Source organism: Chloroflexaceae bacterium, assembly GCA_025057155.1.
Taxonomy (GTDB): Bacteria; Chloroflexota; Chloroflexia; order Chloroflexales; family Chloroflexaceae; genus JACAEO01.
Genome location: JANWYD010000011.1, coordinates 115,343 through 173,013, shown reverse-complemented (window position 1 = coordinate 173,013; position 57,671 = coordinate 115,343). Strand labels below are relative to the sequence as shown.

49 protein-coding genes, 1 pseudogene and 1 CRISPR repeat array (1 of these 51 cut by a window edge) are annotated in these 57,671 nt (G+C 64.4%); of the genes and pseudogenes, 20 read left to right on the top strand and 30 right to left on the bottom strand.

All coding sequences use genetic code 11. The annotated features are described in order from the left end of the window. The 13 genes from NZU74_12175 to NZU74_12115 form a co-directional block, all read right to left on the bottom strand. Nucleotides 1-750, bottom strand: partial view of a response regulator gene (locus NZU74_12175; protein MCS6882080.1) — the start only. It extends 774 nt beyond the left edge of the window; only the first 750 of its 1,524 coding nucleotides appear in the window; its start codon is at nucleotides 748-750; the stop codon falls past the left edge of the window. A 502-nt stretch (nucleotides 751-1,252) separates the two neighbouring features. Beyond that, on the bottom strand, nucleotides 1,253-1,627 hold the full coding sequence (locus tag NZU74_12170; GenBank protein MCS6882079.1) for a response regulator: 375 nt from the start codon (nucleotides 1,625-1,627) through the stop codon (nucleotides 1,253-1,255). A gap of 188 nt (nucleotides 1,628-1,815) precedes the next feature. Further along, entirely contained in the window at nucleotides 1,816-2,142 is a 327-nt protein-coding gene (locus NZU74_12165; protein ID MCS6882078.1) for an STAS domain-containing protein, read from the bottom strand. Next, nucleotides 2,139-2,564 carry an ATP-binding protein gene (locus tag NZU74_12160; GenBank protein MCS6882077.1) on the bottom strand — a complete coding sequence of 142 codons (426 nt, stop codon included), beginning with the start codon at nucleotides 2,562-2,564 and terminating at the stop codon, nucleotides 2,139-2,141. Before NZU74_12160 ends, NZU74_12165 begins: the two co-directional genes overlap by 4 nt. Nucleotides 2,565-2,654: 90 nt before the next feature. Further along, a complete protein-coding gene (locus NZU74_12155) occupies nucleotides 2,655-4,277 on the bottom strand; it encodes a tetratricopeptide repeat protein (GenBank protein MCS6882076.1) in 1,623 nt (540 codons plus the stop codon). 305 nt (nucleotides 4,278-4,582) lie between these two features. Then, nucleotides 4,583-5,569, bottom strand: coding sequence for a serine/threonine-protein phosphatase (locus NZU74_12150; protein ID MCS6882075.1), 987 nt, complete (start codon nucleotides 5,567-5,569; stop codon nucleotides 4,583-4,585). A gap of 152 nt (nucleotides 5,570-5,721) precedes the next feature. Then, nucleotides 5,722-7,167 carry a tetratricopeptide repeat protein gene (locus tag NZU74_12145; protein MCS6882074.1) on the bottom strand — a complete coding sequence of 482 codons (1,446 nt, stop codon included), beginning with the start codon at nucleotides 7,165-7,167 and terminating at the stop codon, nucleotides 5,722-5,724. Nucleotides 7,168-7,211: 44 nt separating this feature from the next. Next, nucleotides 7,212-8,345, bottom strand: a complete 1,134-nt coding sequence (gene cheB / locus NZU74_12140; protein MCS6882073.1) for a chemotaxis-specific protein-glutamate methyltransferase CheB — start codon at nucleotides 8,343-8,345, stop codon at nucleotides 7,212-7,214. Nucleotides 8,346-8,353: 8 nt separating this feature from the next. Continuing rightward, a complete protein-coding gene (locus NZU74_12135; GenBank protein ID MCS6882072.1) occupies nucleotides 8,354-8,716 on the bottom strand; it encodes a response regulator in 363 nt (120 codons plus the stop codon). Between the two features lie 587 nt (nucleotides 8,717-9,303). Further along, nucleotides 9,304-11,526, bottom strand: a complete 2,223-nt coding sequence (locus NZU74_12130; GenBank protein ID MCS6882071.1) for a hybrid sensor histidine kinase/response regulator — start codon at nucleotides 11,524-11,526, stop codon at nucleotides 9,304-9,306. A 62-nt stretch (nucleotides 11,527-11,588) separates the two neighbouring features. Beyond that, nucleotides 11,589-13,064 (bottom strand): methyl-accepting chemotaxis protein, encoded by a 1,476-nt coding sequence (locus NZU74_12125; GenBank protein MCS6882070.1) that lies wholly within the window; start codon nucleotides 13,062-13,064, stop codon nucleotides 11,589-11,591. Nucleotides 13,065-13,073: 9 nt separating this feature from the next. Beyond that, complete coding sequence (locus NZU74_12120) at nucleotides 13,074-13,487, bottom strand: hypothetical protein (protein ID MCS6882069.1); 414 nt, start codon at nucleotides 13,485-13,487, stop codon at nucleotides 13,074-13,076. An 82-nt stretch (nucleotides 13,488-13,569) separates the two neighbouring features. Beyond that, nucleotides 13,570-14,043: a chemotaxis protein CheW gene (locus NZU74_12115; protein ID MCS6882068.1), complete on the bottom strand. Its 474-nt coding sequence runs from the start codon at nucleotides 14,041-14,043 to the stop codon at nucleotides 13,570-13,572. A gap of 250 nt (nucleotides 14,044-14,293) precedes the next feature. Between NZU74_12115 and NZU74_12110 the strand changes: the two genes are divergently transcribed. Together NZU74_12110 and NZU74_12105 are read left to right on the top strand one after the other, a co-directional pair. Next, entirely contained in the window at nucleotides 14,294-15,382 is a 1,089-nt protein-coding gene (locus tag NZU74_12110; protein ID MCS6882067.1) for an inositol-3-phosphate synthase, read from the top strand. A 93-nt stretch (nucleotides 15,383-15,475) separates the two neighbouring features. Then, nucleotides 15,476-15,856 (top strand): annotated as a pseudogene (locus NZU74_12105) (glycosyltransferase family 2 protein). A gap of 888 nt (nucleotides 15,857-16,744) precedes the next feature. Here the strand turns inward: NZU74_12105 and NZU74_12100 are convergent. From NZU74_12100 to sucC, 3 genes are all read right to left on the bottom strand, one after another. Then, a complete protein-coding gene (locus tag NZU74_12100; protein ID MCS6882066.1) occupies nucleotides 16,745-16,969 on the bottom strand; it encodes a hypothetical protein in 225 nt (74 codons plus the stop codon). Further along, the gene (gene gmd, locus NZU74_12095; protein ID MCS6882065.1) at nucleotides 16,966-17,937 is read right to left on the bottom strand and encodes a GDP-mannose 4,6-dehydratase; all 972 of its coding nucleotides are present in this window, start codon (nucleotides 17,935-17,937) and stop codon (nucleotides 16,966-16,968) included. The genes NZU74_12100 and gmd overlap by 4 nt, the downstream gene beginning before the upstream one ends. Nucleotides 17,938-18,121: 184 nt before the next feature. Further along, nucleotides 18,122-19,261 carry an ADP-forming succinate--CoA ligase subunit beta gene (gene sucC, locus NZU74_12090; GenBank protein ID MCS6882064.1) on the bottom strand — a complete coding sequence of 380 codons (1,140 nt, stop codon included), beginning with the start codon at nucleotides 19,259-19,261 and terminating at the stop codon, nucleotides 18,122-18,124. A gap of 511 nt (nucleotides 19,262-19,772) precedes the next feature. Here sucC and NZU74_12085 point away from each other — a divergent pair. Next, entirely contained in the window at nucleotides 19,773-20,021 is a 249-nt protein-coding gene (locus tag NZU74_12085; GenBank protein MCS6882063.1) for a mycoredoxin, read from the top strand. Between the two features lie 70 nt (nucleotides 20,022-20,091). Here NZU74_12085 and NZU74_12080 read toward each other — a convergent pair whose 3' ends face one another. Then, on the bottom strand, nucleotides 20,092-21,384 hold the full coding sequence (locus NZU74_12080) for an adenylosuccinate synthase (GenBank protein MCS6882062.1): 1,293 nt from the start codon (nucleotides 21,382-21,384) through the stop codon (nucleotides 20,092-20,094). A gap of 16 nt (nucleotides 21,385-21,400) precedes the next feature. Then, nucleotides 21,401-22,600, bottom strand: coding sequence for an acetylornithine/succinylornithine family transaminase (locus NZU74_12075; GenBank protein ID MCS6882061.1), 1,200 nt, complete (start codon nucleotides 22,598-22,600; stop codon nucleotides 21,401-21,403). Nucleotides 22,601-22,714: 114 nt separating this feature from the next. On the opposite strand from NZU74_12075, the gene NZU74_12070 reads away from it, so the two are divergent. The 7 genes from NZU74_12070 (at nucleotide 22,715) to NZU74_12040 (ending at nucleotide 30,898) form a co-directional block, all read left to right on the top strand. Further along, nucleotides 22,715-23,794 carry a hypothetical protein gene (locus NZU74_12070; GenBank protein MCS6882060.1) on the top strand — a complete coding sequence of 360 codons (1,080 nt, stop codon included), beginning with the start codon at nucleotides 22,715-22,717 and terminating at the stop codon, nucleotides 23,792-23,794. A 315-nt stretch (nucleotides 23,795-24,109) separates the two neighbouring features. After that, a complete protein-coding gene (locus NZU74_12065) occupies nucleotides 24,110-25,804 on the top strand; it encodes a hypothetical protein (GenBank protein ID MCS6882059.1) in 1,695 nt (564 codons plus the stop codon). 77 nt (nucleotides 25,805-25,881) lie between these two features. Next, nucleotides 25,882-26,607, top strand: coding sequence for a hypothetical protein (locus tag NZU74_12060; GenBank protein ID MCS6882058.1), 726 nt, complete (start codon nucleotides 25,882-25,884; stop codon nucleotides 26,605-26,607). Between the two features lie 74 nt (nucleotides 26,608-26,681). Next, the gene (locus NZU74_12055) at nucleotides 26,682-28,133 is read left to right on the top strand and encodes a hypothetical protein (protein ID MCS6882057.1); all 1,452 of its coding nucleotides are present in this window, start codon (nucleotides 26,682-26,684) and stop codon (nucleotides 28,131-28,133) included. Between the two features lie 14 nt (nucleotides 28,134-28,147). After that, complete coding sequence (locus NZU74_12050) at nucleotides 28,148-28,975, top strand: hypothetical protein (protein MCS6882056.1); 828 nt, start codon at nucleotides 28,148-28,150, stop codon at nucleotides 28,973-28,975. Next, on the top strand, nucleotides 28,972-30,048 hold the full coding sequence (locus tag NZU74_12045; protein MCS6882055.1) for an ABC transporter ATP-binding protein: 1,077 nt from the start codon (nucleotides 28,972-28,974) through the stop codon (nucleotides 30,046-30,048). The genes NZU74_12050 and NZU74_12045 overlap by 4 nt, the downstream gene beginning before the upstream one ends. A 100-nt stretch (nucleotides 30,049-30,148) precedes the next feature. Continuing rightward, a complete protein-coding gene (locus tag NZU74_12040) occupies nucleotides 30,149-30,898 on the top strand; it encodes a hypothetical protein (protein ID MCS6882054.1) in 750 nt (249 codons plus the stop codon). 89 nt (nucleotides 30,899-30,987) lie between these two features. Here NZU74_12040 and NZU74_12035 read toward each other — a convergent pair whose 3' ends face one another. The 3 genes from NZU74_12035 to NZU74_12025 all read right to left on the bottom strand — a co-directional run bounded on the left by NZU74_12035 (nucleotide 30,988) and on the right by NZU74_12025 (nucleotide 33,679). Further along, the gene (locus tag NZU74_12035; protein ID MCS6882053.1) at nucleotides 30,988-32,760 is read right to left on the bottom strand and encodes a peptidoglycan DD-metalloendopeptidase family protein; all 1,773 of its coding nucleotides are present in this window, start codon (nucleotides 32,758-32,760) and stop codon (nucleotides 30,988-30,990) included. Nucleotides 32,761-32,861: 101 nt separating this feature from the next. Continuing rightward, nucleotides 32,862-33,149, bottom strand: coding sequence for a PspC domain-containing protein (locus tag NZU74_12030; protein ID MCS6882052.1), 288 nt, complete (start codon nucleotides 33,147-33,149; stop codon nucleotides 32,862-32,864). A gap of 206 nt (nucleotides 33,150-33,355) precedes the next feature. Beyond that, on the bottom strand, nucleotides 33,356-33,679 hold the full coding sequence (locus NZU74_12025) for a non-heme iron oxygenase ferredoxin subunit (GenBank protein MCS6882051.1): 324 nt from the start codon (nucleotides 33,677-33,679) through the stop codon (nucleotides 33,356-33,358). 91 nt (nucleotides 33,680-33,770) lie between these two features. Next, nucleotides 33,771-33,923: a CRISPR direct-repeat array (repeat unit 29 nt; unit sequence CCTGCACCCCTGCCTGCGGGGGCAGGCTG). Nucleotides 33,924-34,149: 226 nt separating this feature from the next. Here NZU74_12025 and NZU74_12020 point away from each other — a divergent pair. Next, nucleotides 34,150-35,781 (top strand): GAF domain-containing sensor histidine kinase, encoded by a 1,632-nt coding sequence (locus tag NZU74_12020; GenBank protein MCS6882050.1) that lies wholly within the window; start codon nucleotides 34,150-34,152, stop codon nucleotides 35,779-35,781. A 251-nt stretch (nucleotides 35,782-36,032) separates the two neighbouring features. Here the strand turns inward: NZU74_12020 and sucD are convergent, their stop codons facing one another. Together sucD and deoC are read right to left on the bottom strand one after the other, a co-directional pair. Beyond that, the gene (gene sucD / locus NZU74_12015) at nucleotides 36,033-36,920 is read right to left on the bottom strand and encodes a succinate--CoA ligase subunit alpha (protein MCS6882049.1); all 888 of its coding nucleotides are present in this window, start codon (nucleotides 36,918-36,920) and stop codon (nucleotides 36,033-36,035) included. A gap of 163 nt (nucleotides 36,921-37,083) precedes the next feature. Next, complete coding sequence (gene deoC / locus NZU74_12010) at nucleotides 37,084-37,845, bottom strand: deoxyribose-phosphate aldolase (protein ID MCS6882048.1); 762 nt, start codon at nucleotides 37,843-37,845, stop codon at nucleotides 37,084-37,086. 316 nt (nucleotides 37,846-38,161) lie between these two features. Here deoC and NZU74_12005 point away from each other — a divergent pair, with 316 nt between their 5' ends. The 8 genes from NZU74_12005 (at nucleotide 38,162) to NZU74_11970 (ending at nucleotide 48,341) form a co-directional block, all read left to right on the top strand. After that, nucleotides 38,162-39,265, top strand: coding sequence for an ABC transporter ATP-binding protein (locus NZU74_12005; GenBank protein ID MCS6882047.1), 1,104 nt, complete (start codon nucleotides 38,162-38,164; stop codon nucleotides 39,263-39,265). A gap of 11 nt (nucleotides 39,266-39,276) precedes the next feature. Further along, on the top strand, nucleotides 39,277-40,152 hold the full coding sequence (locus tag NZU74_12000) for an ABC transporter permease (GenBank protein ID MCS6882046.1): 876 nt from the start codon (nucleotides 39,277-39,279) through the stop codon (nucleotides 40,150-40,152). Next, nucleotides 40,149-41,015, top strand: coding sequence for an ABC transporter permease (locus NZU74_11995; GenBank protein MCS6882045.1), 867 nt, complete (start codon nucleotides 40,149-40,151; stop codon nucleotides 41,013-41,015). Before NZU74_12000 ends, NZU74_11995 begins: the two co-directional genes overlap by 4 nt. A gap of 59 nt (nucleotides 41,016-41,074) precedes the next feature. After that, nucleotides 41,075-42,226 carry a spermidine/putrescine ABC transporter substrate-binding protein gene (locus tag NZU74_11990; GenBank protein MCS6882044.1) on the top strand — a complete coding sequence of 384 codons (1,152 nt, stop codon included), beginning with the start codon at nucleotides 41,075-41,077 and terminating at the stop codon, nucleotides 42,224-42,226. A 171-nt stretch (nucleotides 42,227-42,397) separates the two neighbouring features. Further along, nucleotides 42,398-43,591, top strand: coding sequence for a PAS domain S-box protein (locus NZU74_11985; GenBank protein ID MCS6882043.1), 1,194 nt, complete (start codon nucleotides 42,398-42,400; stop codon nucleotides 43,589-43,591). Between the two features lie 311 nt (nucleotides 43,592-43,902). Then, a complete protein-coding gene (locus NZU74_11980) occupies nucleotides 43,903-44,184 on the top strand; it encodes a circadian clock KaiB family protein (GenBank protein MCS6882042.1) in 282 nt (93 codons plus the stop codon). Between the two features lie 59 nt (nucleotides 44,185-44,243). Further along, on the top strand, nucleotides 44,244-45,776 hold the full coding sequence (gene kaiC / locus NZU74_11975) for a circadian clock protein KaiC (GenBank protein MCS6882041.1): 1,533 nt from the start codon (nucleotides 44,244-44,246) through the stop codon (nucleotides 45,774-45,776). A 48-nt stretch (nucleotides 45,777-45,824) separates the two neighbouring features. Beyond that, nucleotides 45,825-48,341, top strand: coding sequence for an EAL domain-containing protein (locus NZU74_11970; protein ID MCS6882040.1), 2,517 nt, complete (start codon nucleotides 45,825-45,827; stop codon nucleotides 48,339-48,341). A gap of 176 nt (nucleotides 48,342-48,517) precedes the next feature. Here NZU74_11970 and NZU74_11965 read toward each other — a convergent pair whose 3' ends face one another. Beyond that, nucleotides 48,518-49,003, bottom strand: a complete 486-nt coding sequence (locus tag NZU74_11965; protein ID MCS6882039.1) for a DUF4332 domain-containing protein — start codon at nucleotides 49,001-49,003, stop codon at nucleotides 48,518-48,520. A 385-nt stretch (nucleotides 49,004-49,388) separates the two neighbouring features. Between NZU74_11965 and NZU74_11960 the strand changes: the two genes are divergently transcribed. Next, a complete protein-coding gene (locus tag NZU74_11960) occupies nucleotides 49,389-51,224 on the top strand; it encodes a hypothetical protein (GenBank protein ID MCS6882038.1) in 1,836 nt (611 codons plus the stop codon). A gap of 228 nt (nucleotides 51,225-51,452) precedes the next feature. On the opposite strand, the gene cobT is transcribed toward NZU74_11960, so the two are convergent. The 6 genes from cobT to NZU74_11930 all read right to left on the bottom strand — a co-directional run bounded on the left by cobT (nucleotide 51,453) and on the right by NZU74_11930 (nucleotide 57,665). After that, nucleotides 51,453-52,508 (bottom strand): nicotinate-nucleotide--dimethylbenzimidazole phosphoribosyltransferase, encoded by a 1,056-nt coding sequence (cobT, locus tag NZU74_11955; protein ID MCS6882037.1) that lies wholly within the window; start codon nucleotides 52,506-52,508, stop codon nucleotides 51,453-51,455. Between the two features lie 151 nt (nucleotides 52,509-52,659). After that, the gene (locus tag NZU74_11950) at nucleotides 52,660-53,055 is read right to left on the bottom strand and encodes a hypothetical protein (protein ID MCS6882036.1); all 396 of its coding nucleotides are present in this window, start codon (nucleotides 53,053-53,055) and stop codon (nucleotides 52,660-52,662) included. 206 nt (nucleotides 53,056-53,261) lie between these two features. Further along, nucleotides 53,262-54,410 (bottom strand): c-type cytochrome, encoded by a 1,149-nt coding sequence (locus NZU74_11945; GenBank protein ID MCS6882035.1) that lies wholly within the window; start codon nucleotides 54,408-54,410, stop codon nucleotides 53,262-53,264. 258 nt (nucleotides 54,411-54,668) lie between these two features. Continuing rightward, a complete protein-coding gene (locus NZU74_11940) occupies nucleotides 54,669-55,358 on the bottom strand; it encodes a hypothetical protein (protein MCS6882034.1) in 690 nt (229 codons plus the stop codon). Between the two features lie 253 nt (nucleotides 55,359-55,611). Further along, nucleotides 55,612-56,787 carry a C45 family peptidase gene (locus NZU74_11935; protein ID MCS6882033.1) on the bottom strand — a complete coding sequence of 392 codons (1,176 nt, stop codon included), beginning with the start codon at nucleotides 56,785-56,787 and terminating at the stop codon, nucleotides 55,612-55,614. A gap of 491 nt (nucleotides 56,788-57,278) precedes the next feature. Continuing rightward, complete coding sequence (locus NZU74_11930) at nucleotides 57,279-57,665, bottom strand: hypothetical protein (protein MCS6882032.1); 387 nt, start codon at nucleotides 57,663-57,665, stop codon at nucleotides 57,279-57,281. Between the last annotated feature and the right edge of the window lie 6 nt (nucleotides 57,666-57,671).

The window sequence follows — 57,671 nt, the reverse complement described above, 5'->3', positions numbered from 1 at the left end:
GCGATCATGGCTCCGCAGTACCACTCCCGCGAAACGGTCGTCACCCTCGCTCCCACGATGCGCGCTCAATGCCAGATGGGCCGCCTGCAATGCCGTCGCATCGCAGTCCGCGTCCAGGGCCACCGCTCGCTCCCTTGACTCTTCCCTCCGGCTCGAACGCGCCGCCAGCAGGCGCAGGGTCTGACTCTCAGGGCAGAGGAGCGAGAGGGCCAGCGATTCGGGCAGGAAGCGCTGCCCAAGAAATTCGGCGATCTGGACGGCCTGGGTCTCGACATCTAGAGAGGTGGCGATCAACTGGCTGAACTGGTACATAAAAACCAGATCTGAGAGCCGTTCTTTTTCCTGCCGTATGCGTCGCAGTTCCAGCGCCGAGCGCACCGTGCGCTCCAGGTTCTCCGCTTCGACCGGTTTCGAGAGGTAGTCAAGCGCACCGAGCTTCAGGGCCTGACGCGCCGAGTCAACGCTGGCATAGGCAGTGAACACCACTACGTCAGTTTCAGCGTGGCGCTGACGGATGTGCTCCAGTAGCGCGATGCCGTCCATCACGGGCATATCGAGATCAACCAGCGCCAGGTCGTAGGGCTGGTGCTGGAGCAACTCGATCGCCTGCCCTCCGTGCTCGGCGGTTTCAACGATATACTTGGTGCGGAGCAACCGCTGGCAGAAGGTGCGAACGTGGACGTCGTCCTCGACCACCAGCAGGCGCGGCCGGGCGACAATGGCGTCTGGCGCCAGCAACACATCAGCCATACACTCTCTCCTTAATCAGGTCGCCAGAGACAACGGCGGCTGCGTGAAACGCTGTGGCCACACGGGCGCAACCCGACTGGTCTTTGCCGGGGCGCTCTTATAACATGCAGCATAGTAGGGGCAGTTGTCGTTTCGACTACACCGAAGGCGAAGTTTATGACAGTTTCGTCATCATCACACCTGCCTGGCGGTGATTGGTAAGGAGAAGCGTGTTCATGGTTGCCGCACATTTGATGGTCAAGAAATAAAGCCAGTATAGCCCGCGCAGGCGGGCTTCGCATCGGCAGCCCGCGGCTTCAGCCGCCGGGCAATTATGCATTCACTGCAGCGGGTCGTAAAAAGCCCGTCTTTCGGGCGCCTCTGCGTGCTCTGCGGTAAATCTGAACAACTAAAGGAGAGGACTGGAAGCGAAGGGGAACACGATGCGGGCGGGATGCCCGAACATCAGCGCGACATGGACCTCGTCTCGACGTGTCGCGCTCGGAGTGCAAGCGCCGGCGCCCTACGCGCCCGCGCGACGGGCAAAAAAGTCCTTGACGCGACGCTCGAGCTCCTCAAATTCAAAGGGCTTGGTGAGGTATTCGTTGACCCCCGCGCGGTAGGCGTTCTTCTCGGTATCAGGCGTGCCAAATGCGGTGACCATGATCACATAGATGTCCGAGTGGTTCTGGCGCAAGGCACGAACCAGCTCTATCCCCCCCATGCGAGGCATGTTCATGTCAGTGATGATAACATCAACTGCTGTGTTCTGGAGACGCTCAAGCGCGACGATGCCATCCTCGGCCTCAACGACGGTATAACCGCTGTTGGCGAGCAGAAACCGGTAGAGGCGCCTGGTTGAGGGATCGTCTTCCACAATCATCACCGTTGGCGACACGCTAGCCTCGCTTTGATCACATGACACAGCAATATGAACGGCACAATGCCCGCTTCTTGCAACTGTTCGCGGCGCCAACGGGCAGACGCGCCATGTCGGTTACTATACCACACGCCAGGGGAGAGGAATAGAAAGACCTCACAGGTCTGTACGACCTGCAAGGTCCTCAAGACGTCGACTCCGGCCTGCTAGCGATACGCCGCCAGTTCGTGGGCCTCAATAATAGGCATGAAGCGCGACATCTCAACCATTTTAAAGATTTTCTGATGGTGTGGGCTTACGTTCATGGCGAAGAGTTTGAAACCTGATTTCCGCGCCGTCACCACAAACTTGAGGAGGGCTGAGATTCCAGCCGAGTTGATAAATGACACTTCGCTGAAATCAAGTACAGTTACCGGGCGCATCTCCTGGCATTCCGCAGCGATTGCCGCGGCGGAGATTGCGTCGACGCTGGTGCTGACGATGTGTAGGATGGCGACGTCGCCGAACTCCTCCCGCAGGATGATGTCGCTCATGGCTCCTCCCTCCGATAGAGCCGCAGGGTAAGCACCGTACCGCGGTGTGATGTGCTCACTTCCAGGTGATCTACCAGCTCGCTGATCAGATACATCCCAAACCCGCGCAGATGACCGCTCTCAAGACTTTGCTCGTCAATCACTCGCCGTGAAGGGTCGAAGCGCTCGAGCCCGCTTCCCTGATCGCTGATCCGTATTTCCAGTTTCTCACCATCAATCTCGAAGACCACGGCAACCAGTTTTCCCGCTTCACGCCGATTGCCGTGATCAATGGCATTGTTTACCGCCTCACTAATGGCGAGCTTCAGATCCTCAACTCGCTCCTCCGAAAACCCGATCGCGTTGCCTACTTCTGCGGCGCTGGCACGCACCACCCGCTCGAAAATGGGGTTCGAAGGGATGTTGAGCTCGACACGCTCCATGTCCGACCTCGTTCGGTACGCTATGGACATCCGTCTGCGGCTCATTGTACGCCGGAGTTGTCACCAGGGCATAACACCGACGAGCGCAGGTCAACGCACCCCATTCGCCGAGGACTCGCGCACCCTGCCGCCAGGCGGCTGGTGTGTCGCGCCGGCGGGGCTGTCTGTCGTTCGCCGACTACGCATGGCGGGACGAGCGACCACCGGCATCTGCCGCATCAGATGATCGTAGCGCCGCAAATAGGCCTTGCCCAGCGGCGCGTTGCCGATCTGCAGATAGCAGGCCCCCAGGTAGTACAGGGCCTGAACGTGGCGCGGATTTGATCGCAACACCTTCTCGAACAGCGGAATGGCCTTGTCGGGTTCCAGAATCTCCCGGTAACACAACCCGAGCATGAAGGTGGTCTCAATATCGTCTGGCCAGTGGTCGAGCACGTGCTGAAACTCGGTGACGGCGAGTTTGTACAACCCCCTGCGCACGTACATGTAGCCCAGATCGTAACGCAGCGAATGGGCGTCGGGGGCCAGTTCCACGGCCTTGCGCCAGGCCGCCAGCGCCCAGTGCTCCCGACCGAGAACGGTATACATGAAACCCAGCAGGTAGTGCGCCTGCGCATCGTTTGGCAGCAGTTCCACCGCGCGCTCGAACGCGCGCGTGGCCTGCCCGTTCAGCCCCATATCGTAGAGTAGCTTGCCCATGCTCAAGAAGAGCCGCCCACTGTTCGGATAGAGCCGGGCGCAGTCGAAGAGCAGTTCGTAGGCCTCGCGGGGCTGTTTCCGCAGCCGCAGCACCGCGCTCATGCGCAGCCGGGCGTCAACATAGTGGCTGTGCTCGGGCGGAACCTGCCGATACTCCTCCAACGCTTCATCCCAGCGCTGCTGGCGCGCCAGCAGGTTGCCCAGCAGATAGTGCGCCAGGTATTCCTGGGGCCGCCACTGTAGCAGCGCCCGGTAGATCCGCTCGGCCTCCTCCTCATAGTTCTGTTGTTTGAGCGCGTGGCTGAGCCGGTAGTACCACTGCGCGACCTCTTCCTCGCTCCGGGTGACCAGAGCGCTGTCACCCGGCTCCGGATCGGGCGAGACAAAGGTCGGTTCGACGCGCAAAGCCTCGGCGAAGCAGCGCTGGGCCAGTTCGTGCGCGCCATGGCTCTGATGCATCAGGCCCATGTAGTAGCGCGGCTCAGCCGCCTGCGGGCGAGCGTTACATGCGCTGTTGTAATGGATGTAGGCCCGTCCGGCGTCGTCGATCTTCTGATAGCAGCGCCCCAGAGCGAAATGGGCCTCGTAGAGCCTGGGGTTGTGCTCTAGCGTCTCCTTGAAGGCAGCGATGGCCCGGTCAATCTGGTTCAGGGCCGCGAAGGCCACCCCCAGATTGTAGTGCGCCTCGGCCAGTTGCGAGTCCGTCTGGACAGCTTCGAGGTACTCGCGCAGAGCGCCCTCCCAGTCTTCTTGGAAGGCCAGCGCGTTGCCGATATAGAGGTAGATGATCGCGCGTTCCCGCTCATAGATCTGGGCCTGCTCCTCGCCGTCAACATAGGCGGCGATGAGCGCCGCCTTGAAGTGCTCTATCGCCTCTGCATAGGCTGCTCGCAGGTATGAACGCATGCCCTGGCTGAACGCCGCGCCCAGTCGCGTGCCCGCCATGAACCGCTCGCTTCCGGCAAAGGTATCAAGATCGAGCGGCATGAACTGCAGTTGATCATTGACCGCCATGGCTGTCCCCATCGCACCCTCTGCGCAAGCCGGCCCGCAGTCGCGGTTCTTTCACTATACCATGCCGTCGTTGACGGCGGCATAACACGACCGCGATCCTGGTCTGGTTGTTTTGTCAATTCGGCCTGGTTTCGCCGGGCGGCCCTGGACGTTGCCGTTCGAGAGAAGCGCGGCGGGCTGCGCCCGCCGCCAGTAGAGAGTTGGAGAGGGGATAACGTCGCGCAAGCGGCGCATGACCTGCGAACCCGTTCGCAGCCTTCTTTAACTTTCTTTAATGTAAGGCGACGAGCGAATCGCCTGCTTGATCAGCGATAATCCTCGGCAGCGATGCGCAGTTGCTGGTGCAATTCGCGGGCCAGTCCGCGCCCGTAATGGCTCTGGGCGAGCTTGAGCACCTCTGGCAAAACGGCGATCCAGGTCTCGGCGTCATCGGCATGCGCGGCGCCCACCAGTCCCAGGGCTTCCGCCCAGAAGCCGTCGGCCCGTTCATTGTCCAGCACTTCGGTCATAACGCTCCGCAATTCGTCGCCCAGACGGCTGCAACGGCGCCGCAAGACGACGATAGTGACATCGTCGCTTTGCGCGCCTTCGCTCCAGGCCCGCAGTTCGTGCAGCAGCCTCGCAACCAGCGCCCGAGGCTTCAGGCAGCGATGCTCTTCAATCAGCTTCTGCAGTCGCTCGAAGCTGAAGAGCGCCCCGCTGCGGTTTTCGGCTTCCGGCAGACCATCGGTGTACAAAACCACGCTGTCGCCGGGGCGCAGGGCGACTCGGGCCTCGGCATATTCGCTGTCGGGATCCACCCCCAGAGGCAGGCCAGAGAGTTCCAGTTCTTGCACCTGGCCGTTGACGATCAGCGGGAAGGTGTGCCCGGCATTGGCCACCTGCAACAGCCCCTGGGCAGTGTCGAGCCGGGCATACAGCATCGTCACCATCCCCTGCGGGATCTCGCTCAGCACGCCTCGGTTGACCGCCGCCAGGGTCTCCCCCGGCGCCTCGCCCCGGCGGGCCTCGTGGCGAAAGACGGTGCGCGCCACGGCCATTCGCAGCGCTGCCGCCAGCCCCTTGCCGCTCACATCGCCGATCATGATCCCCTGGGTTTGCCCGTCCAGGCGTAAGAAGTCGTACAGATCGCCACCCAGCTCGCGGGCGGGCAGCGAGACGGCGGCCACCTCCCACCCGCGCAGCCGTGGAGCGGCTTCCAGAAGCAGGCCCTGTTGCAGGTCACGGGCGAGTTGCAACTCCTGTTCGAGCTCGGCAGCGCGGCGCTGCTGCTCGGCGGTAAGGGCTGACAAGGAGGCGTTCGTCTGCTGCTCCGCGAAAGTGCGGTGCGGACGGCGGCGCGGCACACCTCCCTGGTGCCCCAGGAGTGTCGGTACACGACAGCTCATCTGGCGCCCTGCAACGAGTTTAGGCATAGTTCCCTGTACGCTGAGCCGCTTCAATTCTATCCGCGACGGCTTGCATCGTTCAACAAGGCCTCGTAGCGCCGGCAGGTTTCGGTCAACCATCCTGAGGCGACTCCATCAATCAACTGATCGGGCGGAAGTGCAGCCAGATGTTTCAGCGCGCTGCGATACTCGCGCAGTGCGCTCTCCAGACGCCCCGCCTGGCGATAACTTTCGGCCAGATGAAAGGCGATCACCGGTGAGTCGCCATCCAGGTAGCGCGCCCGTTCCAACTGCTCTATCGCCGCGATGTGCTGCCCCTGCCGCGCATAGATCAGACCGATCAAGATATGCGCCTCGGTGGTCAGCGGGTCGAGTTCCAGGGCGCGGTGGGCCTCGGCGGCGGCCAGATCGAGATCGCCGCGATCAGCGTGGGCGCGCGCAGCCAGGGCCAGAATCTGTGGAGCGTACCGGTCGGACGGCGGCGCCTCCGCAAAAAGCTCCAGCGCCGATTGAGCGTCGCCAGCGGCAAGGAGCGCGCGCCCCCGCGCAGTGACCTCGGCCCCGCTGGGGCGCACCGCTTTTACCGCCCGCTGGCGTGCGACTGGCCAGGGGGCGGCGTCACTGCTAGGCCCGGGAACACTGCGAACGGGTTCGTGACGCTCAGACTCCTTTACGTACACGTAGGTTCCCGCCACCTCGCGCCAGCGAAAGCGATCAAAGATGTTCCACAACGTTTCCGAGAATCCCAGGAACAGCGTTCCGCCCTCGTCGAGCGCCCGGTAAAACCGCTCCATCAGCGCCCGGCAGGTGCGGACCTGGAAGTAAATGGTCACATTCTGGCAGAAGATCACGTGCGTGCCATGGGCCTGTGGAGGAACGGGATCGAGCAGGTTAAATTGCTCGAAGCGCACCAGTCGCCGCGCTGCCGGCCCGATGGCCAGTGCATCGCCACGCCGCTCGAAGAAGCGCGACCGTTGTTGCACCGACAGATTAGCCAGGGTGCGACCACGGTAGACCCCCGCCCGCGCCCTGGCCAGCGCCGACGCGCTCAGGTCGGTGGCCCAGATCTCGATCGGTCGCGGCGGCGGATCGCCCAGCGCCTCCAGGGCCACGATGGCGATGGAGTAGGCTTCCTCGCCCGTGCTGCACCCGGCGCTCCAGATGCGCAGTGGCAGGCCCGGCGGCAGGCGCTGGTGCAGCGCGGGCAACACCTCGGCACGGAGCGCATCCATATGCGGCCGGTTGCGAAAGAACTGTGTCTCGTGGTTGAGCAACAGTTCGGCGAGCTGCTGGAGTTCCAGCGGATCACGGCGGGTGCGCAGGGCGGTTACGTAGATCAGCGGTGACTGCCCAAGGAACTCCGCCCGGCGCCGGGCCGCCGTCTCGAGCGCCGCCAGACGCGAATCATCAAGATAAACCCCGCAGTAGTCGGCCACCAGGTCACGCAACGCGGCAAGATGGTGAGCGGCCAGCGCCTGTTTGGCAGGCAGCCAGGTAGTCATAGCTCTCTTCAGTCGTGCCGATGCATCAGGAGGACACATCCGCTTCAACTGCCACGTGAAGGGCGCCGGGCATAGGGTCCTGCGGCCAGGCGCTGGCAGAGAGCCGCGGCGATCTGCTGCGGCGGCAGCACAATGTCGGCGGCCCCCAGTTCGATCGCCGCCCGCGGCATGCCAAAGATGGCGCACGAGGCGCCGTCCTGCGCAATGGCGTATCCCCCTGCCCGGCGAATGGCCAGCATTCCAATCGCCCCATCTCGCCCCATGCCCGTGAGCAAAACCCCCACGGCCTGCTTCGCGCAGACCGCGGCCACCGATTGCATCACGATGTCAATCGCAGGGCGCTGGATAAGCAGCGGCAGTCCGCTCAGGTGGATCGTGCCATTCGGCTGCACCAGCAGATCGTAGCGATCCGGCGCGACCAGCACGTGACCGGGGCGAATGGGCATGCCTTCGGTCGCCAGCGTCACCTGTAGCGGCACGCTCTGCGCCAGCCACTCGACCATGCCCGCGCTGAAGCCGTCGGCAATGTGCTGCACAACGATGATTGCGGCGGGAAAGTCGGCTGGCAGGGCAGTAAGGATCTGCCGCACCACCCGCGGCCCTCCGGTAGAGGCCCCGATCACGACTACCGGACACAGTCCGGGTTGCGCTTCCAGCGCCAGTGACGGCTCCTGCCGCCCGGGGAAGCACACCGGCGACGGCCCTGCCGGAGGGTCGCTTGCCAATCGTTGCTGCCCGCGAGTGCGTCGGCCCCGCAGATGCGTCACTACACGCACCCGCGAGAGCAGCCGGATCTTACGCACCAGCGACCGCCGCGCCAGTTCCAGCGCCGCCGGATCAGCGAGCGCCGGCTTCTCCATTACATCGAGAGCGCCGGCGCCAAGCATCTCAAAGGTTATGTCAACTTCTCGGTTGGACATCGTCCCGGTGAACACCAGGATCGGCGTCGGATGATAGGCCATAATCTGCCGCGTCGTCTCCAGGCCGTCCATCACCGGCATCTGCACATCCAGGATCACCAGATCGGGCTTGAGTTCGGCTACCAGCGCCAGGCCCTGCTGTCCATCGCCAGCTTCGCCGACCACCTGTATCTCCGAATCCCACTCCAGCAACTGGCGCAGCAGGCTCCGCATCAGAGGCGAGTCATCAACGATGAGAATGCGCAATGAGTCGCCCATAGCTCAGTTTATAACATTTCAAGCACCAGCTTCACGCGGTTCGGCAAGTTCAGCAGGTCTATGTCTTTGTTGAGATAGTCATCCACCCCTGCTTCGAACGCAGCGTGTTTGTCGTCGGTCGAAGTAAGCATAATGATGCGCAAGGCATCAAAGCGTGGATCGTCCCGCAGCCGGCGGCAGACTTCGTAGCCGTCAATGCCCGGCATTTGCACATCGAGCACCAGGAGATCGGGCGCCTCTTCCGCAATGCGTGCGAGGGCCTCCTCGCCGCTATGGGCCAGAACGACCTCGTAGCCGCACATTTCCAATCGAAGCTTCACGATATCGGTTACGAGCCGGCTATCGTCAACCACCAGGATCTTCGCTGCCATTACCGCCTCGCAATCTCAGCCATATTGATATCCGCCATACTGGCGTAATCAGTTTGCTGATATACCTCAGCCGCTGGCATCCAGAGGCGCCTCAGCCGTAGATCGCGCCCTCCGCCAGACTCCGCAGCCTTCTTCGCCCTCTGCGGCAAAGATCCAGCAACCACGGTTCACAGACCAATCAGTCTGTGAAGTGCGTTTTCTTGCTTTTTTGCCCCGCTTCCAGCCTCCTCCCGTTGGGGGGAGGAGCCGGGCGCCCTCCCGGCGGAGGAGGGTTGGGGCGGGAGTGGGGGTTGAGCGAAAAACTTCGTTCACAGACTACCAATGAACTGCCAGGTGTAGGGCAGACAACAGATGCCGTGTTCAAAGGCCAGAACGCCTGTTTCGCACGGGGAGAGTGTGAGCCGGCAAAGGCCCTGTCGAGAGACACCCTTGCATCGGTCAGAGGGATCTGGACGATCTGGACTGTCGCCCTCGCCCGATGCGAGGCTTCCAGCGCCTCCGAGGCGCCGGCTGGACAGGAGGACAGATCGCAATCTGTTCCCCGGCCCGTGTCGCTTCCAGCATACCGCCTGAGTGTAACGGCAAACCTACCGTCCGTCGCCGAGAAGCCGCCGCACGACTTCCAGCAGGCTCTGCTGGTCGAACTGGCTTTTGACGATGTACGCCTGTGCGCCGACTTCCAGCCCGCGCCGGCGATGCTCCTCAGAGGCCAGGCTGGTGACCAGTACGACCGGCAGGTGATGGAAGCGGGGTTCAGCGCGGATGCGCGTGACCAGTTCGAAGCCGTTGAGGCGCGGCATCTCGATGTCGCTCACCACCAGGTCAATCGGCTCGCTCCGCAGCGCTTCCAGGGCATCCATGCCATCAACGGCCACAACCACGTCGTAGCCAGCGGACTGCAACATGCTGCGGATCAACTCCCGGGTGGCAAACGAGTCGTCGGCGACAAGCAGTCGTCGCGCGCGGCGTGTCACCGTGGACGTGTCGAGGGCGATGTTGCGGCCCGGTTGCATCAAATGCGCCAGGTTGAGCAGCAAGACCAGGTTGCCATCGCCGAGTTGCACGGCCCCGCTGAAGCGCCGTTGCGGTGCCAGCAGCGTCCCCAGGGGTTTGATCACCACCTCGCGCTCGTCGAGCAATTCGTCTACCAGCAGCGCTACCGGTCGCTGCGCACCCCCGGTCAGCACCGCGGGCGTGCGCCCGTTGCCGGGGACTGTTGCTGGAGACTCTATGCCAAGAAGATGGGCAAGCTGGAGGACCGCCACCATGCGCCCTTCATGCTCGAGGATAGGCTGGCCCTCAAGGGAGCGCACCTGCTGCCGATCCACCCAGATGGCGCCACGGCAGGCGCTGGCCGGCAGGGCGAATGTATCGCGCCCTACTCGCACCAGCAACACGTGCGTGGTAACCAGCGTAAGAGGGAGAATGAGCGTGACGCTCGTACCCTTGCCGGGGTGTGACTCAACCTCCACCCGCCCGCCCAGTTCAGCCAGATTCTGGCGCACCACATCCATGCCCACTCCGCGTCCGGAGATGTCGGTAATGACGCTGGCGGTTGAAAAGCCAGGGGCAAAGATCAACTCCAGGGCCTCGTGATCAGGCAGACGCGCTGCGCTCTCGGCGGTGACGACACCCCGGCGCACCGCGTGTTCGCGTAGCAGTTGGGGGTCAATCCCACGCCCATCGTCGCTCACGACGACGTGCACCTCGCTGCTGGCCGCCTCGGCGCGTATCGTCAGGCGGCCCTGTGGCGCTTTGCCGGCAGCCTGGCGCTCCTCAGGCGTTTCGATGCCGTGGTCCACTGCGTTACGCACCAGGTGCAGCAGCGGGTCGGCAATGGCTTCGAGCACTTTGCGATCCAGTTCTACTGTCTCGCCATACAGCGAGAGACGCACCTGCTTGCCGGTGGCCTGAGCCAGGTCGCGCACAGCCCGCGGCAGACTGCCGAAGACCGTGGCAATCGGCAGCAGGCGCGCCGCCATCACTTCCTGTTCGATATCACGCACCAGCATCTCGTGCTGGCTGGCATGCCGGCTGAACCGCTCGGTCTGCCGTTGCGCGAGCAAGGAGGCCTGGGCGCCCGCTTCGCGCGCCGCCGCCAGGGATCGGTCGAGCGCCTGCCGTTGCATCGGCGAGAAGCGCAGGCGCGCCAGTTCGGCTTCGAGCTGGTTCAGGGCCCGTAGCTGGCGCTCAACCGCCGCGTGCAGAGCGCGCAGTTCGTCGGCATAATCGGCCAGCATTTGCTGGCTCACGACCAGCTCCCCGGCGAGGTTGAGCATGCGGTCGAGCCGGTCAACGCGAACGCGCACCGTCTGGCGTGCAGCTCGGGCCGGCGGAGCGGGAGCGACCGGCGGGACGTTGGAGGCCGGATCAGCGGCAGGCGTAGAGGCAGGAGGGGCCGTAGAGCCGGGAGCGGAAACCGGGCCCCCGGAAGGCGGCGGCAGGCTGGCGATCAGCGCCTCCACGTTCAGCGAGGGGGCGCGCCCCGCCACCGCAGCGTCACTCAGCGCGAGAATGGCGTCGCCGCCGCGCAGCAGCGCGTCGGCAAGGGGCCGATCAAACGCGCGCCGGTCCTGGCGCAACTCGCCCAGCAGATTCTCGAGCGCATGGGCCAGCCGGCCGATCGGCTCGAACCCCAGCACGCGGGCCGAGCCTTTGATCGTATGCATGGCGCGGAAGATGCGGTCCACCGTCGCCCGCCGAGCACCTGCATCGGTTTCCGTCTCAAGGGCAAGCAGGCCGTCCTGTAAAACCCGGACATTTTCGACAGCTTCTTCGCGAAACTGCTGGTGGAAGGCGGCGAGGTCCATGCATCTCTCACAGGACATAGCGGGCGGCAGGGGCCGCTCCCCGGACACATCTGCAATCCACCCTACGGCTCGCCCTTCTCAAACGCAATACCGTGCAGGCGATCGGCGATGGCGGTCAGCGTGGCGGCCGACTCGGCCATCTGGCGCGAGCCGAGGGCCGTCTGGCGGGCCACCTCGGCGATTTCGCGCATGGTCTCCACCACCTGTTCGCTGGCGCTCTGCTGCTGGGCGGTAGCCAGGCCGATCTCGGCGGCGCTCTGGGCGGTGCGTTCGGCCATCATCACGATGTTATCCATTATCTGCCCGGCGCGATGGGCCAGTTCCACGCCGCGCTCAACCTCTTTGCTGCCCTCTTCGGCGGCCAGCACCGCCGCGGAGGTGGCCTGACGGATCTCAGCGATGACCCCCTTGACCTCCTTGGCGGCGGCCAGGGTGCGGTTGGCCAGGCTCTTGACCTCGGCGGCCACCACGGCGAAGCGGCGGCCGTGCTCGCCGGCGCCGGCGGCTTCAATGGCAGCGTTGAGCGCCAGCAGGTGGGTTTCGTCGGAGATGTCGTCAATCAGGTCAATAATCTCGCCGATCTGCTGCGAACGCTCGCCGAGGCTCAGCACACGGCTGGTCACGTCGGAAACGCGCCCGCGGATGCGCTCCATGGCGTGAATGCTCTCGTCCACCGCGTCCTGGCCGCTGCTCAGGTTCTCCAGCGTTTGCTGGGCGGCCTGGGCGACCTGTTCGGCGGCCTGGGCGATCTGCCGCGCGGTGCTGCCCAGTTCCTCGATAGTGCTTGAGACCTGCGCCACGGCGCTGGCCTGCTCGGTCGCGCCACTGGCCTGCTGCTGCGAGGCCACCTGCAATTCCTGAGCGGCAGCGGCCAGTTCGCTGCCCAGTTCAACCTGCTGGATATTCTTTTCGATCAGTTGCTCGGTCTTGTGCAGCAACTCTTCGGCCCGTTCCTGCGACTGGGCCACCACCTGCAAGAGATCGCGCCCGCTCAGCCAGGCGACCACGGCCAGAAACACCGCGGTGATGATGAAGTTCACAAGGTACACCCAGTCTGGCAGCAGGATGGGACGGTACCATCCGCCCGATTGCCCCCCGAACATGAGTGCGTAGATCAGAATGGCGCCAGCGGCAATATGCAGACCATCGCGGCCATGGCCCAGCAAGCCGGCGCTGATGATCGGAATGAAGAAGAGCATCGCCAGTGGGCCGGTGGCGCCTCCAAGCAAGAAGACTGCAAAGGCGGCCCCGAGGAGCATCCCGAAGCAGACCACCCGCCGGCTGGCAAGGGTTTGCCCGCGCCGGAGCAGGTAATAGGCCCCCAGGTACAGCAGGAGCGCCAGGACGGCGATCAGCGATGCCACAACGCTGACAACGCCGCCAACGCTCTGGAACAGCCAGAGGCCGATGGTCACCGCCCAGAAGAGACCAACCACCACGATGCCGCCGGCAATCAGCAGGCGCATCACCCCCAGGTTATCGCGGAGGAGGGATGGTTCGGGGAAGGCGCCCACGACACGTTCAACTGACTGCTGCATACACGTTCCTCATGCAATGGCGCCAAGGGCGAGATCGGTGGCGATACGGCGAACATCGAGCACCAGCACCGGTTGGTCATCCCTGATAACGGCGCCAAGAACCCACGGCGCGCGCAGCCGCCGTCGCAGCAGCGGCGCCAGAGGATGCACGATGACGCTCTCCAGGCTCTCGATGCGTTGCACCCGCAGCACGACGGTGCGGCGGCGCAGCAGCACAGCGAGGGCCTGCCGCCCGGGCGCGCCGCCGTCTTCGGGATCGAGCAACGGCCCGAGGTCGCGGGCCAGCAGCGGGCGCTCAAGGGCCACAAGGGCATCAGGCGGCGGAGCAAACCCTAACTGATCTACGTGACCGCGAGGCACAAAGTAGCGACGGCAGGCCGTTCGCACCTCAAAGGCCAGGGTAGGAGCAACCGCACCGGTCATGGATGCTGATCCCTGTAGCATATCTGCACGCCCATCATGCCCGGTCCCACCGGAACGCCGAAATCCGAAATCCCAAATCGCCCTACAGCCCCTCCTGCACGGCGGCGACCAGTGCGGCGGGGTCAATCACTCCCAGGGGATGCTGCTCGTAACGGCTCACGGCCCCAAGGAGACGCGCCTGACCCGCGGGCGGCGGCTCGAACGTAGCGTCGTCGAGAAGCGCCAGGTCGAGCACGGCGTCCACGAGCAAGGCGAGGGCCGCCGTCTCGTGATGCAGAACCACGAAGCGGGTCGAGCGTTCGGGAGCGCCGGCAGGGAGACCCAGGGCGATCCGCAGATCAACGACTGGCAAGATACTACCCCGCTGGTTGATAATGCCGGGGATCACCGCTGGCGCGCCGGGAACCGGAGTTGGCGCGCGCCAGCGGGTCACTTCACGCACACAGGCGCCAGGCAGGGCGTATAATTCAACGCCGGCCCGCACGATCAGGCTGGCGGAGGGGTCGCTGTGTCGCCCTTCTTGAGGGGCGAGAACCGGGGTGGCATAATCGCTCATGGCTGTGACGCAAAGCGGACGCGAGCACTCAGCCGGCCTGCTGGCCGCACAGTCCAAGCATACACTGAAGGCGCCGGAAGAATCAAGGCACGCGGTGGTACCGGGGTATGCTCCTGGGGAGTACTCTTGGCGGCTGGCAAGCAAAACCTGGCCCTCCGGGGCGCTTGTCAAAGGTACCTGCCAGGGGTATAATCGCCCGTCATGATGTTTTACAACCTATGTCCATAGTCCAGATGAAAGGCCAACTTCGGTGAACGACAAGAAGATCCGTGTCGCGATTATCGGCGTCGGCAACTGCGCCTCGTCGCTGGTGCAGGGAGTGCACTACTACCGCGACGCCGACGAAAACGATGCTGTTCCCGGGTTAATGCACGTCAACCTGGGCGGGTACCACATCAGAGACATTGAGTTTTCGGCGGCCTTTGACATTGCCGACACCAAAGTCGGCAAAGATCTTTCCGAAGCAATCTTCGCCCCGCCAAACAACACCTACCGCTTCGCCAGCGTTCCGTTCCTGGGCGTGCCGGTCTCGCGGGGGATGACCCACGACGGCATCGGGAAATATTTGAGCCAGGTGATCACCAAGGCGCCGGGGCCGACCGACGATATCGCAGGTATCCTCAAACGCACGGGAACCGACGTGGTTGTCTCGTATCTGCCGGTAGGCAGCGAAATGGCCACGAAGTGGTACGTTGAGCAGATCCTCGAAGCCGGCTGCGCGTTCATCAACTGTGTGCCGGTATTCATCGCCAGCCAGGCCTACTGGCGGCGGCGCTTTGAAGAGAAAGGGCTGCCAATCATCGGCGACGACGTCAAGAGCCAGGTCGGGGCAACGATCACCCATCGCGTGCTGGCAACCCTGTTTCAAGAGCGGGGAGTGCGCCTTGACCGGACCTACCAGTTGAACATTGGCGGCAACACCGACTTCTTGAACATGCTGGAGCGCGAGCGCCTGGAGAGCAAGAAGATCAGCAAGACCAACGCCGTCACCAGCCAGTTGCCCTACGACCTGCCACCGGAAGCGGTGCACATCGGGCCGAGCGACTATGTGCCGTGGCTCGGCGACCGGAAGTGGGCCTACATTCGCATGGAGGGAACCACCTTCGGCGACGTGCCGTTGAATCTGGAGTTAAAACTGGAGGTGTGGGACTCGCCGAACTCGGCGGGAGTGGTGATTGACGCCATCCGCTGCGCAAAGCTGGCCCTGGATCGGGGCATTGCCGGGGCATTATATGCGCCGAGCAGCTACTTTATGAAGACGCCGCCCAAACAGTACACCGACTACGAGGCGCGCGACTTCACCGAGCGTTTCATTCGCGGGGAAGCGACGCCGAAGTAAGGCTGGCTCTCAGGGAGGCGTCGGCGGCCCATCAGCGGCGGGGGCAGGCGCGTGTGCTACAATGGCGCTGAAGCGAGGTTGCGAGGATGGGCCATGAAGCTGATCGTGCAGATCCCGGCGTTAAACGAGCGCGACACCATCGCCACAGTGATCGCCGGCATCCCCCGCCGCATCCCCGGCATCAGCCGCGTCGAGGTGCTGATCATCGACGACGGCTCCACCGATGATACGGCGGCGGTGGCGCTGCGGGCCGGCGCCGACCACGTGGTGCGTCACACGGCCAACAAGGGTCTGGCGACCGCCTATCAAACCGGTATTGACACCGCGCTGCGTCTGGGCGCCGATGTGATTGTCAACACCGACGCTGACAATCAGTACCCGGGCGACGAGATCCCCAGGCTGGTGGCGCCGATCGTCGCTGGCGCGGCCGACATCGTGATCGGCGACCGGCAGGTGGAGAGCCTGGAGCACTTTTCGCCGCTCAAGCGAGCGCTGCAACAGCTCGGCAGCTCGGTGGTGCGCTGGGCCTCCGAAACCGACGTGCCGGACACGGTCAGCGGCTTCCGCGCCCTCTCGCGTGAGGCGGCGCTGCGCACCTTCGTCACCACCGACTTCTCTTACACGGTCGAGAATCTGATCCAGGCCGGCAAGCGCCGCCTGACCATCCAGGCGGTGCCGATCCGCACCAACTACGTCGAGCGTCCCTCGCGCCTGCACCGGGGCAACTGGAACTTCATCAAGCGCCAGGCGGCTATCATTGCCCGCACCTACGCCACCTACGAACCGCTGAAGGTCTTCAGTTACATCGCCGCAGCCTTCTTCATCCCCGGGATTCTGCTGCTGGGACGCGCGGCGTACGTCTTTATCGGACGGCGGATCACCGACCTGACGGCCGACAACGTGCAGGCCCTGCTGGTGGGCAGCATGCTGGTGCTGATGGCGCTGATCACCTTTCTGATGGGCCTGCTGGCCGACCGGGTGGGGGGGGTGCGCCGGGTGCAGGAGGAGATCCTCTACCGGGTGCGAAGCATGCAGGTGGAGGACGAGGCCTGGCGCCGGGCGATGAGCGCCCGCCTGGAAGCGCTGGAGCAACACCCCCCCCGGAGCGCGGTGGTAGGCGCCCCGGAGGGGGAGCATTAGAGTCCTCAGCGGAAACCGGCTTTCCCCGTGCCCGGACCGGGGACCTGCGGGAGGCCTGCGTGCACACCGGAGGGAAGAGGCGATGCCCAAACTGTTCTTACGAACGGGCAAGAAGCCGGCATCCATCGCGGAGATCTTCGTTTTCGGAGCGCATTAAATACTAAGCAGGCCCGAAGGACATGCTTCAAGCCTGCTCGGCATTGAGACCAGTTTATCGCGACACTAGGCGTCGAACTGTGGCGCTGACTGGGACGGTTGCATCGTAGCGCCATTGCGCCCCTGGACGTGGCCGGCAAACGGCATTGACCAGAGGGTGCGCATGTGTTGCAACGCGCCGCCGGTACGGCGATCGAGCAGCATCACAAAGCGCATGGCTTCGGCAACTCCGAGGCGCTCAACTAGCGCCTCCCAGCCCTGCTCTATCAGTCGCATCTCCGCCTGAGTCATCGGTTCTGCTCCTTGAGAAGTTGCAAGTCAGCGTCAACCATCATCTGTACCAGTTCCTGAAAATTGGTGCGCGGACGCCAGCCTAGCGTGGTCCGCGCCTTGGTAGCGTCACCAATCAGCAAATCCACCTCGGCCGGTCGCATAAAGCGCTCGTCCTGCACGACGTAATCGCGATAATCCAGACCTACGCACGCAAAGGCAAGCTCGCAGAACTCGCGTACCGAATGGGTTTCTCCGGTAGCGACGACGTAATCATCGGGATGATCCTGCTGGAGCATCAACCACATCGCCTCGACATAGTCCCCGGCAAAGCCCCAGTCGCGTCGAGCATCGAGGTTGCCGAGACGCAACTCGTCAGCGAGGCCGAGTTTGATCCGCGCCACGCCGTGGGAGATCTTGCGGGTGACAAACTCAAGCCCGCGGCGGGGCGACTCATGGTTAAAGAGAATGCCCGAGCAGGCGAACATGTTGTAACTTTCGCGATAGTTCACCGTGATCCAGTGGCCGTAGACCTTTGCCACCCCATAGGGACTCCGGGGGTAGAAGGGAGTGCGTTCGGTCTGCGGCACCTCAACCACTTTGCCGAACATCTCGCTGCTGCTGGCCTGGTAAAAACGGATCTCCGGGTCAACAATGCGCACGGCATCGAGCATACGGGTAACGCCGAGGGCGGTCGTTTCGCCGGTGAACACCGGCTGGGCCCAGGAGGTCTGCACGAAGGACTGAGCGGCGAGGTTATACACCTCGCCAGGACGATGCTCGCGGAGAATTGAGATGAGCGAGACCTCATCGGCGAGATCGCCGGTGACCAGGGTAATGCGATCCTGGAAATGCTTGATACGCTCAAAGTTGACCGTGCTGGTGCGGCGCACCATGCCGATCACGTCATAACCCCGGCTCAAGAGAAACTCAGCCAGGTAACTGCCATCCTGTCCGGTGATCCCCGTAATGAGCGCGCGTCGTTTCATAAAGCTCTCTCACACGCAAACAAGGTCAGAGTGTCTCGACGCCATCCACAACGGTGCTAACCGTTTGCGTGATGAGGGACGGACATCAAAGCTCACAGGCAATCCGAGAAAGCCTCACGTATTCCGGCCTCCTCATCGGCGCGCCTCCTGTGACTGGCCCCGAAGCGAAGGTTGAGCAGGCAGGCTAGGCGCCGCGAGCGGCGGCGACGGCCTTCTCGGCGGCTTCGGCGAGGGTCGCCGCGGGAATGAGGCGCGAGGCGGCAAGGATGCGCCGGCCCTCCTCCTCATTGGTACCGGTGAGGCGCGCCACCATGGGCACATCGGTCTGCACCTCCTCGAGGGCGGCGACAATGCCGCGGGCGACCTCATCAACGCGGGTGATGCCGCCGAAGATGTTGAACATAACCGCCTTCACGTTGGGGTCGGCGAGGATGATCTGCAAGGCGGTCTTGACCTTCTCCTTGCCTGCGCCGCCGCCAATGTCGAGAAAATTAGCCGGTTCGCCGCCGTAGAGCTTGACGACATCCATGGTTGCCATAGCCAGCCCCGCGCCATTGACCATACAACCGATGGAGCCATCGAGCTTGATATAGGTCAGGTCAGCCTCGCGAGCGCGCAACTCAGCTTCAGGCTCATCGGAGGAGTCACGCAGGGCGGCGAGATCGGGATGGCGGAAGAGGGCGCTATCGTCAAGCAACACCTTGGAGTCGAGGGCCTGGAGGGCGCCATCGGCGCGGATCACGAGCGGGTTGATCTCGGCAAGGGAGGCATCGGACTCGACAAAGACGCGATAGAGGGCCGAGGCGATCTGGGCGAACTGGCGCGCCTGCCTGCCATCGGTAAGGCCGATGCCAAAGGCCAGTTCACGGGCCTGGTAATCGAGCAAGCCGAGGTGCGGATGGGCGGAGATCTTCACAATTGCCTCGGGCTTGGTGCGGGCCACTTCTTCAATTTCAACGCCGCCCTCCGCCGAGGCGATCATCGTTACACGCTTGGCGGCGCGGTCGAGAATGGCGCTGAGGTAGATCTCTCTGGTATAGCTGATCGCCTCAGCCACCAGCACCTTTTCGACGGTCAACCCCTTGATTGACATGCCGAGGATCTGCGAGGCCACCTGCTCGGCCTGTTCGGGGGTGTCGGCCAGTTTCACGCCGCCGGCCTTTCCGCGGCCGCCGACGAACACCTGCGCTTTAACCACCACGGGGCCGCCGATAGACTCGGCAACGGCGCGCGCTTCACTCGGAGTAACCGCAACACCGCCACGAGTGACCGGAATACCGTACTTTGCGAGCAAGTCACGCGCCTGATACTCGTGCAGCTTCATGCCGTGCTCCTGGTCAAATCCTCCGCAAGATCGGGGCAACAGGAATAGCAGGGGCGCTGTGCATTTCCATGCGTGGCGCCACAGCGCCGTCATCGGGGAGCGCGCAATTACATTGAGCGCTACAAGCAATCGCAAGCCCTATGGTAGCACAGGGGCTAAATGGCTGTCAAATGACTCATTTTGTTCAAAGTAATTGCAAATGATGAACATTTGCTGAACATTAACCTCGCCATAAAGAAACATTTTGACGCAATGCGCCATGGAACGTGGCGACGCCCGGTCATATGGCGCTTCTCTGCTCCAGGAAGGGCGAGGGATTACACAGGGAAGCGGGTTTCTTTTCTGTAATCCATTGTTACGCAAGGGAGCGCAGCGCGCCTGCAGCAGACAGAGCCACAGCCGCGCAGGAGCGTAGAGCGGCCAGGTTGCTCACAACCTGGTTGCACCGCAGTGCGAGTTATCTGGTATAATACCCCCTGGGGGTATATAATGGCGACAATCCGGAGCAACTATGAACAGCCAGCAACCAATCGTTATGTACGGCGCCTCCTGGTGCCCCGACTGCCGCCGGGCGCTGCGGGTGCTGCAACAGCACGGCGCGGCGTTTTTGTACGTGAATATCGAGGAGGATGCGGCCGCAGCCGAATACGTGGTGCGGGTCAACAACGGGTACCGTAGCGTGCCCACCATCGTGTTCCCCGACGGCTCTATTCTGGTGGAACCTTCCAATGCGGAACTACAGGCCAAACTGGTAGGGTGAGGGGCGGAAACCGGGCAAAGCCGGCGGAGCAATCCTGAGGATTGCTCCGCCGGCTTTGCCAAAGCTATATTTAAAACAGATCAACCACCTGGATCACCTGCTCGCGGCTCGGCCCGACCGACACCAGGCCCAGCCGCGCGCCGACCAGATGGCAGATGCGCGCCACGTAGGCCTGCGCCGCTTCGGGAAGATCGTGGAAGTGACGCACGTCTCGGGTAGAGACGCGCCAGCCGGGCAGTTCTTCGTAGATCGGTTCACAGCGCTGCAGCACCGCGACGGTAGCCGGAGGATACTCCAGATACGTTTCGTTGAGCCGGTAGCCGACGCAGATCTTGATCGCGGGCAGGTTGTCGAGCACATCGAGTTTGGTGATGGCAATGGTGTCAATCCCGTTGATCTGCACCGCATAGCGCGCCAGCACCGCGTCGAACCAGCCCACGCGCCGCAGCCGGCCGGTGGTGGTGCCCACCTCGGCCCAGGGCGTGCCGATCTGCCGGAGCTCGTCAGCCTCCGGGCCGTGCATTTCGGTGGGGAACGGCCCTTCGCCAACACGCGTAGTGTAGGCTTTAAGCACGCCAATGACCGCGTTCAGGCGGGTCGGGCCAATGCCCGCGCCCTGACAGGCCCCCGCCGCCCCCGGCGGCGACGAGGTGACATAGGGGTAGGTTCCGTGGTCCACGTCGAGGAGCGCGCCCTGGGCGCCCTCCAGCAGCACCGGCAGGTCTTTGTCAATCGCGCGGTTGATGATCGGATGCACGTCGGTGATGTGTTCGGCCAACTGGCGACCGAACTCCAGGAAGCGCAGGTAGGTGTCGTGCAGGGAGATCGGCTTCGCGCCGTAGATTTTGGTGAGCAGGCGGTTCTTTTCCTCGAGCACCACGCGCAGACGGTTGAGCAAGGTCTCTTCATGCAGCAAATCGGCCATGCGGATGCCGCTGCGGTTCATCTTGTCGGCGAAGGCCGGGCCAATCCCACGACCGGTGGTGCCGATGCGCCCTTCGCCGCGAGCCTCTTCCTGGAGCTGGTCGAGCAAGATATGGTACGGCATAATGACGTGAGCCCGCTCGCTCACGAACAGCTTTGCCGTTGACACGCCGCGGGCCTGGAGATCGCCGATCTCGTGCAGCAGCGCCTCGGGATTCACGACCACCCCCGGGCCGATCACATTCACAATCGCAGGGTCGAAGATCCCCGAAGGAACCAGGTGGAGTTTAAATGCCCCAAGATGGTTGACAACGGTGTGACCCGCATTGTTGCCGCCGCCGTAGCGGACTACCAGCCGCGCCTTGGCCGCCAGCAGATCCACCAGATGACCCTTGCCCTCATCGCCCCACTGGGCGCCAATTAATGCGATAACGGGCATCGCCGGCTCCTTTCTCTCATTTGAGCGCCTGGCGCAGGATAGCGATACTGTCGTCCACGTGGCGCGGCTCGATGATCAGGGGGGGGAGCAGGCGCAGCACGTCCTCGCCAGCGGTGGCAACCAGCAGGCCGCGCTCCTGAGCGGCTTCACGCGCGGCGCTGGCCGACCCGGTCAGGCGCAAGCCGCGCATCAGCCCGCGCCCGCGCAGTTCGATGATCGCATCGGAGCGCTCAGCGGCCAGGTCGCGCAGGGCCTCATCGAGGTAATCGCTGACCTCGCGCACGCGCGCCAGGAAGGCGGGGTCGCTGATGCGACGGAACACGACGCCGGCTACGGCGGTCACGAGGGGATTGCCCCCGAAGGTGGTGCCGTGATCGCCGACGTGGATGGTATCGGCCACCGCCTGGCTCATCAACACGGCGCCGATGGGCAGCCCGCCAGCGAGAGGTTTGGCGATGGTCATCATGTCTGGATGCACACCGGACGGCTCGTGCGCCCAGAGCGTGCCGGTGCGCCCCATGCCGCACTGGATCTCGTCGAAGATCAGCAGCGCCCCGTAGCGGTCGCAGAGGGCGCGGGCGGCCCGCAGGAAGGCCGCGTCGGCGACGCGCAGGCCACCCTCGCCCTGCACCGGTTCGAGGATCACCGCGCACACGTCGGAGCCCATGGTCGCTTCGAGCGAGGCGCTGTCGTTGAAGGCGGCAAAGCGCACGCCAGGCATGAGCGGCATAAACGGCTCGCGGTACTTCTCACGCGCTGTAACGGCCAGCGCGCCCATGGTGCGCCCGTGGAACGAGCCGTCAAAGGCGATGATCGCGGTCTTGCCCTCGCCCGCGCGGTCGCGGGCGTAGCGCCGGGCAAACTTGATCGCTCCCTCGACCGCCTCGGCGCCGCTGTTGGCAAAGAAGACCCGATCAAAGGCCGGGTGGCTGGTCACCAGCAGGCGCGCCAACTCTCCCGCCGGAGCGGTCAGGTACAGGTTCGAGACGTGGATGAGCCTGGCGGCCTGTTCGGCAATCGTCGCGATCACCTCGGGGTCGCCATAGCCCAGGGCGTTGACGGCGATGCCACTGACAAAGTCGAGATAACGCCGCCCCTCGGCATCGAAGAGATAGACCCCTTCACCGCGCTCGATGACGAAAGGGGGCTTCACGTAGGTCTGGAGAATATAGTCGCGATCAGCCTGTAACGCTGCCGCCGTCTGCTCCGTTGTCATACGCCGTCCTTTCCACGCGCAACCGGGCTCCCGCGCTGATTATAGCACCCTCTGGTGGTATAATGCGCCTCCGATGGTCAGCGCCGGGGTGCGGCGCTTGCGCTGGAGGCACTGGTGACGTATACGCTCACGCTCAAACTGGATGCGCCGGCTTTCGCGCGGCCGCAACGTTTCGTGCTCAAGGTTGAGGGCGAACGGATCGCCGATGTCGAATATCGCCCCGATCTGGACGACGAGGCCCCGTTGGCCCGATTGGAGCGTAGCGATTTCCGCGAAATCATCGCCACGGCAACCCGCATCTGCCCCGATTGCCGCATCGCCCATGGGCTGGCCCTATGCTATGCCATCGAGGCGCTGGTCGAGACGCCGGCCCCGCCGTGCGCCGAGCGGCTGCGCCTGGCGGCGGCGGAACTGGAGCGGGCCGCCTCGCATCTGACGACCCTTGCCGCCGTGTTCCGCATTCTGTTGCTGACGCCGCTGGCCCGGGCATGCGCTGGCTACGCCACCGCGATCCGCGCTGCGCTGAGCGCGCTGACCGGCGGGGACGCGGCGACCTGGCTACGGCCTGGCGGCCTGGGACGCGAACCTGATGCGACAACCTGGACGGCCCTCGCCGAGGTTGCAGCACTCCTCACACGTCTGTTCACCCTCGCCGAACGGACCATCGCCGGGCGCATGCTGCTGGCGCGCACGGTGGAGATCGGCGTCATCAGCGCGACGGCTGCCACCCAGTTCGGGCTGGCCGGGCCGCTTGCTCGCGCCGCCGGGCTGAGCGCCGATCTGCGACGCGATGCGCCCTATGGCGCTTATGCTGAACTGACGCCTGAACTGGCGCTCCAGGAGGGCGGCGATGTTCACGCACGCATAGCGGTGCTGTTCCTCGAAACCCTGGAGTCGCTGCGGCTGGTGCAACGGGTAGCGCAGGAACGACAGGAAGGCGTCGTGAGCGCCCGGCTGCCCGAAACCGCGCCCCCTGCCGCAGCAAGCGCGGCAGTTGAGGCTCCACGCGGGCCCCTGCGCTATCACGTCGTCAGCGACGGACGCCAGATCAGCGAGATCCGCGTGCAGAGCGCCCCCCAGCTTGATCGCCTCCTGGCGCGCACGGTGCTGGTGAACGCCGCCCTCGACGACGCGGCGTTGATCGTTGTGTCTACCGATCCGTGCGATACATGCCTGGCGCAACTACTGCTATGAACGCACATTTCCCGGAATGGCTTCGCTCTCCCCAATCCTCCAGGGTTGTCAGGTGTGGGGTTTTCCGGCGCATGCTCGCGTCGCATGCGCCATCCGGGGCATTGGGACGCCCAACTCCCCCCTCTCCCGCTCACGGAGAGGGGGACGGGAGGGTGAGGATTGTAAGCGCATTGGAATGCCGAAAACCGCTTCTCGCTCGAAAAACCCTACACCTGAGAAATCCTCCGGGGCCGGCCTGCCTTTTCTGACGAATTCTCGTGGAAGGGCGAAGCTTCGCCGGATTCTTCCAACAGGTGCGGATAGAAACCGATTGCTATGCTGCTTATCGCACCCTTCAGTCTCCTGCTGGCGGTCGCCGCGCTTGCCTTCGGGCTGAACCGGCTCATACCGACCCGGCGCCTGGGCATTGCGGCAGGCGCTGCGATGTTCGTCGCAGCGGCGCTCGTGCTGCTGATGCCAGCGCGCGTCGCGGATCAGACGCCAGGTGAGGCGTTCATCATCGGTGAGGCGCGTTTCAGTTTCTGGCCTGCTCTCGGCGGCGTGGAACGAAGTATTGCCGTGACGCTGCTTGGCGGGGGCGGCATGGCGCTGCTGAGTCTGGCCGGCGCGACTCCTCCAGGCGTGCGGGGCTTCGGCGGGGTGTTCGCCTGGGCGACGATCGCTCTGGCAGCGGCCCTGTTGAGCGTTACTACACCTCCGCTCTCCCTGGCGCAACCCCTGGCCTGGTCGCTCGTGGCGATTGCCGGTTACGGCGCGCTGCGGGCGAGCGGCGCCACGGCCCAGAGCGAGGCGCCGCCACTGCTGGTTGCGACCGGCCTCGGCGCAAGCCTGGTGCTGATGGTTTCCTTGCTGGTCGCGGCGCCGCCTCTGGGCGCGGGACAGTTACCCGCGTGGCCGGCGGCGGCGGGCGGGGTGCTGGCAGTCCTGGGACTGGCAGGCTGCGCGCCGCTGCTGTGGGTGCGCGACGAGGCGGCGCTGGCGCCGGCGCCCCTGGGGGCCCTGCTCTTCGGGCTGGCTGCGCCCGCTGCGGCGCTGGGCTGGTTACTGCGGAGCGCCGCCACGCTGCCTTCCCTGCCGCCTGCCTGGGGGGTGACCATCAGCCTCATCGGCGGCCTCGGCGCGCTGGCCAGCGCGGCCGGGGCCCTGGGAGAGCGGCGGCTGCGGGCGATTCTGAACTGGACCTGGGGGTTCCAGGCGGCTCTGATCGTGGCCGCGGCGGGCCTCGCGGCCCCGCGCGGGGTCCTGGCGGGGGTGAGCTTGCTCCTGGGTCTTTTGCCGGGTTCCGTCGTGGCCGCGAGCGCCGCGGCAATCCTTGAGCAACAAACCGGCAGCGATGACTACACGGCCATGGGCCGGGCGCCACGCCTGGCAGCCGCGGCCTGGGCCGCCGGGATGCTGGCAAGCCTGGGACTGCCGCCACTGTGGGGATTCTGGGGACGGCTATGGCTGCTGCAACCCGCGCAGGAAGAGCAACCATGGCTGGTGGCGCTGATTCTGGCTGCATCGGTGCTGCTGACGCTGGCCCTGATCACCCCCCTGGCGGCGTTGCTCAGCTCGGCCAGGGTTGCTCCGCGGCAGGGGTCGTGGACGGACGCCTTCCCGCTGGGAGTAGGGGGCGGCGTCTTGCTGGCGCTGGGAGTTGCGCCGCAACTCCTCCGGGTTCTCTGGCCAGGCGAAGCGCCGGTCGCGCCGGCGATCCAGGGCGCGGCGATTGTCGCGGGCATCCTCCTGGCGGCGCCAGGGCTGCTAATGGCGCATGCCGCTTCTGGTCGCGCCCTGGAGCGCGACCCCGACGAAGAACCGGCGTGGCTGGCGCCCGAGGGGTTGGGCGCTGCATTGTGGCCGCTAAGGGGGCTTGCCCGGCTAATGCCGTTGCTGCAAGGAGCCTGGGCGGCTCTCCAGCGAGCCAGTGACCTCCTGCGCGTTCCGCTCACGCTGTTCGAACAGCGCTACTACCTTCTGGGCGTGCTGGCGGCGCTACTGACGATTATGCTGCTCATGGCCCGTTAATATTATGATGAGAAGATGAGCGTCTGCAAGCCGAAGGGTTGCACTACGAACCTCTGCTGAGGGGGGCAAGTAAACATATGATTAACTGGTTGCTTATCGGGATCGGCGCCACCGCAGCGGTGATCTTGCTGTTTCGCGACTGGCGGTTAACGTTCCCGGCCCTTCTGCTCAACAATATCGCCCTGGCGCTGTTTCTGGCCCAGCAGCGTTTCGTCGCTCCGGATCTGCGCTTCCTGGGCCTGGAGGTCAGCACCCTGGTGCTGGTGAAGTTGATCTGCGGGATCGCCGTGACCCTCATTCTGACGATCACGGCATTAACCTTCTCGCGAGAGTATGGTCTGGAGAACCTCGACGAATTCGGCCTGGCTGAACTGCGACGCGCAGCGCGGGCGGCCCAGCGGCAACGGGCCAGCACGCCCTTCCAGCTCAGCGACTATGTGGTGCCCTTCTGGTCGGGGGTGCTGGCGCTGCTGGCCAGCCTGGCCCTGCCGCGCATCTATCCGATCGCGCCGTCCGAGGGGATTGATTTTGCCTGGTACTGGCTGACGCTGACCGGTCTGTTGACGATTGCAACGGCCAGCGACCTGTTAAAGATCGGGCTGGGATTGCTGCTGTGCGCCAGCGCAATTGACCTCCTCTACACCGCCGTGATCAGCACTCCCGAGGCCAGTGGTCTGAACGTCGCCCCACTGGCGTTGCTGAGCGCCTTCAATATCCTCCTGGCCCTGGCGATTGCTTATCTGAGCGGTTTGCTGTATGGACGCCTGAAGACGCTGGAACTCAGCGTATTGTATGAGCGTTAAGCCTGGCCCGACCACCAGGTTATCCGGTTTCTCCTGGAGGGATACGCCCTCCCGGAACCTCCCTTCAGGCAGCTATGACCTACCTGCTGTTGATCTTCTTCCCGTTAACAATGGCCGCAAGCACTTTTGTGCTCCGACGCCAGACCGAACTGGTGATTTTCGCGGCCCTGGGCACAGTCCTGGCGCAACTCCTGATCGCGATGCAGATCCCCGTTGACGACCCGACGCGCTTCCTGGGAGTGACGCTGACGCTCAGCCCGCTCAACCGGGTCTTTATGCTGCTGTTCCTGACCATCGGCGGCTTCGCGATGATCGGGGCCTGGCACCTGCCGCACGGTGAAAACTTTATCCCCATCGCCCTGCTCATTCTTTCGCAGGTGTGTACAGTGTTGCTGCTGCAAGATCCGTTCATCACTACGCTCCTGCTGGCGGTAACAGGGTTGACGGCGGTACTGGCGATTGTGGATCTGCCGGCAGGGGCCAGCAACCTGGTGGGCGCGCAGGCGATCGCTGCAGCGCTAAAGTACCTTGTGTTGATGAGCGTGGCCGCAGTGCTCATGTACATCGCATTCGTCCTCACCGACATCTACCGACCAGGCGAACTGCCCGGACGCATCTCACTCGCGCGCTTCATTCTGGCCCTTCTGGTGGTGGGCTTTGCGTTGCGGCTCGCGCTGATCCCGTTTCATACCTGGCTGACCCATCTGGTGGATTACGCTGAACCGCTGGTAGCGGCGCTCATCATCACGCTCCTCAATACCACCAGCCTGCTGGTGCTGATCCTGGTCTTCCAGAGTTATCCGACCCTGCTCCTGGATAGCGAAAGCGCCCATGGCGTTATGCGGCTGGGGGCGATCGTCAGCGCCCTGGCCGGGGGCCTGCTGGCCGTCGGGCCAGCCGCGCTGCGCCGCACGCTGGCCTATCTTATTCTCTACAATTGTGGTATGGTATTCTATGGTCTGGCATCGGTATCAAGCATCGGGCTGGCGGGGGCCATCTTTGGGGCGCTCAATCAGACCCTGGCGGTAACCCTGCTGTTCATCAGTCTAGGGTTGCTGGAACGGCCCGATGGCCGCTCGCCGGGTGTGGCGCGCCGCGACTTGCTGCGCCGCTGGCCGGTGGCCGGCGCCGGGTTTCTGGTCGGGGGCCTGGGGCTTGTCGGTTTGCCGCCGCTCAACGGGGCAATGAGCCAGATCCTGATCTACCAGGCCGCGGCCCAGCGCGGATGGGTCGAACTGCTGCTCCTGGTGCTGGCAACGCTGCTGGCAGGTCTCGGACTGGCCCGCGTCGTCGCGGAGCATCTGCTTGGCCCTTCGGAAGTTCAGGGAGAGGTTGAGCCGGCATTGCTGGGCGAAACCGATCTGGACCGCCCGGCGCCCCGGCAGCTCGCGCCGGAACCGCGCTCGACGGCGGTCCTGACGCTGGTGTTGCTGGTGCTGTGCCTGGGAATTGGCCTGTACCCGCAACCGTTGCTGGCGACGATTGACGAGGCCATCCGCGGGCTGGCGTTCCTGCGGGCCCTGTAGCGGTGAAGAGCGACATGGAATGGCTGGCGCTGCTGGTGGCGGGGGCGATCTATCCTGGCTTGCTGACGGCCATCGGGCTGGGAGCGTTGTTTGGACTGCTGGCCCGCGGTCGCGCGCGCTGGCCCGTGGGGGCGGGATTCGCCTCTCAGGAGGGGGTGGCCGCGATAGGAAGCGTCGTCGGCGCCGGGTTGGCCCTGGCCATGCTGCCCTGGCCGCTGCACCCGCTCTCCGGCGTGGCGGCGTGGCCGTGGGCCTGGGCTGGTTTTGAACTGGCCTTTCTCCTGCCCCTGATACCGGCCCTGGCAACCGGCCTGCCCACCGTGGCGCGGGCGGCCATCCGCGAGGCCCAACTGGGGGTGCTGGCGCGGGCAGTGATCTGGCTGGCGCTCGGCCCGGCCCTGGCGGCGCACGCCGACTGGCGCGTCGCCACTACGCCGGGGCATGTGCTGGCCCTGGCAGTGGCGCTGCTGGTCTTTCCCGCAGCGACGGGCTGGGGGCCCTTTGGAACTGAGGAGAGCATCACTCCGGGAGGCGCCGTGGCGGGGCTGCCAGAAGCGCCGCGCGCCCTGGACGCCTGGGCCCGTGACGTGCGCGCGGGAGCGCTCCTGGGGGCGATCGTGGTCGCCGGGTTTCCGGTAGGGGCAGGCTTCCCCGGCCTGGGATTGCTGGTGGCCGGCGCCGGCTTCGTGTGCATTGGCCTGATCCTGCGCCGCGTCGAAGGGCGCATTCCCAGGCTCTCGCTGCCCGACGCCCTGCGGCTGGGCCTGGCGTGGGCGCTGCCACTGGCGGCCGTCGCGCTGGCGGTCCTGAGCGTGGCCGAGCGGTTATTGAGGAACACGTGAGCAACGTCATTGAGATCGAGGAGTTGCATAAAGCCTATGGCAGCCTGCCGGTGCTGCAGGCGCTGAACCTGCGCGTCGCGGCGGGAGAGGTTTATGGACTCCTCGGGCCAAACGGGGCCGGGAAAACGACGCTCATCCATCTGATGATGGGCTTCCTGCGGCCCAATCAGGGGCGCCTCCGCCTCCTCGGCAGCGCGAATCTGGAACGGGTACGCCCGCGTATCGGCTACATTCCCGAACGGCAACGGTATCACACCCGCTACACTGCTCGCGAATACCTGCGCTTTCTGGGACAATTCAGCGGCCTGAGCGGGGTGACCCTGCGCGAGCGCGTCGAACGGGAACTGGCAACTGTAGGGTTACTGGCGGCCGCCGACCGCAGCCTCGGCACCTACTCCAAAGGCATGCTCCAGCGTCTCGGCGTCGCACAGGCGCTGTTGAGCGACCCGGACCTGCTGCTGATTGACGAGCCGACCAGCGGCCTCGATCTGGCCGGGCAGCGTGAAGTGATTGAACTGCTCGCCAGCGTGCGGGATCGCGGCCATACTATCTTTCTCTGCACCCACTACTTGCAGGAGGTGGAACTACTCTGCGACCGGGTGGGCGTGCTGGCGGGCGGGCGCATTGCCGCCGAGGCGCGGATGTGCGACCTGCGGGACGTGGCTAACAGCGTGCGCATCCGCGTTAGCGAGCTTGATCCGGAGCTGCAGGCGCAACTGGAGAGTCTGGGCGGCAATGTGCGCTGCGATGCCCAGGGCGTGCGTCTTAGCCCCAACACGCCCGCGTTGCAGGCAACCGTGTTGCGGATGCTCCTCGACGCCGACGTGACGATTATGGCCCTTGAACCGCTGGAGAGTCCCCTGGAGCGCCTGTATCTCTGGGCTTTGCACAGCGCGCCGCCAACCAGCGCCGAGGCCCGTGGCGTGTTGCCGCCCTCGTTGGGCCCCGATGCGCTCGTAGCGCCGCCTGCCCCGCCACCGCCTGCCAACGAGCGCCCCGGTGAGAGCGATACACTCCTCAGAGAACTGCTGGGCCGCAGCGAAACCAATAGGGAGACAGATAGCCGACGGTGAACGCCCGCGGGTACGTGTTCGGATTTACCGCCCCGTGATCAACTTCTTTCTCCGCTTCTCGCCCGCGCGCGAGTAGGAGGGCAGGGTCAGGACAGGTCTGATGCAACGTCTATTCCGTTTTACCGGATTTACCTTGCTAGAATATCTGCGATCGGGTCGGGTGGCGATTGAAATTATCGCCACGCTCGCGATGTACTTCGTATTTCTCCGCCGCCCGATGAACGCGCAGTATTTCTTCAGCGCGCTGGGAATATTCACCCCGGTGCTGACCCTCTACACTACGGCAATCATCATCAGCCTGGGCGACCGTCCACAGAGTTACGTGCCCCTGGCGCACGGGATCGGACGCGGGGCCTACCTGCTTGGTCTCTTCCTGAGCGCCTGCGCCATCGTGTCTGGCGCCTATGGGCTGCTGAGCCTCGGAGCAGCGCTGCTGAACCGCCCGGTGGATATGGGTCCGGGCGACTGGCTGCTCGGCAGTCTGCCTCTGTTCCTCAATATCGGGCTGCTCGCGGCATTGATGCTGCTGCTCTCACCGCTGGTCCTCTCGACCGGCTGGCGCCTGCTGGTGCTCGGTCTGATCGCCCTGGCCTTTTCGAGCAACTTCATCGGCGGGGTAATGCTCGAAGCGTTGCCCGAGACGGGCCGGGCGCTGCTACGGGCGATACAGGCGCTGGTAGGAGGCCCGCTGGTGCCGGCGTTTTACGGGTTCCAACTGGCGGTGACTCGCGATTACAGCACGCCCACGGCCTTCGCCAATCTCCTGGCCCAGGCCCTGCTGCTCGCCTCGTTGCTGGGCCTCTCCATCTATGCGCTGTCGCGGCGGGATGTGATTTTTAGCAGCCAGTAGGGGGAATGGAGCAATCAGTCATGTAGCGCAACCCGGAGGGTTGCGCTGCATGACCTTCCTTCCGGCCACAGCGCCACAGTGTCAGCCCTTTACTTTATGGGCACGAAGGCAACGGCGTCAACCCATACGCCGCGGCGGTCGTCGCCGGCCAGAGTGCTGGCGCTGACCAGCGCCGCGCCTGGTTCCAGGTCGTAGACCCCCAGATCGACCCACCAGTTGCGCTCGCGTTCGAGATTTGCCACCACCAGACTCTCACCGTCGCGATGGCGCACGAGGTAGCGCGCCTCGCGTGTCTCGTCGAGGCCGTTGAGGGCGTAGGGCACATAGGCCAGCACCTGGTAACGCCCGGCGCGCGGCAAGGCGGGGCGCCAGACCGCCACGACTGGAGCGCGCAGAGCAGCGGCGCGCCAGGGACGCGCGGCGCTGCCGGCGAAGCTGCCCGGCGCGAAGCGCGAGCCGCCTCCGTAGCCTACGTCGTGCGCCTGCCACGCGCCTGCGCTGCTGAAACCAGGGCCGCCATCGTCTACCACAATCACCTCCGGCGGAGGCGGACCACAGGGCGAAGGCATATCTTCCCAGAGCCAGAGGCTCACCTGTCCTGCCAGCGCGCTGGCCCAGGGATCAGGTTCGGCGCCGCACCAGCCATAGGGGTCAACGTCCCGGCCCAGGTACTGCACCTGAAAGTGCAGGTGCGGGCCGAAGGCGCAACCGCTCTCACCCGCGACGCCGAGCGTCTCGCCGCGGGCCACGGGCTGGCCGGCGGCGACGGCAATGCTGGCAAGGTGCCAGTAGAGGGTGCGGTAGCCATTGCCATGGTCAACGATCACGGCGCGGGCCGGCGAGCCGCAGCCATCGTCGGAGTTGCCAGCGAAGGTCACCACGCCAGCCGCGGCAGCAAGCACTTTATCGGGAGGCTGCATGGCGTAATCCCAGCCGGTGTGCCCATCATAGGCAAAGGCAAGGTCAGTCTCGGCGCGACCCCAGTAAGTCAACAGCGAACCGTTCTTTTGTAGGAAAGGCGTGTCGTGGTCGAAAAAGGAAGTTACGGGGAACGAACGCTCCATGGGTCGGGCCAGAAAGGGCAGAGCGGGCGCGGGCCAATCATCGGGCGGCAGGCGTGGATCGTCGAAGAGACGCGCGTAGCTGGCCACCAGGCCGTCGAGGCGCACCCCGAGGCTGCCGGGCGATACCGTGGGCGCCAGCACCCGCGCCAGCACGTAGCGGCTGAAGGGGAGATCAGCGGCCACCTCTCGCTGCGTCCCGTCGGCGAAGGTCAGCGGGGGCAGCGCGCCGGGGCCATGGATGGTGTAATCGCGGATGGCCCAGCGGAGTTCGCGAGCGCCCCAGCGAATCTGGTTGTATAGCCCGCGCCGCCCGCCCCCATCGCCACGGTAGCCCATCGCCCAGGCCAGTTGCTCGGGACTGGCGCGGCCACTGCTCACCAGGCCGCTCTGCAGGTCAAGCAGGGCGAGCAGCAGGCGGGGATTGAGGCTGTAGAGACTGCTCAGACCCACGAGCACTTCGCTGAACGAATGGGAACGGTCGCCAACCTGAAAGCGCACGCTCGCCAGCGGGCTGCCGCGCCCTTCGAGGAAAGCCTGGATTTCCGGGCCGTTGAAGTTGTGCTCGTAGCTGAGCCGGAGTGGATGGAAGAGGGGATCGGGCGGCGATGGCCCCGTCACCATGCTCACCGCAGGCGCGGGCAACGGCAGAGGTGTCGCCGTGGGCGCCGGAAGCGGTGTGGAGGAGCGCACGGCCACGGGGGCGGCAGGTAAGGATGGAGTGGGCGCGGCAGGCGGCGATCCAGTGCATGCCGCCAGAATCAGCGCCAGCAGAATGATTGATCTGCGGAACAGCTTCATCGCCGGGCAGGATAGCCGAAGCGAACCGATTGGTCAAGGCGAGATTCGCGCCAGCGCGAAAGATTTGGAGGGGCCACAGGCCCCTCCGAACCGGCGCTCGATCAACGCTGCACCACGCCGCGCAGGCGGGCGATCAGCTCCTCAACCATGGCGCGCATTTCGGTCACAGCCTCCTGCACCGTCGCGCGGCCTTCGCTGAGACTGTCCTCGTTCGGCACGATCAGCCACAGGGCCAGGTAGAGGATCACGCCCGCGCCGTTGAACAGCGACAGGATCACGAAGCCGATCCGCACAAACAACGGATCGATCCCAAAATACGCAGCCAGACCGCCGGCAACCCCGGCGATCAACCGGTCGCCACGGCTGCGGGTAATGCGCTTGCCGTTCATCGTTTCGCTCCTCTTTGTTCCTCGCCGGCCAGTCGGCCGGCAGTCGGTCCATCTGCCCGTAGGACGCGGGAGAGGCGCGGAATGTTGCGGGAATGGTCCGGCACAGGCCTTCGAGACCATTTCCAGACAATTCAAAGGCGGTTGCGGGAGGGTGGGGGAAACCTGGTTTCCCCCCACGCCCCTGCCCCATCTGGCGGAGGCGCCACTTACCCTGCCCAGTCAATGGCGACAAAGATCTCACCATCGCGGAGCATGACGGGATAGGTGGGAATGCGCAATCCCACGGGAGGCACGATGCTCTTGCCGGTGCGCACGTTGTAGGCCCAGCCATGCCAGGGGCAGGTGATCGTCTCGCCGATCAGCACGCCACTCGAAAGGGGGCCGCCTTCATGGCGGCAACTATCCCCAAACGCGTAGATCGTCCCGTCCACATTAGCCAGGGCGATTGGCAGGCCATCTATCTCCACATACAGCAGCCGTCCCGGCGGCACATCTGCCAGGGCGGCAACACGCACCAGTTCAGCGGCCATTGGCGCCTGTCCAGGTTCAGGTGGATGTTCCTGGTACCATTATACGGATGGCTGGCCCGACACTCTACAAAAAAATGGGGAAACCGGGTTGCCCTGCACCCCTGCCTGCGGGGGCAGGCTGAACGTCGGCGAACCGGATCCGCACCCGGCGCGCCTGCACCCCTGCCTGCGGGGGCAGGCTGCTCCGGCTGGTATGAGCCAGGCGGCTGGCCTGCCTGCACCCCTGCCTGCGGGGGCAGGCTGATGAAGGTTACAAATATGAACGTATTCGCCCGGTGGCTGAAGCCGCGGGCTACCGATGCGAAGCCCGCCTGCGCGGGCTATACGGGCTTTTTTTCTTATAGCCCAACCTTCTGGGCCACGGGAGAAGGACATTGCACAGGCCCTGGCTGCGCCCGCCCCGGTTGACAGCGGTTACACCAATAGGGTAAAGTTACGAAACCATTACATCGCCATCCGCGAGGTACCGTATGTCACCCATCGCCATCAACCAGCGTCAGCTTGAGACCCTGAGCCAGTTGCTGATCGCGGGCGGGCATCATGATGTCACCGACCTGCTCGCCGCCTCGCTCGAACGCCTGATTTCCTTCTGGCCGGCTCGCGCCGGCGCGCTTCTGTATGTCAGCCCCTACGGCGAAACGGTGCGCTATACTCAGGGCCCGCTTGACGAGGAGGCGCGCACGTTGATCGAACAGGCGCGGCAGGGCTTCACCCGCCGCGCGGAGGGTGGCGAGCCGATCGTCGGCAGTTATTCGCTCGACGATGGGCGCGATCTCATCGAATTGCCCCTTCAGAGCGGCAGCCAGGGCGTCGGTCTGCTGCACCTGGTGGTGGAGGGCCAGGACGCCGAGGGCCGGGAAAGCGCCCCTCCGCTCGACGAAGACCTGCTGGTACTGCTGGTGCGGGCCATTGGCGGTGAAGCCGACAAAATCGCCATGTTGCGCCGGGCCGAGCGGGATCTGCGCGAGTTGCACCTGCTATACGAGATCGGCCAGTCCCTGGCGGTCAATCTGGATCTGCCCAGCCTGCTCAACGACATCAAGCTGCGTGTGCCGCCGGTCGTCGGCGCGGAACGCTGCTCGATCTTCCTGCTCGATGAAGCCGCCAACGAACTGGTGCTGGAACTGCCCCACGAGCAGCGCACCTATCGCATGCCTGCTGATCGCGGCATCGCCGGCTGGGTCGTGACGCACGGCCTGGGCCAGATCGTCAACGATGTGGAGCAGGACAGTCGCTGGTACGCCGTTATCGGGCGCGAAGCCGACTTCGTCACCCGTTCCATCGCCTGCGTGCCGATGCGCCTCAAGGAGCGAACCATCGGGGCGATGCAGTTGCTCAACAAGATTGATGGGCGGGGCTTCACCGAACAGGACCTGCAGTTACTGACCACCCTGGCTGCGCAGGCGGCCATCGCCATCGAAAATGCGCGTCTGTACCAGAGCCTGAAGCAGGAACATGATCGCCTGTTGCACAAAGAGGCCGAGGTGCGCCATGCGATTGCCCGTGATCTGCACGACGGCCCCGCCCAGAGCATCGCCGCGATTGCCATGAACATTGAGTTCATCAAGAAACTGTTCCACGCGATGCCCGAACGGGTGCCCGACGAACTGGACACCCTGGCGGAACTGGTCAACAAGACGACCCACGACATCCGCACGCTGTTGTTTGAACTGCGCCCGCTCGGACTGGAGACCCAGGGACTGCTGCCCACCCTGCAGCAGTACGTCGAGCGCTGGCGCGATCCCTCAGGCGGCGGCATCCAGTTGCGGCTGGAGGCCCCGCCACATATGCCGCGACTCGCCCCTGAGAAAGAAACCGCGATCTTCATCATCATTCAAGAGGCGGTCAACAACGCGCGCAAGCATTCTCGCAGCGACACGATCACCATCTATCTGTACGAAGAAGAAGGCGTGTTCGTCGCCAGCGTGCGCGACCGGGGGCGGGGCTTCAACCTGGCCGCGCTTGAAGCGATTTATGCCAATCGCGGCAGCCTGGGGCTGTTGAACATGAAGGAGCGCGCGCGGTTGATCGGCGGCGACCTGCGCATCAAGTCCGAGCAGGGCCATGGGACAACCGTCGAACTGCGCGTTCCATTGGGGTGATATTCGTGTTCAGATTCACTGCGGAGCGCGCAGAGAAACGTAGATGGCAAGCATTTTGAAGCCCTTTGCGCTCTTCCGCGCTCTCTGCGGCACGAACATATTCGGTGAATGTGAACACTATCGGGGTGATATGGAGGCAGGGGGCAACCGTGTTGCTTCGACCTGCGCAACTCAGAGAGTTGCGCGCGGCTTCCTACGGCTTCCCCCGCCCCGGTCAGGAGGCAGGGGAAGCCCGGTCGCCCCGCCTGATCTTATGCCACGCCGGCGCTCATCACATCTTTAACGAGCTGCGCGATGTCGGTAGGCAGGCGGGCCACCTTAACCCCCACGGCCTCCAGGGCCTTGATCTTCTCCTGGGCCGTGCCCTCGCCACCGGTGATAATCGCCCCGGCGTGCCCCATGCGCTTGCCTTCGGGCGCCGTCTGGCCGGCAATGAAGCCGACCACCGGCTTGGTGACATGGTCCGCAATGTAGCGGGCGGCCTGGATCTCCGCATCGCCGCCGATCTCGCCGATCAGCACGATGGCCTCGGTTTGCGGATCAGCCTGGAACAACTCCAGCACGTCAATAAAACTGGTACCAATAATTGGATCGCCGCCAATGCCGACAATCGTGCTCTGGCCCAGGCCGATGCGGGTCAGGGCGTCCACCGCTTCGTAGGTAAGGGTGCCAGATTTGCTGACTACTCCAACTGGTCCAGGAGTGGCAATGTTGCCGGGAATAATGCCGACCTTGGCCGCGCCGGGAGTAAGCAGTCCGGGGCAGTTCGGGCCGACGAGGCGGGCGCCGCACTCCTGCACGAAGGCGTAGGTGCTTACCATATCCAGGGCGGGGATGCCCTCGGTAATGCAGACGATCAGCGGAATGCCCGCAGCGGCGGCTTCGCGAATGGCATCGGGGGCGAAGGCGGCAGGGACATAGATCACCGAACAGTTGGCCCCGGTAGCCTGTACAGCCTGCTTCACGGTGTTGAAGATCGGCACCTGGCCGTCAATCGCCTGCTGGCCGCCGCGCCCTGGAACCACCCCGGCCACCACGTTGGTGCCGTAGGCCATCATCGCCCGGGTGTGGAACTCGCCTTCTTTGCCGGTGATACCCTGCACCAGCAGCCGGGTATTGGCGTCGATCAGGATGCTCAAGGCTACCTCCTCTGCTTGCAATCCTCACTTGAACCACCGAACACATTCGGAATGGAGAGACAGGATGTTCCCGAGAGAGCCGCGCCCCCCGCGCCTCTCCCGCTGACAGGCCGGGGGCAGGGGCAACCAGGTTTCCCTATCGCCCTGGCGACTACGCGAGCGCTCAGACCGCGCCTTCGGCAGCTTGCACAATAGCCACGCCGGAACTGGTGCCGATCCGATCGGCGCCTGCGGCAATCAGCGCCTGGGCGTCAGCAAGGGTGCGAATGCCGCCCGAGGCTTTCACGCCCATTTCAGGTCCGACGACCCGCCGCATCAGGGTCACATCGGCGACGCTGGCCCCCCCGCCCAGGAACCCGGTGTTGGTCTTCACGAAGTCAGCGCCAACCCGCGCAGCCAGGACGCAGGCGGCCACCTTCTCGCGGTCGGTGAGCAGTGCGGTTTCGATGATGACCTTGACCAGCACGTGTTGAGCGTGGGCGATTTCCACGACGGCCCGGAGGTCGGCGGCGACCGCCCCGTATTCGCCGGCCTTGAGCCAGCCAAGGTTCATGACCATATCAAGCTCGCGCGCGCCATTGCCAATTGCCTGGGTCGCCTCGAACACCTTGGTCTTGGTGGTCGTTGCGCCCAGCGGAAACCCGATGACGGCGCCCACTGCCACCGGCGTTGAGCGCAGCAGCCGGGCGCAGAGGGGCACATAGGCCGGGTTCACGCACACGCTGGCGAAGCGATAGCGCATGGCCTCGTCGCACAGAGCCTCGATCTCAGAGGGTGTCGCCTCGGGCCGTAGCAGGGTATGGTCAATCAAGCCGGCGATCGGCGTATCCGAAGGGGCGGGCGCGACACGCGGCAGGGGCGTGCCGGCAGGCAGCCCGGGCAGGGCGTTGATGGCTCGGGTGACCTGTTCGATCAGTTCGTCCATCTGCGCCTCCCCTGGACGTGAGATGGGCCAGCTCGGTGTACTCTCTGGAATGGGCAGTATTGTAGCATACCTGGCCGGTGTCGTGAAAACAGGAAACCGGGTTTGCCCCGGTCTCACGGGCATATGGCGGGAGCAACCCTGAGGATCGCCCCCACCGGAACAACTTATTTTGTTGGGGGCGCGCTGCAGCCGCAGCGGGCCGTATCCGGCCAAAAAACATGGTATACTCAACAATGTTCCCCGCAACGCGCCTATGCACCGTCGCACGCCTGTCGCATCCTCGATGCGACTTTTCTGCTATGGAGGAAAGTCAAGGTTGAGCACCACCAACGCGGTCGAACTGCGCAACGTTGTCAAACGTTTCGGCGACATCGCCGCCGTGGACCATGTTTCGCTTGAGATCCGCGACGGCGAGTTTTTCTCCCTGCTTGGGCCGAGCGGTTGCGGCAAAACCACCACCCTGCGCATGATTGCCGGCTTTGAATACCCGACCAGCGGCTCGATCGTCATCCACGGCCGTGAGATGGCGAACATCCCGCCCCATCGGCGGCCGGTGAATACGGTGTTTCAGTCATACGCCCTCTTCCCCCACCTGACAGTCGCCCAGAACGTGGCCTTTGGCCTGGAGATGAAGCGCCGCCCCAGAGACGAGATTGCTGCACGGGTGCGCGAAGCGCTGGAACAGGTGCGGCTGAGCGCCTTCGCCGACCGGCGCCCCCGGCAATTGTCGGGCGGTCAGCAGCAGCGGGTCGCCCTGGCCCGCGCGCTGATCAATCAGCCCGAAGTGCTGCTCCTCGACGAACCGCTCGGCGCGCTGGACCAGAAACTGCGCAAAGAGTTGCAGATCGAACTGAAAAGTCTGCAACGGCGCGTCGGCATCACCTTCATCTTCGTCACCCATGATCAGGAAGAAGCCCTGACGATGTCTGATCGCATCGCGGTGATGAGCCAGGGCAAGGTCTTGCAGATCGGCTCGCCCACCGAGATCTACGAGCGCCCTACCTGCCGCTTTGTAGCCGATTTCATCGGTGAGACCAACTTTATTGCCGGGAAAGTGACTGAAAACGGCGCCAACGCGGCTACGATCGAGACGCATGATGGCCTGCGCCTGCGCGGACTCACGCCGCGACCAGTGCGGGTGGGTGAGGAAGCGGTGCTTTCCATCCGCCCCGAAAAGGCCCTGCTCCTGGCCCCGGGCGATGCCCGCGCCGACCATCCCTTCGCCCTGCCCGTGCGCGTCGAACTGGTCAGCTACATCGGCAGCGACACGCGCATTACCGTGCGCCTCAACGAGCAGCGCACATTTGACGTCTGGGAACAGAACACGCTCAGCACCCTTGACCGGGACGCCTACTGGCAGCCCGGTGAACCGGCGGTGCTGGTCTGTCCGCCCGATAACGCCCTCGTGCTGACCGAGTGAGGAGGCTGCCCATGGCTCTCAATGCGCTGGAGCATGAGCGGCGGCGGCGCGAGCGGCGGACGCTGGCCGTTTTACTGACCCCCGGCCTGCTCTGGCTCATGCTCTTCTTTGCCTTTCCCCTGGTGATTATTCTGGTCTATAGCTTTATGACCAACGGACCACGGGGAAACATCGTCTGGCAATTTACGCCTGGCAATTACATTGATCTGTTCACGCGCTCGATCTACGTCAATGCGTACCTGCGTTCGATCTGGATCAGCATCCTGACGACGGTGATCTGTCTCCTGCTCGGCTACCCTCTGGCGCTCTTTATTGTGCGCCAGCCGCCCCGCTGGCGCACGGTGCTGCTCTTCCTGGTGCTTATTCCGTTCTGGACGAACTTTCTGGTGCGAATCTACGCCTGGCAGATCCTTCTGGCGAACAATGGCCTGATCAACAGCTTCCTGAGCGCCCTCGGCCTGCCCCCGCTGAAGCTGCTCAACACCGAGTGGGCGACGCTGCTGGGCCTGGTCTACGGCGAATTGCCCTTCATGGTGCTGCCGATCTACGCCGCCCTTGATCGCTTCGATTTTACCCTGATGGAGGCCGCCGCCGATCTGGGAGCCAGTAAGCGCCGGGCATTCTGGCGCGTGATGCTGCCGATAACCATGCCGGGGGTCGCCGCTGGCTCGGTGCTGGTCTTCATCCCCACCATCGGCCAGTTCGTCGTGAGTGAACTTCTCGGCGGGGCCAAAGTGGATTACCTGGGCAACCTCATCCAGCGGCTCTTCCTGCGCTCGAACCCGCCCAACTGGCCCCTTGGCTCCGCCATGGCCATGGCGATGATGCTGGTGCTGATTGTTCTCATCCTGATCTACTTCCGCGCCACTTCGGAGGAGGACCGATGATTGAAGCCACCTCGACCGCCGCACAGCCACGGGCGGCCCGCCCGGCTCTCGAACAGGGTCGCCTGACCTGGAGCGGCCTGGCCCTTACGGTCTACGCGGTGCTCATTTATCTCTTCCTCTACCTGCCGATCGCTATTCTGGCGCTCTTTTCATTCACCCGCGACCAGTTCGGCGTGCGCTGGACCGGCTTCACCCTCGACTGGTATCTTCGTCTGTTTGCCAACCAGCGCCTGATGGGGGCGACGCTGAATACGCTGTACGTGGCGCTGGTCTCCACCTTCGTCGCGACCGTACTGGGCACGTTGCTGGCCATGGCCCTGGAACGGCACCGATTCCGCGGGCGCACCACGGTAGATACGCTGATCCACCTTCCGATCGTCATTCCCGAGATTGTGATGGCCGTAGCGCTGCTGGCCTTCTCAGCACTGGTCTTCGACCTGATCCGTCTGCTCACCGATGAAATAGTGCGCCGTAGTCTGACCACGGTGATCATTGGCCATATCGCCTTCAGCGTCTCGTTCGTGGTTGTAGTGGTGCGCACTAGCCTCAAGAACTTCGACCGGCGCCTGGAAGAGGCCGCCGCCGATCTAGGGGCCAATGGCTGGAATGTCTTCTGGCGGGTGACCTTTCCGCTTATCCTCCCCGGCGTCATCGGTGGGGCCTTGCTGGCCTTTACGCTCTCGCTCGATGACTTTATCATCAGCCTGTTTCTCTCCGGGCCGGGCACCTCGCTGTTGCCGGTCGAGGTATACAATAAGGTCCGTCGCGCCGTGACGCCGGAGATTAATGCCATTTCCACCCTTATGCTGGTGCTCTCGATAACCCTGGTGGTTCTGTCGCAGTCGGTGCAACGGCGACAGTGACCTTCCCGTCGGGCCCATCCCTGACGGATGCACCGCGTAGTCTCAGGAGGAACAACTCGATGACGAAACACGGTCTGATGGGCTTCGTGCTCGCCCTGACCCTCACGATCCTCGCGGCGTGCGGCGGCGGCACGGCCAGCCCCGGCAACGAATATGGCGGAGCCACGCCGGGCAACGGAACGCCGCCGGCAGGCGTCGATCGCAACAAACTCTCCCGGCAACTTTACTTCTATAACTGGAACGACTATATTGACCCCGATCTGCTGGCGCAGTTTGAGGCTGAATACGGGGTCCGGGTGATCGTTGACACCTACGACTCAAACGAGGACATGATCGCCAAACTGCGCGCGGGTAATTCGGGATACGACCTGGTCGCGCCCTCGGATTACGCGGTGACGATCATGGCCGCCGAGAATCTGGCCGCTCCCCTCGACAAGAGCCTGCTGCCCAATCTAGTACACCTCGACCCCGATCTGCTCAACCAGCCCTTCGACCCTGGGAATGCCATCTCGGTACCGTATTTTTACGGCATTACCGGCATCGCGTACAATGCCAAATCCTTCCCCGCCGGCATTGATAGCTGGGCGGCCCTCTTCGATCCCAACATGATCGCGGCCTATCGGGGAAGGTTCAGTATGCTCGACGACGAGCGCGAAACACCCGGCGCGGCGCTACGCTATCTGGGGCACTCGCTCAACGAGACCGACCCGGCCATTCTGCGGCAGGTTGAGGAGTTGCTGATCGCCCAGAAACCCTACCTGGCGGCGTACAACAGTTCAGACGTCAACCGCAAACTGGCCTCGGAGGAGTACATCCTGGCCCACGCCTGGAGCGGCTCGGCCCTGCAAGCGCGCACCGGTCTGGAGGACGAGTTTACGGGCAACGCCGATATCCGCTTCGTGATACCAAAAGAAGGCGGCATGATCTGGATGGACAACCTGGTGATTGTGGGCGACTCGCCCAGTAGCTATACTGCTCACGTATTCATCAACTTTCTGCTGGACCCCGAAGTAGCCGCTCAGAATGCCGAATGGAGCGGGTTCCTGACGCCAAACCAGGATGCTCTGCCGCTGCTGTCGGAGGAAATGCAGGCGCTGTACGCCGAGGGTTTCGCCCCTGACGATCAGGTGCGCCAGCGCCTGGAGTGGGCTGTCCGCAACGAACAAACGGCTGTGTTCACCGATTTATGGACGGCGGTCAAAGGCCGGTAGACGCGGGGGCGGCTGCGCCCCTGGAACGAACGCAGAACCGGTGGACGCGGCATGCCCCGCCCTGACCTCGGAGAAAGCCGTCATGACTTGACACAGGCGCAGTACGTGGCGATCATGAACTACAGAAGCTGTCGCGCCGGCGAATGGCGCCATCCACAGGAGTGAGCCGTCATGCAACCCCTTGAGCAGCAGCCTGTGGCCGACGACCGACGGTTGCGCCAGATCATCGCCGAGAACGCTGATGGCATCATCGTGGTTGATGCCGAAGGGCGCGTGCGCTTCCTCAATCCTGCCGCCGAACAACTCCTGGCCCGTCCCGCCGATGCGCTGCTCGGCGAGGTGTTTGGCTTTCCGCTGCTGTCGGGCGATCGGGCCGAAATTGACGTTCTGCACCCCCAGGGCGACCACCACGTGGCTGAGATGCGCGTGGTCGCTACGGAGTGGGACGGGGTGCCGGCTCACCTGATTTCCCTGCGCGACATCACCGAGCACCGTCGCGCCCAGGAGGCCCTGCGCCACGCCGAGGCGTTTAACTGGGCCATCCTCAACTCCCTGACCGTCCATATCGCCGTGCTCGATGAACACGGGACGATCATCGCCGTCAACGAGGCCTGGCGCGAATTCGCGCGCACGAATGGGGACCCGAACCTTCGCGCAACGGGGGTGGGAACCAACTACTTCCGTGTGTGCGAGAATGCCCGAGGCCACAACGCCGCCGAGGCGGAACAGGTGCTTGCGGGGATGCAGGCTGTCTTGCGCGGGGAATTGCCCCTCTACGAATTGGAGTACCCGTGCCATAGCGCCAGCGAGGAGCGCTGGTTCTTAATGCGCGTGTTGCCGTTGCAGGGCGCGCAGCGCGGCCTGGTGGTGGCCCATAGCGACATTACCGAACAACGACGGGCGGCGCGCGCCGCCGCCGAGGCGGAGGAGCTGCGCCAGCGGCTTCAGGCCGTGGAGCGTGAACTGCGCGACGTAGAGCGGATCTCGCGCCCGCAAAGCGGCCAGATTGTCGCCGAAGCCGGCCAGCCCCTCCGGCGGCGCAACCCGGAGGCTTTTCGCGAGGCGGTCACGCTCTATACAGGGCTTGTTGATGAAGCTCTCAGGCGTCGCCCGTTCGACGAACAACTCCCTTCCGCCCCGCTGCGAGAGCTTGGCGAGCGCCTCGGCGCTGAAGCCGCCAGCCCGCGTGACGTTGTAGAAATTCATCTGGCGGCAATCCGCGCCGTCAGCGCCGATGCGCCCGTCACCCGCCAGCAGGCCTATCTCGAAGAGGGACGCCTGCTCGTGCTGGAACTGATGGGCCATCTTGCGGCCTACTACCGCTCCCGCGCCCTGGGCCTCGCTACGCTCGAACCGCACCGTTGACATATAATACTGGCGCAGGCCGGGAAACTCTGCCGCATCAGGCCGGCGATTGGACGGCCGGGAGGTCTTGTTGTCACACTAGCCATTCCTGCGGTTGCACGGTATAATACCGGGGTAAAAAAAGGATTTGGAGCACTCGCAGCTCTCCTTAGAGTGGACGTGAGGGGCTTGCTTTCAATTATTCGGCTGCACCACAGTTCGGGAGAGAGGAGATCTCTCCTGTGGCAGGCGCGTGCTGGAACGGCCCGCATCATCAGTGGTTCGTCGGATTGGCTCTTAGGCCCCGCAAGCGGGGCAGGGCGAGCGTCTCAGTGACCAGGATTGTGCTTCAGTTGTATATTGCCGGCCGCACGCCACGGTCAGAGCGGGCGATTGCCGTCTTGCGCCGTCTCTGCGAGCACGAACTTGCCGCTTACGAGTGCGATTTTACGATCATTGATGTTCTGGCGGACCCGGTGCAAGCAGAAATCCACAAGATCCTCGCCACCCCGACCCTGATCAAGGAGCAGCCACTCCCCCAGCGCCGGGTGATTGGCGATCTTGCCGCTGACCCGTCCGAAGTGCTGAATGCCCTCAACCTGCCACCGACCTAGAGGGGCCGCAGCGCTTGCCCCGTGGACGCGACTCAGGGGGTGATCCAAGGAGAACCGCGTTGAACGCAGAGTACGATGCCATTGAACGGCTGCCAACCGGCATCCCCGGTTTCGACCATATCGCCAACGGGGGTTTGCCGCGTGGCCGAACCACATTGCTCTCCGGCACCGCCGGGAGCGCCAAGACCGTCTTTGCCGCGCAGTTCCTCGCCGCGGGCGCGCTGAGGGGTGAAGGCGTGGTCTTCGTTACCTTCGAGGAGTCTCCCGACGATCTGCGGCGCAATATGCGCGGCTTCGGCTGGGATATTCCCAAATGGGAGGCCGAGGGTCTCTGGGCCTTCGTGGACGCCTCACCGCAACCCGACCAGGAACTGCTGGTGATGGGCTCCTATGATCTCGGCGCGCTGCTGGCGCGGATCGAACATGCCGTGCGCCGGGTAAAGGCCACGCGCATCTCCATGGACTCGCTCGGCGCGATCTTCGCCCGCCTCGGGGATACGCGCCTGGTGCGTGACGAACTGTTCCGCATCGTTTCCACCCTCAAACGGCTGGGAGTGACGGGCGTGATTACCGCCGAGCGCGCCCACGAGAATGGCGAAATCGCCCGCTTCGGCGTCGAGGAGTTTGTCACCGATGACGTCGTCATCCTCCGCAACGTGATGGAGGAAGAGAAGCGCCGCCGTACCGTCGAGATCCTGAAGTTCCGCGGCACCGCGCACCAGAAAGGCAGCTTTCCCTTCACGGTGATCCCCGGCCGTGGGATCGTCATGATCCCGCTCTCGGCCATGGAGCTGAAACAGCGCTCGTCCAATCTGCGGATCACCTCAGGGAACGCTGAACTGGACCGGATGTGCGGCGGCGGTTTCTTTCGCGATTCGATCATCCTCGTCAGTGGCGCGACGGGCACGGGGAAAACACTTATGGCGACCACCTTCATGGCCGCTGGCGCGCAACGTGGCGAACGCGCCCTGCTCTTCGCCTTCGAGGAGAGCCGCGACCAGTTGTTCCGCAACGCCGAGGGCTGGGGGATCGATTTCGAGCAGATGGAGAAGGACGGCCTGCTCCGGGTGGTAGCGAATTACCCTGAGGTGACCAGCCTGGAGGATCAATTGATCGCCATGCAGGCCGAAATTGAGCGCTTCAAACCGCAACGTATCGCGGTGGACAGCCTCTCGGCCCTCGAACGCGTCTCGACCCTGCGCGGCTTCCGCGAGTTCGTGATCGGCCTGACGTCGTTTATCAAGCACCAGGAGATCGTCGGGCTCTATACCGCCACCACCTCCACGCTGCTTGGCGGTTCATCCATTACCGAGGCCCATATCTCGACGATTACCGACTCGATCATCCTCCTGCGGTACGTTGAACTCTTCGGCGAGATGCGGCGCGGGCTGACGGTGCTGAAAATGCGCGGCTCCATCCACGACAAAGAGATCCGCGAGTTCTCGATTGACAGCAAAGGAATGCACATCGGACGTCCGTTTCGCAATATCTCGGGCATCCTGTCCGGGCAGTTCACCCACATCTCACCGAGTGAACTGGAGCGGCTTGGGGCCATGTTCCGCGATGATGAGACTGCGCCTCCAGCCGAATAACCCGTCCCTGGACGCCTCAGACGCTCCGAGCGCATGGTGGATTCTGGTATGTACGACGAACCCTTGCCCCTTGCCCGGAATGTCAGGAGCACCTTGTTCGGCGATCTGTTGCGTCTGATTACGCAGAACGCCGATGCCGCCCTGATCGTTGATTATCACGGCATCGTGCGGTTCGCCAACTCAGCGGCCGCCCACCTCTTCGGACGCCCTCCCGAGTCTTTGATAAACCAGCCCTTCGGCCGGCCCCTCCGCGTTAATCGAGTCTCTGATATCGAAGTGCTACGACCAGACGGCGCGGTGGTCTTCGCCGAACTGCGCGTGGAGCCAATCGCCTGGCAGGGACGTCCCGCGTTCCTGGCCAGGCTCCACGATATTACTGCCCGCAAGCGCGCCGAACAACTGCTGCTCGAGTCTCAGCGCCTGCTGCGCACAGCGCTTGACAGTCTCTCGGCCCGGATCGCCATCCTCGACCAGCATGGCGTCATTGTCGCCGTCAATCAGAACTGGCGTGCGGCGCTGACGAGTGACAGCCCTTCCGAACCGCGTGCTGGCGTCGGGGCGAACTACCCGGCCATCTGGGCCGCTGCAACTATTCCTGAGGCCCACAGCATTACCACGGGCCTCAGGGACGTGCTGCAGGGCCGGTATGGGCGCTTTGCCGCCGAATACGCGGTAGAACACGAGGGCAAGCCCGAGTGGTTCACAATACACGTCAGCCATTGTGGCAACACTAGCTGGGGCCGGGCAGTGGTCACTCTGGAGTGCGTCACGGAACGCAAACGCGCAGAGATCCTCGACGTAGCGCGCCAGCGGGTGCTCGAACTGGTCGCCCGCCAGCACTCGCTCGGAACGGTGGCAACCGAACTGGTCTCCCTGACCCGCGAACGCTACTGTGACGCGGCATACGTCGCCCTCGCCCTGGAGCACGCCGATCTCTTCCGCATCCACGACGCCGATCTGGACACGGAGCTTGTCGCGACCCTGGACGCTCTGGCTCGCACCCCGATGCATACGCCTGCCAACATTTCATGCAGCGATGTGGAGATCACCGCTATCACCGCCCCCCAGAGCGCGTCCGCGCCAGCAGTACTTTATTGCTGGCGCAGGGGCCTGCAACTCAACCCCGCCGCCCTCTCGGGCGTATTGACCCTCTGCCGGCGAACAATGGCCCGTCCCGACGGGGATGATCTGCATTTTCTCGACCTGGTGAACCAGTTGGCTGCTATTGCGGTTGAGCAGCATGAACGTCTGCAACAACTTGCCGTACAGGCCTACTATGACCCGCTGACCGGGCTGCCCAACCGCGCCCTCTTCGAGGATCGCCTTCGCCAGGCGCTTGAGGCCGCTCGGCGCTCCCGGCATAAAGTAGCGGTGCTGTTCATTGACCTGGACCGTTTCAAACAGATCAACGACACTCTGGGGCACAGCGTCGGCGATATGCTCCTGGTACAACTCGCGCGTCGCTTCGAGGGCTGCGTGCGCGCCAGCGACACTCTGGCGCGCCGGGGTGGGGATGAGTTTATGCTTGTCCTGCCGGAGATCGCCGATAGCAGCCAGGTCTCGCAGGTCGCTAAACGCCTGCACGAGATGCTGCGCATGCCGTTTCTGGTTAAAGGCCAGGAACTGTTCCTCAGCGCCAGCATCGGCGCCAGCATCTTTCCCGATGATGGCGAGGATGCCGAAACGCTGCAACGCAACGCCGATGTCGCCATGTATCGGGCCAAAAGCACCCTGCGTAACAGCTTTCAGTTCTTCGATCCCAGCACCAATCGCATGGCCCTGGAGCGCCTGCAACTGGAAAACCAGTTGCGCCGGGCGCTGGAGCGCGATGAGTTCGTCCTGTTCTACCAGCCCAAGGTGGATCGCGCCGGACGGCTGAGGGGAGCAGAGGCGCTGATCCGCTGGCAACATCCCAGGCTGGGCACGATCCCTCCGGCACGCTTCATTCCTCTGGCCGAAGAACTGGGGCTTATTGTCCCGATCGGCGAATGGTGCCTGCAAGAGGTCTGCCGACAACTTAGGGAGTGGCGACAGAAGGGTCTCCTGCTCGTTCCCATAGCGGTCAACATTTCGGCGATCCAGTTCGCGCAACCATCCTTTCCGTCCATGGTCGCCGCCACGATTGCCGGCAGCAACCTTGATCCGAGGCTGGTTGAACTGGAACTGACCGAGAGTATGCTCGTGGGCGATCTCGAGTCGCTCTTGCACCAGCTACAAGAACTGCGCGCGCTGGGCGTCGCCCTGGCCCTCGATGATTTCGGCACCGGCTACTCGTCGCTGGCCTATCTGCAACGCCTGCCCCTTACCACGCTGAAAGTTGACCGGACCTTCGTAGCTCAGCTCGATGCCTCCTCGCAGAATGGCAACCGGGGCATAGTCCACGCCATTGTGACCCTGGGGCGTTCGCTGAACCTGCAACTGGTCGCCGAGGGGATTGAAACCAGACTGCAGCATAGCTTCCTGCTCGACGCCGGTTGTGATCTGTTTCAGGGCTTTCTGTTCAGTCCGCCCCTGCCCGCGGCCAGGTTCGAGTCGCTCCTCAGCACCAGATCACTTTCGGCTTGAACAATCTGGGAGGGCACAGCCCTCCCAGCACCTCCCCGTGATGCTCAATAGTGTTCACATCTACCGAACACGTTCGCATCGCAGAGGGCGCAAAGGGCTTCAAAAAGCGCATCCTTCCGGTTCCTCCGCGTGCTCCGCGGTGAATCTGAACACGTGCTTGACGCTCTCTTTCCGCCTCAGAAGACTTCACTGTTGCCGCCAAAGAAGATGGCCTGGGGCAACGTTCGCGCGTGGTCAATCCAGCCTTGCACGGCCTTGCGCGAGGGAAGACGCTTGACCAGGCCCAGTTCCTCATTTGCCCGCTGGATCTGGGGCAGCAGATCGTCAGCGCTGCGGAAGGCCAGATCAGGAACCGTCGTGACCCCCGCCCCGACCAGCAGCCGCGCGCTGGTCCACGATACGCCGTCCACACGCTCTAGATCCATCAGGTACAGGGTGCTGAGCAATTGCACGGCATTGATGCCAGTTGCAGCACAGATCTCATCGCGACCTTCGGGTTGCGCGCCCCGCGCGAGGAGCGTGGCATTATCAGCGATCCCGATCGCGTTCAGTTTCTCAACCACCTCCGGATCGAGACCGGGCACAGAGCGCAGCTTTGTGGCAAAGCTAACCGCGCCACCACTCGTGATAGCCTCTCCCTCGCGCAGCGGTTCCGTCGTCATATCCATACCTCCGTGAATAAGCCTGGAGCATAGCGACTGCCTGTGAACCACCGGTGTGACCACCTGGTTGTGATGATAGGTTCTTGCAGGAAGGGCGAATCCCTCCCACACCCGCTCCGACTGCGCCAATCATCATCCTGGCATGTAGTGAGCGCGCGTATTGTAGCACGAGCAGAACCAGTTCATACATGCGGCAACCGGCCGGGGCGCGGTCGCGGCGCCCCATCGCAACGATAAGGCGTTGTCTCGACCGGGCCTCGTTCTCCCGTACCTGCCATGTATGACTCAGATGTAACCTGATCTCCTCCTCCTGTCAGGTCTCTCCGACATCCAGGCGTAGTACAATGACTACGAGTTACACCGCGTAGGAAGGTCCGAAACCGTCATGAACCCGTACCTTCGAACTTCGATACTCATGCTGTTCCTCGGCGCCCTGGCGCTTTCAGGCCTTGCCCCGGCGACGCACGCGGCCAGCGGCAGCGCCTCGCCCGCCGTGGCCGGGCCGGGCGTGCGTATCCATTTTACCGCTACGGGCTTCACGCCCGGCGAACGGGTTGACCTGTGGGCCACCCCTCCGGGCGGCGTCGCTCGACCGCGTTATCCTTCGGTCATCGCCGACGCCCGCGGCGCGATTATCTGGAGCTGGGACGTTGCCCCTGGCGACCCCAACGGGGAATGGACCATGACCGCTCGCGGCGTCACCAGCAATGTATTGCTTGCTATTCCCTTTACGGTTGCCGGGTCAAATCCGCTCCCCGATCCCATCAGCGTGGCCCCATCCAGTGGCGCGCCGGGAACCGCCTTCGAGTTTCAGGCCAGCGGTCTCACCCCCGGCCGGCGTGTCGCCGCCTGGCTGGTTGACCCCGGCGGCGCTAGCCGTGACCTGACGCCCGGCAAGGACCCGAATCTCGTCCCCGACGCCCGCGGTGAACTGCGCTGGCGCTGGACGGCGCCGGACGATGCCCGCGGCGGCGTCTGGCAGATGGTGGTGCGCGATCTGCAGACCAGCCGCGAGATCATTGCGCGCTTCACCATCATCGCGCCAGCGGCCCCTGCCCCTGAGCGGAGTGTGACGCCGCCAAGCGGAGCGCCAGGCACAGTCTTCACGATCACCATTGGCGGCTTTACCCCCGGCGAACAGGTCGGCTCGTGGCTGACCACGCCCGACGGGCGCGCCGTTGATGCCACACCCTACCTGATCGCCGATCGCAACGGCATCGCGACCTGGCGCTGGGCCAGCCCCGCCAGCGCTCAGGCCGGCGTCTGGCAGGCCGTCAGTCGCGGGCGCGATAGCCGGGTGGAAGTGGCCATTCCCTTTACGATCACCGGCGCAAACCCGGCCCCCGCGGGTCCTCCACCCCTGAGCGGCCAGGTGACCCCTGCCGCTGGAACGCCCGGGGCTACCTTTACCTTCGTGGTGACCGGTTTCAACAGCATCGAAGAGGTCGGTTACTGGCCAACCCGGCCCGACGGGACGGTGGATGACACCAGACGCACCCCGGTGCGCGCCGATGGCGATGGCCGCGTGACCCTCGCCTGGCAGGCCCCGGCCCGCGCGCCATCCGGTATGTGGACGATGAGCTTCCGTGGCCTCGCCAGTCGCCGCGAGATCCAGATCGCCTTCGTCATCGCCGCCGATCCGCCGGCTGCGGCACGTGTCAACCCTCTCAGCGGGCCACCCGGCACGACCTTCACCTTCCAGGCTCGGGGCTTCAATGCCATCGAGCGGATTGACACCTGGCTCGAACGCCCCGATGGCGTCATCGTCGCCGGTCCCCCCGACATCCGCGCCACTTCCGAAGGCACGGTCACCTGGACCTGGACGGCCCCGGCCACCAGCATCGGCGGCCAGTGGACCATGGTCGCGCGGGGCCAGGACACGCGGAAGATCGAGCGCATCACGTTCAGCATCACCGATGGCGCCACCCCGGCCCCGGCGGCGCGAGTCACGCCTGAGGAGGGCGGTATCGGGACGACCTTCACCTTCAGCGCCTCGGGCTTTAAGGACGGCGAATTTGCCGGCTACTGGCTGAACCGGCCTGATGGTTCGATCGAACGCTTCGACCGCGAATTGCGGGCCGATGCGAAGGGGGTTATTACCTGGTCGTACACGGTACCGGAGGGAGCGCAGCGCGGTCTCTACGTGATGGCCATTCGCAGTTCGCAGAACGACAACGTGAACAATGACGTAAGTTACGCCATCCGCTTCATCGTGCGCTGAGGCCGCGGGTTCGGGAGACGTTGCATCTCTAAGGCGCTGTCTGGAGGGATGCAAGGAGGATTCGTCTCCTCGTATCCTCTTTTTGTCTGCCTGTGGCCGGCGCAGCCAGCAGGCGTCGGGCACCGCTCGTCGGGACCGGCCGGTCGCTTTTGCCGGTCCTGACGAGCGGAATGTTCGGGGCAAAAGCCTGTTCCAATTATGGGTAATGCATCACGGCAGAAGGGGTCTTTACGCCGGCCCCGACACGCCGGCCTCGCCAAAGGTGGCCATTTCATCGAGGATCTTGCAGGCAGCCTGGCAGAGCGAAATGGCTAGCACTGCCCCGGTACCTTCACCCAGGCGCAATCCCAGATCGAGCAGCGGTTCGAGGTCAAGCCGACCAAACACGGCCTGATGGCCCCGTTCAACCGAGCGATGGCCGGCGATCAGGTAGGGCTGCGCCGCCGGCGCCAGCGTGCAGGCAATCAGCGCCGCCGCGCCGGAGATGAAGCCGTCAACCACCACCGGAACGCGCCGGGCTGCCGCGCCGATAATCACCCCGGCCAGGCCGCCGATTTCCAGGCCCCCCACCTTTGCCAGCACATCTAGGCCGTCGGAAGGATCGGGCCGGTGCAGGGCCAGAGCAGCCTCGATCACGGCCACTTTGCGGGCCAGGCCGGCATCATCCAGGCCGGTGCCGCGTCCGGTCACCTCGGCGACCGGACGTCCGGCAATAGCGGCAACGACGGCACTCGAAGGCGTCGTATTGCCGATGCCCATATCGCCGGTAGCAACCACATCAACGCCAGCAGCGATCATCTCCTCGACCACAGCAATGCCGGTCTCCACGGCCTGCCGGGCCTGCTCGCGGCTCATTGCCGGCTCGCGGCTGAAATCGCGCGTCCCGTAAGCAATCTTGCGCACCAGCAGTTCGGGATGCGGAGGCAGATCAACCGCCACGCCCATGTCAACCACGACCACCCGCACGCCGACATGCCGCGCCAGGACATTGATCGCCGCGCCGCCACGGAGAAAGTTCAGCACCATCTGCGGCGTGACCTCGGCGGGATAAAGGCTCACGCCCTGGGCAGCCACACCGTGATCGCCGGCCATCACCACCACTGCCGGCTGGAGCAGACGCGGGCGCGGATTGCCGGTGATACCGGCGATCTGCGTCGCCAGCGCCTCCAGGCGCCCCAGGGAACCCTGGGGCTTGGTCAGCACATCCTGGCGCGCACGCGCTTCGGCCATGGCTTCATCGTTGAGGGGAGCAATCTGGGCGATGGTCTGTTCTAGCCGGCTCATTGGGTCAACCTCCTGCGCAGATGTCAGACGATTGTGCGGCAGCACCACACGGGGACAGTATGAAACGAGGGGTTGTTGCGGTCCCCAACAGGCAGAGCTGAGGAAACCCGCATTCCCGGTTTTCATCTTGAAACGTTGCCGAGACCGAATCTCAGACGGCTATATCTTCGAGAGACAGCACAGCCTGAGGAAGCAGAAACGGCTCCGAGGAAGATGCCAGCGGAAGCCTCGCGAGCCATGCATCAATCCGCGCCAGCTCGTCGTCGCTGATGCCGGCCGGGTTCGAAAGCAATCGCAGAGAAGGGGGGGTAAGAATGAACGTTGGCAGGGGGCCAACTTCGTCGGCAAGGGCGCGAGCAACATCGGGGCCGTTCAGCGAGGGCAGGTCAGCATCGAGGATCGCCCCCCGCAACTCGCTCCGTTGCCCGCGCGCAGCGGCCACTGCCGCCGCGCCATCAAAACAGACCAGAGCGGTCATGCCCCGGCGCGCTACCAGGCGCGTCAGCGCAACGCGCGTCGGAGCGCAGAGGGTTGCAATGAGAACCATCGGCTTCCATTCCAGTAAGGTGAAGGCCAGCCCTCCGAGTGGCACGCACCTGAGGCCAGGCCTCGCAAAGCGATGCAGGATCAGATTCAAAGGTATTGTACCACCACCTGCGCATTCAACGTGCAGGGGGTGGCGGGGAGGCAGGGCGCACGTTCGTGAACATTTTCGCCATCGGGCCGTCTCCCCCCGGCCCCGCCATTCCGCCTCTACCGATGGCACGTCGCGCAGGCCAGATCGGGTACAGGCTCGTGCTTATTGTCAACCGCATGCATGCTGTGGCACGTCGGGCACCCGATGCGGTTCGGCGATCCACGGTGGCACTCGTTGCAGGCGGGATTCAACGGGTGGGGCATGCGCACCTGTTGCGGGTGCTGGTTATGACAACTCACGCACCCGGCGTAGCGGGCAAGATTGGGGTCGTCGGGCGCCGAGGGCAGCGGCGCCGGCGTCGGGGTGGCGGCGACGGCAACCACGGTAGGCGTAGGGGCCGGCGCTGGCGTCGGCGCGGGTGGCGGAGTTGGCGAGGGCGGAACCGTAGCGACCGGGATCGCCGTCGGGCTTGCAGTCGGGGTGCCGGTTCCCGCAGGGGTGGCAGTTGCTGTGGCGGTTGACGCTGTAGTCGCGGTGGCGCTCGCGGTAACCGTTGGGGTAGTGGCCGGTGTAGCCGTTGATGCGACGCTCGGCGTACTGGTGGCCGAAGCGGTTGTGGTCGCCGTGGCGCGCGCCGTCGCCGTGGACGTCGCGCTGGCAGTCGCCGTGGCGCGCGTCGTCGTGGCGGTTGCGCTCGCTGCGAGCTGCGGGGACGCGGCGCTCGCGCGTGGCGCAGCAGGCGCCGCGGCGACGCCCGTCGTGGCGTTGGCGCCGGGCGCATTGGCGGGCAGACTCATCAGGTAAGCCACCAGCGCGGCCACCTGCTCGTCGCTCAGCACATCGTTGAAATCCCGGCCCCCCAGGGCGCCCCGCGCAATCCCCGCCCTGTAGCCTGGAACCACAAACTCATCGTGAAACCGGATTGAGCGTTCGATGTACTCAGCAGCCGTCATTCCGGGCGCCCGCTGGCCGGCGACTTGCGCGATGGCGGCCAGATTCGGACCGATACCTGCGCGACTGGCAGGATCAACGCTATGACAACCGATGCACGCGACGAATCCGGGTACGGCGAATTGACCGGTGAAGAGTTGCCGCCCCACCTCCACATCGTCAGGGGCCGGCACAGGTGACGGGGAGGCAACTGGCGGCGGATCGAGCAGGGTGGCCGTGGAAGGACCGGCGCTGCAACCGGGGAGCATGCTGGCAACCAGGAAGACCGTCGCCAACCGACCGCCCGCGCGCCAAAAGCGCAACAATACTCCCATCTCCGCTCCTCTCAGAGGCGTCTGGCGCTGGCTAGCCTGATATGAGTATAGCCAGACCGATCCGAGAGAGCAGTGAATAGCTCTTCGCTGATCGTTAGGTCTTGATCACCTGACGGCAGGATCGGTTGAACAGGAGGGTGGAAGAGCGTCATGGACCTCCTCCACCCTCCTGTTCAAGAATGCGCCAGGTTCATCGCAGGCTCCGCATGGCTCAGCCGCGCAGTGCAGTAGAGGAACGTTCGCGCCACCCTCGCCGTATCAGACCGTCTGAGCAGCCAGGGGGCGAGCATACAGCGCCGCAACCTTCTGGCTAAAGTTCCAGGCGGCCAGGGCGAAGAGCATCTGCGCAATCGTCTGGGTGATCTGTTCGAACCAGATCATTCCAATCGAGACATCTTTCATATTCGCCAGTTGCGACATGACCAGCACCACTACCAGGACGACGATGAACAACGCCCCGGTGAACCACATCTTGCGACCCCAGGCGGCGATGGCTAGCAGAATGAGCATACCTACGTTGCCGATGGCAGCCAGCAGGATCAGCGGCACCTTCCACGGCCCGCCGGCCATCGCCAGAGCGAGCGCGCCGAGGCCGAACACTGCAATGAGGATCGCAGGCACGAGCCAGGGCCGCCGAAGGGGAGGCTGATCCCGGAACATGCGGCGGATCTGGTAGAGGGACCAGGCCATTAGCGCGAAACCGGGCGCGATCAACGGGAAGAGACCCTGATGCAGCAACGCCAGATCCGGGCCGCCAGCGGCGCTAACGAGTTTGCCGCTGGCCTTCAGGAAGCCCCCCAGCACGATCAGCGCCATCCCGGCGAGCGCCATGCGCCCTAACTCCCGATTGAACTGGTACACCATGCGGGTAAGGATGGCCAGACCAAGGGCCGAGAAGATGACCGTCATGTAGTCTTGCAGCGCGAGAGGAACGGTGACGCCTTCCATAGCCGTCTGCTCCTTTGTTTCAAGTGGCGACCTTGCCCGGAACCTGCGCCCTGAAGGAGTACCGGGAAACCGCGCTCCTCCCAGCCCCCGCCCGTGGGGGATCGGTGAAGCGATAGCCAGCCCGGTCGTGTAACCTGATTGTATATATGACAAAAGAGATTTGCAACCATCCAAGCGGCTCGCTGCGCCGATTGTCCGTGGATGTTTCTTCACTGCGAGGGAGGGGAAGAGGACGGGAGCGCGGCGCACGTCCTTAGAGCGCCACCGGCTCAAAGGGCGCCGTGCACGGCACATCCGGCGCCACGTGCATGACCCGGGCCCGCAGATCCATCACCAGACCGCAAATGCTCTCGGTTCGATCCAGCCGGGGCGCACGCGGATCGGGGTGCCGGCAGATGCAGCGAGGCGCACCCTCATGATCGGTCAGGATGGCCTGGAACGCGGCGATGTCAAGGCGACCGGCGTCGCGGCGCAGGAGATCCCACGCTCGCCCGAAACGCTCGCGGGTGGTCGAGGTTGGCTCCAGCGGGCACTCGCCCGCTGCCGCGCGCCGGTCAAGGCAGTGGTTGGCGTGGGCCAGCAGGCCATCCGTGGCGGGAACTTCCGCCACGCCATCGGGAGTCATCTCCAGGCTCACCAGGTCGCCACGGTCGCTCGCCAGCGTGATGCACGACGAAGCGCCCGGCGCGGACAGCCCGGCGCACGCCCGCGCCGCGGCGAAGTCCGTACTCTGCAGCATCTTGCGCAGCAGCACGTGCACCGGCATGCCCGCGTCGCGGCCGTCGTTGCGCGAACGGAGCAGGTTCAGCGCGACCGCTACGCCGGCGCCGTTCAGACCGCACTTGGCGAGCATGCCGGCCTCGGTCAGGGTCAGGATGTCGGGTTCTCCGGGAGCGCGCACCCGCAACAACAGGCATGCGGCGCGCTGATCACCCTGCCAGTCCCAGGTTTGCGCCAGCAAAGTCCCCCCCTGAAGTGTGGCGGTCCCCGCTGCGGCCACGGTGGTGCATTCGCCGTCATCTGCAGCCAGGGCCGATGGCGCCGCGGTTTCTCCCGGCTCAGGCGGATGTTCGGGCACGCCGGCCAGGCGGTTACGGGCGCGCGCGGCCGCGCCATCAGGGTGATAGGTGCCGGGGGGGATGCCGGCCAGTAACTCGGTACGCGCGTTAAGGGCGATGATTTCGCCCAGAGCGCGGCCGGCGCCATCGGCGATGCCGCGCATCTCCTCAAGCAAATCGGGCGCCAGTGCGGCGAGCAGGGGTATGAAGCGCAGCGCCTCGACCTGAATGGCCGCCCAATCCAGGCCGCGTCGCGCGGCAAAGAGGCGGGCGTAGCTGGCGACGCTGTGGCGAACCAGAGGCGCGGCGGCGGCGCCGTAGGCCCGCCCGCGCTCATAGGCTGCTCCGCTGATGGCCAACTGTGGAAACATATGCTGATTTTGGATTGCCGTATCTGGCGTCCTGATGCGACCTGGCGATGATGGGCATGCGCGGCGTCGAACGGGGACTGGCATCAGACATTCTGGCGGCTGAGCCGTTTCGACAACGCATAAAAGGTTTCTGGGAGGGCAAAGCCCTCCCAGACTTTCCCGCCGTGCATTACCCACACCTATAGGAACAGTTCAGCAGCCAGCCTGCCCGCCCGTCAGCAGCGACAGTGGCGACCGACAGGCCATCCTGGCGGTTTGCTCGGCAGCGCCCGGCGTTCCAGCGGCGCCACCGGTCCCTTCGCCGTACTCGGCATCAGGACGCGCTTCTGCGGAACAGGGGCGGTGACGACGGGACTGCGGGCAATGCGTAGGACCTTCCCCTGCGGAGCTTGCTTACACCTTACAAGGACAGAGTGATTTCTACGGAAGCGACCCCTTTCCAGATCCCTCGCGCGCGGGACCGACCGGGGTCTCAGCGTGAAAAACGGATTTTAAGCGTGCTTACCCTCTTGCTGGCTGAAAACGAAGCGGTCCAGCACGATACCTGCGCCCAGGCCGAGAATAAAGCCGATCAGCGAAGGGGTGATCCATCCCGACGGCTGCTCGGGTACCGACTTAGAACCGAGGGCGGCCAGTTGCTCGCCTGTATGCTCGACCTGCTCGCTGACGCGCTGCGCCGCCTTCTCCATCTGGGCGGCCAGATCCATCGCGTCAACCCGCTCGGCCAGGCGCGTGAGCAAACTGGCGATCTGCTGCCCAGTCTCATTGTCAACTCGCTCACGGATCGTCTGGGCGAGTTGCTCGACGGCGGCCACGGCGCTGCTCTCTACCTGTTCAAGGGTGCTCTCGGCGGCGCTCTTGCGTTCAAAGAGGCCCATAGGTTG

Bases quoted from the DNA above. Each gene is read 5' to 3' on its own strand.
- sucC (MCS6882064.1), bottom strand. From the start codon at position 19,261: ATGAAGCTGCACGAGTATCAGGCGCGTGACTTGCTCGCAAAGTACGGT.
- NZU74_12100 (MCS6882066.1), bottom strand. From the start codon at position 16,969: ATGACTCAGGCGGAGATGCGACTGATAGAGCAGGGCTGGGAGGCGCTA.
- NZU74_12025 (MCS6882051.1), bottom strand. From the start codon at position 33,679: ATGGCCGCTGAACTGGTGCGTGTTGCCGCCCTGGCAGATGTGCCGCCG.
- NZU74_12000 (MCS6882046.1), top strand. From the start codon at position 39,277: ATGGCTCTCAATGCGCTGGAGCATGAGCGGCGGCGGCGCGAGCGGCGG.
- cobT (MCS6882037.1), bottom strand. From the start codon at position 52,508: ATGAGCCGGCTAGAACAGACCATCGCCCAGATTGCTCCCCTCAACGAT.
- NZU74_12135 (MCS6882072.1), bottom strand. From the start codon at position 8,716: ATGGCAGCGAAGATCCTGGTGGTTGACGATAGCCGGCTCGTAACCGAT.
- NZU74_12155 (MCS6882076.1), bottom strand. From the start codon at position 4,277: ATGGCGGTCAATGATCAACTGCAGTTCATGCCGCTCGATCTTGATACC.
- gmd (MCS6882065.1), bottom strand. From the start codon at position 17,937: ATGAAACGACGCGCGCTCATTACGGGGATCACCGGACAGGATGGCAGT.
- NZU74_12030 (MCS6882052.1), bottom strand. From the start codon at position 33,149: ATGAACGGCAAGCGCATTACCCGCAGCCGTGGCGACCGGTTGATCGCC.
- NZU74_12080 (MCS6882062.1), bottom strand. From the start codon at position 21,384: ATGCCCGTTATCGCATTAATTGGCGCCCAGTGGGGCGATGAGGGCAAG.
- NZU74_11950 (MCS6882036.1), bottom strand. From the start codon at position 53,055: ATGGTTCTCATTGCAACCCTCTGCGCTCCGACGCGCGTTGCGCTGACG.
- NZU74_11960 (MCS6882038.1), top strand. From the start codon at position 49,389: ATGAACCCGTACCTTCGAACTTCGATACTCATGCTGTTCCTCGGCGCC.
- NZU74_12075 (MCS6882061.1), bottom strand. From the start codon at position 22,600: ATGACAACGGAGCAGACGGCGGCAGCGTTACAGGCTGATCGCGACTAT.
- NZU74_12145 (MCS6882074.1), bottom strand. From the start codon at position 7,167: ATGACTACCTGGCTGCCTGCCAAACAGGCGCTGGCCGCTCACCATCTT.
- NZU74_12050 (MCS6882056.1), top strand. From the start codon at position 28,148: ATGGAATGGCTGGCGCTGCTGGTGGCGGGGGCGATCTATCCTGGCTTG.
- NZU74_11970 (MCS6882040.1), top strand. From the start codon at position 45,825: ATGTACGACGAACCCTTGCCCCTTGCCCGGAATGTCAGGAGCACCTTG.
- NZU74_12035 (MCS6882053.1), bottom strand. From the start codon at position 32,760: ATGAAGCTGTTCCGCAGATCAATCATTCTGCTGGCGCTGATTCTGGCG.
- NZU74_12055 (MCS6882057.1), top strand. From the start codon at position 26,682: ATGACCTACCTGCTGTTGATCTTCTTCCCGTTAACAATGGCCGCAAGC.
- NZU74_11940 (MCS6882034.1), bottom strand. From the start codon at position 55,358: ATGGAAGGCGTCACCGTTCCTCTCGCGCTGCAAGACTACATGACGGTC.
- NZU74_12020 (MCS6882050.1), top strand. From the start codon at position 34,150: ATGTCACCCATCGCCATCAACCAGCGTCAGCTTGAGACCCTGAGCCAG.
- NZU74_11965 (MCS6882039.1), bottom strand. From the start codon at position 49,003: ATGACGACGGAACCGCTGCGCGAGGGAGAGGCTATCACGAGTGGTGGC.
- cheB (MCS6882073.1), bottom strand. From the start codon at position 8,345: ATGGGCGACTCATTGCGCATTCTCATCGTTGATGACTCGCCTCTGATG.
- NZU74_11930 (MCS6882032.1), bottom strand. From the start codon at position 57,665: ATGGGCCTCTTTGAACGCAAGAGCGCCGCCGAGAGCACCCTTGAACAG.
- NZU74_12120 (MCS6882069.1), bottom strand. From the start codon at position 13,487: ATGACCGGTGCGGTTGCTCCTACCCTGGCCTTTGAGGTGCGAACGGCC.
- NZU74_12040 (MCS6882054.1), top strand. From the start codon at position 30,149: ATGCAACGTCTATTCCGTTTTACCGGATTTACCTTGCTAGAATATCTG.
- NZU74_11990 (MCS6882044.1), top strand. From the start codon at position 41,075: ATGACGAAACACGGTCTGATGGGCTTCGTGCTCGCCCTGACCCTCACG.
- NZU74_12130 (MCS6882071.1), bottom strand. From the start codon at position 11,526: ATGGACCTCGCCGCCTTCCACCAGCAGTTTCGCGAAGAAGCTGTCGAA.
- NZU74_11945 (MCS6882035.1), bottom strand. From the start codon at position 54,410: ATGGGAGTATTGTTGCGCTTTTGGCGCGCGGGCGGTCGGTTGGCGACG.
- NZU74_11935 (MCS6882033.1), bottom strand. From the start codon at position 56,787: ATGTTTCCACAGTTGGCCATCAGCGGAGCAGCCTATGAGCGCGGGCGG.
- NZU74_12065 (MCS6882059.1), top strand. From the start codon at position 24,110: ATGCTGCTTATCGCACCCTTCAGTCTCCTGCTGGCGGTCGCCGCGCTT.
- NZU74_12085 (MCS6882063.1), top strand. From the start codon at position 19,773: ATGAACAGCCAGCAACCAATCGTTATGTACGGCGCCTCCTGGTGCCCC.
- deoC (MCS6882048.1), bottom strand. From the start codon at position 37,845: ATGGACGAACTGATCGAACAGGTCACCCGAGCCATCAACGCCCTGCCC.
- NZU74_12115 (MCS6882068.1), bottom strand. From the start codon at position 14,043: ATGAGCGATTATGCCACCCCGGTTCTCGCCCCTCAAGAAGGGCGACAC.
- NZU74_11985 (MCS6882043.1), top strand. From the start codon at position 42,398: ATGCAACCCCTTGAGCAGCAGCCTGTGGCCGACGACCGACGGTTGCGC.
- NZU74_12160 (MCS6882077.1), bottom strand. From the start codon at position 2,564: ATGGAGCGTGTCGAGCTCAACATCCCTTCGAACCCCATTTTCGAGCGG.
- NZU74_12060 (MCS6882058.1), top strand. From the start codon at position 25,882: ATGATTAACTGGTTGCTTATCGGGATCGGCGCCACCGCAGCGGTGATC.
- NZU74_12125 (MCS6882070.1), bottom strand. From the start codon at position 13,064: ATGCAGCAGTCAGTTGAACGTGTCGTGGGCGCCTTCCCCGAACCATCC.
- NZU74_12165 (MCS6882078.1), bottom strand. From the start codon at position 2,142: ATGAGCGACATCATCCTGCGGGAGGAGTTCGGCGACGTCGCCATCCTA.
- NZU74_11995 (MCS6882045.1), top strand. From the start codon at position 40,149: ATGATTGAAGCCACCTCGACCGCCGCACAGCCACGGGCGGCCCGCCCG.